Consider the following 56,999-nt stretch of genomic DNA (forward strand, 5'->3'; position numbering starts at 1 on the left):
AGCATCCTCGACTCCTCAGCCAGACGATGCCCCGTTCTACACCTTCCCGGTCCAACCAGTCTCCCGAAACTGTACACGGACGCAGGAGCACTGGTGAAACTTACTGCCCTGCCCCGACCACTATCCGGTGACGACGCCGCTCAGACGACGACAGCCTCCGCTCTCGCACCCCCGCAAAAAAGCCCAAAGCCCCCTCGCCTCAGCTCAGCGCCTTCTTCAGCAAGTCGTTGACCACCGCCGGATTGGCCTTGCCGCCCATCGCCTTCATCGTCTGGCCGACAAAGAAGCCGAACAGCGTCTCCTTGCCGCCGCGATATTGCGCGAGCTGGTTGGGATTCCTGGCGATCACCTCGGCGATCACCGCCTCGATCGCGCCGGTGTCGCTGGTCTGCTTGAGACCGCGGTCCTCGACGATCTTGGCCGGCGCGTCGCCCGTCTCCAGCATCACCTCGAACACCTGCTTGGCGAGGCTGCCCGACAGCGTGCCGTCGGCGACCAGCGCGAGCAGCTCGGCGGCCTGCGCGGGCGACACCGGCGACTGGGCGATGTCGTGCCCGCCGCGGTTGAGCGCGCCGAACAGTTCCGACGTCGTCCAGTTCGCCGCCGCCACCGGCTTGGCCCCCGCCTCGAGCAGCGCGTCGAACCAGCGCGCCGCCTCGACCTCGGCGGTCAGCACGTCGGCCTGATAGGCGGAGATGCCGAGCGCCTCGTAGCGCTTGCGCTTGGCGTCGGGCAGTTCGGGCAGGCTCGCGCGGCATGCGGCGAGGAACGCCTCGTCGAGTTCGAGCGGCAACAGGTCGGGATCGGGGAAGTAGCGGTAATCGTGCGCGTCTTCCTTCGAGCGCATCGACCGTGTCGTGCCGCTCTCGACGTTGAACAGCCGCGTCTCCTGCACGACGCGGCCGCCGTCCTCGATCAGCTCGACCTGCCGCTTCGCCTCATATTCGATCGCCGCCATGACGAAGCGCACCGAATTGACGTTCTTGGTCTCGGTGCGCGTGCCGAGGTCGTCGCCGGGCTTGCGCACGCTGACGTTGACGTCGGCGCGCATCGACCCCTCCTCCATATTGCCGTCGCACGAGCCGACATAGCGCAGGATCGCGCGCAGCTTGCGCAGATAGGCCCCCGCCTCCGCCGGCGAGCGCATGTCGGGCCGGCTGACGATCTCCATCAGCGCGACGCCCGAGCGGTTGAGGTCGACATAGGAGCGCGTCGGATGCTGGTCGTGCATCAGCTTGCCGGCATCCTGCTCGACGTGGATGCGCTCGACGCCGATCGTCTTGGTCGCGTCGGGGTTCTTGTCGTCGGGGCTGATCTCGATCGCGCCCTCGCCGACCAGCGGATGGTAGAGCTGGCTGATCTGATAGCCCTGCGGCAGATCGGCGTAGAAGTAATTCTTGCGGTCGAACCGCGACCAGCGGTTGATCTCCGCGTCGATCGCCATGCCGGTGCGCACCGCCTGGCGGATGCACTCCATGTTCGGCACCGGCAGCATCCCCGGCATCGCCGCATCGACCAGGCTGACCTGCGTGTTCGGCTCCGCGCCGAAGGCGGTCGCCGCGCCCGAGAACAATTTGGCGTTGGAGGTGACCTGCGCATGGACCTCGAGGCCGATGACGACCTCCCACTCGCCGGTGGCGCCCTGGATGCGGTAGCTGGATTCCGTCATTTCGATTCCTGCCGATCAATTCGTATCAGGGCTGGCACCCGTCCGGCCATCATACCGGCGCTCCTGCCCCATGATTTTGTCCTAGGGCGATTACTCGGCTCTGCCGGGCAAGCGCCTCCGCGTCGCCTGGCTGGCCGATCATCATTCCGACGGCGAAGCTTGCCGGCGAGACCCTCAAAAATGCCGAGAACCTCGCAAATGCCTGCGACGATCTCTGCAACATGCATCACCTACCACCACGTCTGCGGCCGCGCGGTGAAGCCCGCGCGCTGCTCGATCGCCAGTCCGGCGTTCAGCACGCCCTGCTCGTCGAGCGGCTTGCCGATGATCTGCAACCCCAGCGGCAGCCCTTGCTTGTCGAGCCCGCCCGGCACGCTCATCGCCGGCAGGCCCGCGAGGCTCGACGGCACGGTGAACACGTCGTTGAGATACATGGCGATCGGATCGGCCGACTTCTCGCCGAGCGCGAACGCCGCCGACGGCGCGGTCGGGGTCAGCAGCACGTCGCAGCTCTCCCACGCCCGCTCGAAATCGCGCGCGATCAGCGTCCGCACCTTCTGCGCCTGCGTGTAATACGCGTCGTAGAAGCCCGCCGACAGCACATAGGTGCCGATCATGATGCGGCGCTTCACCTCCGGTCCGAAGCCGGCGGCGCGGGTCGCGGCGTACATGTCCTGCAACCCCGCCCCCTCGGGCAGCTCACGCAGGCCGTAACGCACGCCGTCATAGCGCGCGAGGTTGGACGAGGCCTCCGCCGGCGCGATGATGTAATAGGCCGGCAGCGCGTACTTCGTATGCGGCAGCGACACGTCAACGATCTCCGCGCCCGCATCGCGCAGCCAGTCGATCCCCGCCTGCCACAGCGCCTCGATCTCCTCGGGCATCCCGTCGACGCGATATTCCTTGGGGACACCGACGCGCTTGCCGGCGAGACTGCCCGACAGGCCCGCCTCCCAGCGCGGCACGTCCTGCCGCAGCGAGGTCGCGTCCTTGGCGTCGAAGCCCGCCATCGCCTCGAGCAGGATCGCGCAGTCGCGCACGTCGCGCGCCATCGGCCCGGCCTGATCCAGCGACGAGGCGAAGGCGATCGTCCCCCAGCGCGAGCAGCGGCCATAGGTCGGCTTGATGCCGCTGATGCCGGTGAACGCCGCCGGCTGGCGGATCGAGCCGCCGGTGTCGGTGCCGGTCGCGCCGGGGCACAGCCCCGCCGCCACCGCCGACGAGCTGCCGCCCGACGATCCGCCCGGCGCGAGCGGCGCATCGCTGCCCGGCCGCCGCCACGGCGAGATGACGTTGCCGAACGCGCTCGTCTCGTTCGACGAGCCCATCGCGAACTGGTCCATGTTGAGCTTGCCGAGCATCCCCGCGCCCGCGTCCCACAGATTCTGCGACACGGTCGATTCGTAGGTCGGCACGAAGCCTTCGAGGATATGGCTCGCCGCGGTGGTCGCGACGCCCTTGGTGCAGAACAGGTCCTTCATCCCGATCGGCACGCCGGCGAGCGGCTTGAGCGTCTCGCCGGCCGCGCGCGCGGCATCGGCGGCGCGTGCGGCGGCGAGCGCCGCGTCGGGCGTCTCGACGAGGAAGGCGTTGAGCGGCTTGGCCTTGGCGACCTTGACGATGAAGGCGTCGGCGACCTCCACCGCGGAGAAGGCGCCACTGCGCACGCCGTCGCGGATCGCGGCGACGCCGAGGTCGGTCAGGTCGGCCATTATTCGATCACCTTGGGAACGGTAAAGAAGCCATGTTCGGCCTGCGGCGCATTGGCCATCAGGCTGTCGCGGATGCCGCCGCCGGTCAGCGGATCGGCATCGACGACATCGTCGCGCAGCCGCAGCTGGTTGGGGATGACCGCGGTCATCGGCGCGACGCCGGCGGTGTCGACCCCCTCCAGTTGCTCGATCCAGCCGAGGATGTTGCTGAGTTCGGGGGCGAGGCGGCTCGCGTCCTCGTCGGTGATCGCGATGCGCGCGAGCGCGGCGACCTTCTTCACGGTGGCGGTGTCTACGGACATGAGGTTGCGGCTAGCAGAGGCAGCTTCGCCGATGCAACCTCGTGTTGCCAGTTCGGCGGGGCTCGTCCATCAGAAGCGCTCCCTGCCCTGCCCGGACACCGACACGCTTGGCCCGCAAATTCCTCTATGTCTTCGCCGCGCTGATCGCGCTCGTCATCGCCGGGGCGCTCGCCTATCGCCTGTACGGAGTCGAGATCCTGCGCATGGCGCTGGTCCCGTCGGAGGCGTTCAGGGCGCAGCCGCGCGTCGACGCCCAACGCTATGAAGCGCGCGCGATGTGGATCGCCCGGCCCGACATCGCCGGCAATCCGGCGCTGTGGACGCCCGCCGGCTACACGCCCGCGACCGCGCCCAGGGCGGCGGTGTTCTTCATCCACCCGACCTCCTACATCGGCCGCGACCATTGGAACGCCGCGCTCGACGATGCCGAGACCAACGCGCGCGCCGCGATCTTCCTGCGCGGCCAGGCGAGCGCGTTCAACGCCGCCGGCGAGATCTGGGCGCCGCGCTATCGCCAGGCGACGTTCGGCGCCTTCCTGACCAGCGTCGCCGATGCCAATCGCGCGCTCGACCTCGCCTATGGCGACGTCGCCGCCGCCTTCGCCGCCTTCGTTGCGCAGGTCGATCCCAAGCGCCCGATCATCCTCGCCGGGCACAGCCAGGGCGCGCTCCACCTCACCCGCCTGCTGCGCGAGCAGATCGCCGGCAAGCCGATCGCGCGGCGCATCGTCGCCGCCTATGTCGTCGGCTGGCCGGTGTCCGAGGCGCACGATCTCGCCGCGCTCGGCCTGCCGCAATGCACCCGCCCCGATCAGGCGCGCTGCCTGCTGTCATGGGAGAGTTTCGCCGAGCCCGCCGATCCGCGCCAGATCACCGACATCTACGATGCGACGACCGGCTTCGACGGCGCGCCCCGCAAGGGCAGCGACATGGTCTGCACCAATCCGCTGACCGGCACCGCCGATGCCGCCGCGCCGGCGAGCGCCAACCAGGGCACGCTCTACCCCAGCGCCGACCTCAGCAGCGCGACGATCGCCGCCGGCACGGTGCCCGCGCGCTGCGGCCCGCGCGGCTTCCTGCTGATCGGCACGCCGCCCGATCTCGGCAGCTACGTGCTGCCCGGCAACAATTACCACGTCTACGACTACAGCCTGTTCTGGGCCAACGTCCGCGCCGATGCGCAGCGCCGCCTCGCCGCCTTCGGGGCGTCGCGATGATCACCCCCGACCGCGCCGTCTTCCGCGAGGCGCTGCCGGACGGCGGGCGGCTGCTCGGGCTCGACCTCGGCAGCAAGACGATCGGCACCGCGCTGTGCGACGCCGGCTGGAGCTTCGCCAGCCCCGCGACGCTGATCCGCCGCGCCAAGTTCACGCAGGACAAGGCGGCGCTGGTCGCGCTGATCGCGGCGCAGCAGGTCAAGGGGCTGGTGCTCGGCCTCCCCCTCAACCTCGACGGCAGCGAGAGCCCGCGCAGCCAGTCGACCCGCGCCTTCGCGCGCAACTGCACCGACCTCGGCCTGCCGATTCTGCTGTGGGACGAACGCTGGTCGACCGTCGCGGTGGAACGCGTGATGATCGAACAGGACATGAGCCGCGCCAAGCGCGCGGAGCGGGTGGATAACCTTGCGGCGGCGCATATCCTGCAGGCGGCGATCGATGCGCTGGTGATGGTGTAATTAACCTATGGCGCGATTACCAGCTTCCCGCACGTCAACTGAGATTTTTTGAATTTGATTGCACTAGGCATCAATTTAAAGGCAGCTGATTTTTTAACGCTTCGATAATGGACGTCCTGATATCAAAGGCATAGTCTAATGTGCTCAGCGTAACGGGGTTGACAATCAGTCCACCCGCAACCTCCAGCACTCCAGCGCCGGCGTCAGGGTAGCATGATAAAGTCGATCTATGTTCAGAATTTCATGCGGATCGATAAGCGCGTAGAACTTCCTCTATCACCTATAACAATATTAGTCGGCGGTAATGGATCCGGGAAATCGTCGATTCTTAAGGCACTACACTGGTCCGTAAGGTGTGCTACTTTGAAAGACCATAGAGGCAACGCCTCTCTGGAACAAATGGATTACACCCCTAGCCGTGCCTTTCAAGAGCTTGCACACAAAAAACGGTTACAAAATAAATCCGACCTACCAAAAATTATCGTTGGGTTCGTTGACGACAAAGGAGACGACACAGAGATCGCGATTAGCGCAGCTCGCAATGATGCGGGCGCTAAAGCTGAGATTTCCGGTCCACTTACCTCAGCGTTGACGTCTGAGCAGGCCACAACAGCGTACATCCCAGGTATAGCTGGACTAGCAGAATTTGAAACAGTTCTCGCTACCCCAGTTCTAAGCCGACGAGCGGCCTCTGGTGAAGGTGGGTCCGTACTGAGGCATATCTTACTCGATCTCGTCGGCGGCAGCGCAGGGACTGACACCGAGTACGTGGAGTTGTCCGAGTTATCATCTTGGGTCTCAAAGGTACTTCCGGGATCGCAGTTTTGGGTGAAATTTGACCGCCTGCGTGACGCAAGAATCGATGCGCTGTTTTTGACGCCGAACATGAAGGAGCCGGGACGAGCTGACGCACTGCAGAGAAGGCCACTTGAGATGGCCGGAACCGGCTACCTGCAAATCGTGCAGATTTTTGCATATCTCTTAAAGTTTAATCCCAAACTATTGCTTATTGATGAACCGGATGCACATCTTCATCCAAGTACGCAGGAAGCCCTTATCAAAGCTCTCGAAGAGGCGTCTCTATCCTTTCCTCAAACGAAATTCATCGTAACAACTCACTCGCCGCACTTAGTTCGCGCATGCGGCCCACAAACGTCAGTCCATTGGATGGATGACGGCGCCCTGCGAACTGACAGTGAGGAGAGGATTCGGCTACGCATGGGATGGGGGGCCTTGGACAAGGAGTTACTTCTTTTCACCGAGGACGGCAATCTGACAGCAATAAAGGCATTGCTTTCCCAATGGCCAGACTTGGAACGAAAGGTTCTGCTGTGGCCAACGTTTGGCTACAGCGGCATACCCTCTGGCCGAGCCTTAAAGCAATTACGGGAGGAACTTGGCATCCCCATCATGGTGCATCGGGATCGCGATTTTATGTCGGATGCCGATGTGGATGCGTGGGAAGAAAAGAAGGAACTAGTTAAGTACGATATCCCTCTCTGGGTAACCCCGGGCTCAGATATTGAGTCATGTTTCTGTACAGTGCAACATATTGCTGAGGCAATAGGAATACTGGCCAGCACATCTGAGCGCATACTTGCAAAGGCGGTAAGAAGTTTTGACTCAAAAGAAATGCAGACTGATTTTGAAAGTGCCTTATCCGCCGCTATAAATATCCTTCCCGCGACATCGCGCAGCTCGATCATAGATCGCTGGTCCGAACTCAAGGGCCCATCCCCTGATGTCATAAAGGGAAAAATTCTTCTCAAGGCTATCGAAAAAGCTATTTCGGCAGAACTCTTGGAACTTGGAGAAAATCGTAAGCTTTCGAAGCTTTCAGATTTAAGGCGGCCGATTAAAGGTATTGAACTTGCCACAAACTTAAAAAATGAACTTCTTCAGCTACTTGATAAATAAGTGATGCATGAAGGCGGAGACTAGATAGGTATATGTCCTACACCCCTCCCCTCTGCTACACCCCCACCCGGCTCTTTCGCATCACGAGTCCCCCCACCACCAAATCCGAAACGATCCCCCCGGATCGTTTCCATCAAGGTGTCCAACTTGTCCATGTTGCCGCATTGCTGCCACAATCCGGCGGCGGCGGCGGCCCCGCTTGCTCCCGCCCGCCCTGCGCGCTAACCGGCGCGCTTGATGAACCGTTCGGACCACCGCCCCGCCGCCCTGATCGAGGGCGGCGCCGTCTTCCCGCACCGGCACCTCACCGGCATCGACGGGCTCCAGCCGCATGAGATCGCCTTCCTGCTCGACGAGGCGGAAAGCTGGGTCGCGGCGAACCGCAGCCATGCCGCGCCCGACAAGCGGCTCGCCGGCCTCACCCAGATCAACGCCTTTTTCGAGAACAGCACGCGCACGCTGCTGAGCTTCGAGATCGCCGGCAAGCGGCTCGGCGCCGACGTCGTCAACATGCATGCGGCGCAGTCGAGCGTGAAGAAGGGCGAGACGCTGATCGATACCGCGCAGACGCTCAACGCGATGCGCGCCGATGTCATCGTCATCCGCCATATGGCAAGCGGCGCGGTGCGGCTGATCGCCGACAAGGTCGATTGCCCGGTGCTCAACGCCGGCGACGGCCGCCACGAACATCCGACGCAGGCGCTGCTCGACGCGCTCACCATCCGCCGGCGCAAGGGCAGCATCGCCGGCCAGCGCGTGGTGATCTGCGGCGACGTGCTGCACAGCCGCGTCGCGCGCTCGAACATCCTCGCGCTGACCGCGCTCGCCGCCGAGGTGCGGGTGTGTGCGCCCTCGACGCTGATGCCCGCCGGGATCGAGCGGATGGGGGTGGCGCCGTTCACCGATTTCGATGCGGCCCTGGTCGGCGCCGACGTGGTGATGATGCTGCGCGTCCAGAACGAGCGGATGGCGGGCGGCTATATCCCGTCGAGCCGCGAATATCGCCTCCGCTACGGGCTGACGCCGGAGCGGCTGGCGCGGCTGCCGGACGCGCTGGTGATGCATCCGGGGCCGATGAACCGCGGGGTGGAGATCGATTCGGTGGTGGCGGACGGGCCGCAGTCGGCGATCACCGAACAGGTGGAGATGGGCGTGGCGGTCCGGATGGCGTGTCTCGACGTGCTGACGCGACGCGCACGCGGCGTGGAGGGCTGGGCATGAGCGCGATCGCCTTTCTCGATGCGACGCTCGCCTGCCCGGCCGGCGGGGTGACGCGCGGCGGGCTGCTCGTCCGCGACGGCGTGATCGTCGCGCGCGGCACGTTCGATCTGCCGGGCGATGCGGTGACGGTCGCCTGCGACGGCGCGACGCTGGCGCCGGGGATCGTCGATCTCGGCGTGTTCAAGGTCGATCGCGCCGCCTTCCGCGCCGGCGGCATCGTCCGCGTCGCGCTGATGCCGGACGGCAATCCGGTGCTCGACGATCCCGGCGTCGTCCAGCGCGCGGCGCTGATCGGCAAGCCCGATTTGTGGATCCACCCGATCGCCGCCGCGACGCAGGGGCTCGCCGGCACCGACATGGCGGAGATGGCGATCTGTCTGTCGGCGGGGGCGAAGGCGGTCGGCACCGGGCGCGGCTGGATCGCCGACACCGGCGTGATGCTGCGCGTCCTCGCTTATGCCCGCGACCTCGACATCGCGGTGATCGCGCATGGCGAGGACGGCACGCTCACCGCGGGCGCGGTGGCGACCGACGGCGAGACGGCGACGCGCCACGGCCTCCCCTCCGCGCCGGCGATCGCCGAGGCGCTGGCGGTGGCGCGCGACCTGATGCTCGCCGAGGAGACCGGCGCGCGGCTCCACATCCGCCAGGCGACCACCGCCGCGGCGTTCGACCTGATCCGCGCCGCCAAGCGCCGCGGGGTGCGCGTCACCTGCGGCATCACGCCCGCGCATCTCCACCTGTCGGACATCGCGATGAGCGACTTCCGCACCTACGCCCACCTCTCGCCGCCGCTGCGCAGCGAGGGCGATCGGCAGGCGGCGCGGGCGGCGGTGGCGGACGGCACGATCGACGTGCTGTGCTCGGGCCACGACCCGCACGGACCGGAGGCGAAGCGGCTGCCCTTCGTCGATTCGGCGGCGGGGATGGCGGGGGCGGAGACGTTGCTGCCCTTGGGGCTGCTGCTGGTCCGCGACGGCGTGCTGCCGCTCGACCGGCTGCTGGCGATGCTGGCGGCGAATCCGGCGCGCGTGCTCGGGCTCGACACGGGGACGCTGGAGGTCGGCAAGCCCGCCGATCTGATGCTGTTCGATGCCGACACGCCGTGGCAGGTCGACGGCATGGCCTTCGCCTCGGCGGGCAATACGCCGTTCGACGGCCTGCCCGTCCAGGGCCGCGTGCTGCGCCTCTGGAAGGCCGGCCGCGAGATCTAGCCGGTCAGCGCGACGCCATCTGCACCGGCGTCCGCAGCCATTGCGCGATGCGGTCCCCCGCCTCGCGCCGGACGAAACAGGTGCCGCCCTCGGCGCGGAAGCGGTCGCACATCCGGTCGGCCTGGTCGCGGTCGAACCCGCCGATCGACAGGCGGTAGAGCGATCCTTGCGCGGCGGCGACGGTCGTCCCGGTCGGGCGATGCCCGGTCAGCGCGGAGAACCGCCGCTCCGCTCTGTCCCAGCCGGCATGCGCCGCCGCGGCGCTGCTGTACGCGCCGATCTGGACGTACCAGTCGCCCTCGCCCCGCGTGGCGACCGGGGTGACCGTCGCGCGGCGCACCGTGCTTCTGTCGACCCGCGCCATCATCGTCGGCAGCGGCTGCACCACCTCGCGTGCCGGCGCGAAGACGATCTTGGCGAAGGCGGCGCGGCTCGCATCCGGTGCCGGCGCGACCATCGGCGCGGCCTCTGCGAGCTGCACCGGCGCCGCCGCGGCCGGCATCACCGGCGCCGGCGCGTTGAGCGCCAGCGCGACCGGCCGGCCGGCATCGGGCGCAGGCGTCACGCCGAGCAGGCTGGCGACCTGGTCCGACGCCGATTTGGGCTGCGCGAAGGCCGCCCATTGTTCGAGCCGCGCGTCGACGTCGGCCGCGGACATGTCCGCCGCCGCCGCCACCCGCGCCATGTTCCACTGGCCGGCGAGCGCATAGCTCAGCGCGAGATTCTGCCGCACCTTGGCATCGGCACCCGGCGCCCGCGCCGCAGCGTTGAGCGTTGCGATCGCCGCCGCCGGATTGCCCGCCAGCGCCGTGGCGAGGCCGAGATCGCCGATCGGGATCACCGCCTGATGCTGGGCGAGCGTCGCCTGCGCCGCCGCCCAGTCGCCGGTCGCGATCTGCGCGAGCGCGAGGTTGAGCGCGGCCTTGCCGTTGCCGGGGGCGAGCTGCACCACCTCGGCAAAGGTATCGCGCGCCGAGGCGAACCGCCCCGCCTGCTGATAGGCTTGCCCCAGCAACAGGCGATAGCCGGCATCGCGCGGCGCCAGCGCCACGGCGCTTTCGGCGAGCTCGATCGCCTGGGTGGCATCGCGGCGGGCGAGCGCCTTGCCCGCCGCGGCGGCATCGCGCGCGGCGGTCTTCGCCTGCACCTTGGCGCTGCGATCGCTCGCCGCGGCGATCCGGTCACCGCCGCCCGCGCAACCGACGACCGAGCCGCCCAGCATCAGGGCCGACAGGCCGAACGACAGGATCAGACGGGCACGCATCGCGGAAGCTCCATGAGGTGGTCGGGCGGTAAGGGCATGCGTCATCCGGCGGTCACCCGCCGGCCGAAGCCGCCGGTCGCAGGACGCGCACCGAAGCCGCCGCCGTTGACGGTCGGCACGCTGAACACGGTGCGGCGGAAATTCTTTTCGAGCCGGCCGCAGATATGCGTCCACAGATGCGCGATCTCCCCGGCGGGATCGCCGTCGGGGTCGCTCTCCATGACGGTGCCGCCGTCGATCATCGCTGCGGCATAGTCGGCACGCTGGTGGACGGTGACCGGCGCGACGCTGCCGTGATGCGACAGCGCGACCGTCGTCTCGGCGTTGAGCGGCGCATCGGGAGTCGCGCCGTTGAGCACGAAGACCAGCGGCTTGCCCGCACGCTGGCAGAGATCGACGGTGGCGGCGGCGGCGCGGACGTCATGCGGCGAGGGCCGCACCGGCACGACGACGAGCTCGGCGACATGGACGACGCCCTGCGTCACCACCGCATTGCCGGGCGGCGTGTCGATCATCGCCAGCTTGAACCCCTGCTGCCGCAGCACGTCGAGATCGGCGGACAGACGCGTCGCGCTGGTCTGGGCGAAGGCGGGGCGGTCGCCGCTGCGATCGTCCCACCAGTCGGACAGATTGGCCTGCGGGTCGAGATCGAGCAGCACGACCGGGCCATGGCCGGCGCGCTCGGCCTGCACCGCCAAATGCCCGGCCAAGGTCGTCTTGCCCGAACCTCCTTTTTGCGATGCCATCGCGAGAACGCGCATAGGGCCCCTTGAATTGCTGTCGCCACCCGTCAGCATGACTGCCACGACAGCGCTAACAAGCAGTTAAGGGACCCCTTCGCGCCGATCCCTCTTTGCGGCGGCAAGCGTCCGGGGCATGGTGCGGTGGATGGTGAAAAGGGTGACAAGCATGCGGAACACCGGTTGGATCGCAGTCGCGCTGCTCGCCTGTCTGGCGGCTGCGCCGGCCGTGGCGCAGGACGTCAAGGCGGGGGTCGACGCCTGGGGCCGCGGCGACTTCCCCGCGGCGGTGGCGCAGTGGCGCGGTCCGGCGATGTCGGGCGACGCCGACGCGCAATTCAATCTGGGGCAGGCCTATAAGCTCGGCCGCGGCGTGCCGCTCGATCCGGCGCTGGCGGAAAGCTGGTTCCGCAAGGCGGCGCTGCAAGGCCACCCCCAAGCAGAGGACAATTACGCCTTCGCGCTGTTCCAGGCCGGCCGCAAGGCGGAGGCGCTGCCCTGGCTGGAGAAGTCGGTGAAGCGCGGCGAACCGCGGGGGCAGCTCGTGCTCGGCACGATGCTGTTCAACGGCGACGGCGTGCCGCGCGACTATCCGCGCGCCTATGCGCTGATGACGCTGGCGTCGCAGGCGCGGCTCAAATCGGCGTCTGAGACGCTCGCGCAGATGGATCAATATATCACACCGGCGGACCGCGAACGCGGCATCGCGCTGGCGCGGCGCTATTCTGCGGACCTGGATGCTGCGCCCGCCGCCGCCGCGCGCGACGTCGCCGCCAGCGAACCGCGCCCGCCCGCCGCCAAATCGGCCCCCTCGCCCGTTCCGACGGCAACGCGCAAGCGTGCGCCGGCCGAACTGTCGCCCGATCGTCCGGTCGCCGACCGCATCACGCCGCTCGCCAAGACGCCGCCCCGCCCCGCCGTCGCGCCGGCGGCGACCGGCGGCGCGTGGAAGATCCAGCTCGGTGCCTTCAGCACGCAGGCCAATGCGCAGACGCAATGGTCGCGCGTCCGCGGCAAGCTTTCTGGCGCGCAGCCCATCTATGCCAAGGCGGGGAACGTCATTCGCCTGCAAGCCAGCGGGTTCGGCTCCCGCGCGGCGGCGCAGAAGGCATGCGCGGCGTCCGGAGTCTCCTGCGTCGTCGTCGCGCCGTAACTCACTCGACCCATTCGGTGCGGCGATAGCCCTGCGCGTAGAGCAGCGCGGACAGGTCGCCATGATCGATCCGCGCGGCTGCCGCCGCGGCGACGATCGGCTTGGCATGATAGGCGACGCCCAGCCCGGCGCGTCCGATCATCGCCAGGTCGTTCGCGCCGTCGCCCACCGCGAGCGAGCGCGCGCGTTCGATGCCGCGCTCGACCAGCCAGTCCCCCAGCGTCTGCTCCTTGGTCGCCGAACCGACGATCGGCTTGGTCACCGTGCCGGTGAGGCGACCGTCGGCGACCTCCAGCACGTTGGCGATCGCGCGATCGAAGCCGATCTCCGCAGCCACCGGCTCGGCGAACCGGGTGAAGCCGCCGGAGACCAGCACGGCCGCGGCGCCATGCGCCCGCATCGTGCGGACGAGCGACCTGGCCCCCGGCATGATCCGCACCCGTTCGGCGAGACATTGCGCGATCACCCGTTCGTCCAGCCCCGCGAGCAGCGCCACCCGCGCATCGAGCGCGCCCTCGAAGTCGAGTTCGCCGCGCATCGCCGCCTCGGTCACCGCGGCGACCTGCGCCTTGATGCCGGCATAATCGGCTAGCTCATCGATACATTCGACCGTGATCATCGTCGAATCCATATCGGCGACGAGCAGCGCCTTGCGCCGCCTAGCGGTCGGCTGAACGATCACGTCGGTGCGTGCGAATGCCCCCTCCAGCGCCGCCCGCGCCGCGTCAGGATCGGCGGCGAAGGCGAGGTCGGCGGCGACCTCGGGCTCGAGCCATGTCGTGCCGGCCGGTGCGCACCCCGCCGCCGCGAGCCGGTCGCTCGCCGCCGACAGATCGCCTGCGCCGATCGTTTCGCCTATAAGCGTCGCGGTGAACATCGCAGTCTCCAACCCCAAGCCGAAGGTCGCGCTCATCGCAGGGCCGACCGCGAGCGGCAAGTCCGCCGCGGCGATCCGCCTGGCTCAAACGCACGACGGCATCGTCATCAATGCCGACGCAAGCCAGGTCTATGCCGATCTGCGCATCCTCACCGCCCGCCCCGATGACGCCGACATGGCGGGCGTACCCCACCGCCTGTTCGGCCATGTCGATGCCGCCGACGCAGGCTATTCCGCCGCACGCTGGGCCGCCGAGGCGCGGACTGCGATCGCCGCAGCGCATGCCGAGGGCCGCGTGCCGATCCTCGTCGGCGGCACCGGCCTGTATCTGCGCACCCTGATCGACGGTATCGCGCCGGTGCCGCCGATCGACCCGGCGGTGCGTGCCGAGGTGCGCGCGCTGCCGGTGGTGGTCGCGTACCGCCTGCTCGCCGAGGAAGACGCCGCCGCGGCGGCCCGGCTCGCCCCCGCCGATACGACCCGGGTCGCGCGTGCGCTGGAAGTGGTGCGTTCGACCGGGCGACCACTGGCGGCGTGGCAACAGGATCGTGCCGGCGGCATCGGCGACGCGATCACGCTCGCCGCCGCGGTCCTGCTGCCCGACCGTGACGCGTTGTTCGACCGTATCGACACGCGCTGCATCGCGATGATCGCCGAGGGCGCGGTCGATGAGGTGGCGGCGTTGCTCCGCCGCGACGATATCGCCGACGATGCGCCGATCCGCCGGGCCATCGGTGTGCCGCCGATCGCCGCCCTGCTCTCCGGGGCGATCGACCGGACCGAAACGCTCGCCCGACTCCAGCTCGACACGCGCCGCTATGCCAAGCGGCAATATACCTGGTTCCGTAATCAACCTCCCAGCCAATGGGTGCGAGAGACAGATTCATTCGCTTTAACATCATCAATAGCAACTTTGTTGCTTGATTAGGGTTGACCCTACTGGAGCCGGGCGCTAACCGCACCGCACCATTTTTCGAGGTTGGAGACATACCGTGGGCGAAAAGAGCGGAGCAGACATCCTGGTCGAGGCGCTGTGCGATCTCGGCGTGGAGGTCGTGTTCGGCTACCCCGGTGGGGCGGTCTTGCCGATCTATGACGCGATGTTCCGCTCGGGGCGGATCAAGCACATTCTCGTCCGTCACGAACAGGCCGCGACGCATGCCGCCGAAGGCTATGCCCGCTCGACCGGCAAGCCGGGCGTCGTGCTCGTCACCTCCGGGCCGGGGGCGACGAATGCGGTCACCGGAATCACCGACGCACTGCTCGATTCGATCCCGATGGTCGTCATCACCGGTCAGGTGCCGACCGCGCTGATCGGCACCGACGCCTTCCAGGAGGCGGATACGGTCGGCATCACGCGGCACTGTTCGAAGCACAATTATCTGGTCAAGGACCCGGCGCTGCTCGGGGCGACGATCCACGAGGCGTTCCATATCGCCACCTCGGGCAGGCCCGGGCCGGTCGTGGTCGACATCCCCAAGGACGTCCAAGTCGCGACCGCGCGCTACAGCAAGCCCGGCCCGATCCAGCACAAGACCTATCGGCCGCAGCTCAAGGCGCCGCAGACGCAGATCGAGCAGGTCGTCGACATGCTCGCCGCCGCCGAGCGGCCGATCCTCTATACGGGCGGCGGGATCATCAATTCGGGTCCGGCCGCGTCGCAACTGTTGCGCGAACTGGCGCGGATCACCGGTGCGCCGGTGACGTCGACGCTGATGGGTCTCGGCTGCTTCCCCGCCTCGTCCGACCAGTTCCTCGGCATGCTCGGCATGCACGGGACCTATGAGGCCAATATGGCGATGAACCAGGCCGATCTGATCGTCGCGATCGGCAGCCGCTTCGACGACCGCGTCACCGGCCGGCTCGACGCGTTCAGCCCGAACAGCCGCAAGGTCCATATCGATATCGACCGGTCGAGCGTGAACAAGAACGTCCGCGTCGACCTCGCGATCATCGCCGATGCCGGCCATGCCCTCGAGGACATGGTGCGCATCTGGAAGTCGCGCCAGCATCCGCGCCCCGATACGCGCGCATGGTGGGACCGTATCAACGGCTGGCGGGCGAAGCAGAGCCTCAGTTTCCCGGAGACGGGCGAGGCGATCATGCCGCAGCGCGCGGTGCGCGCCTTGTGGGAGGCGACGCATCACCGCGATCCGATCATCACCACCGAGGTCGGCCAGCATCAGATGTGGGCGGCGCAGCATTTCGGCTTCGAAAAGCCCAACAAATGGCTGACCAGCGGCGGGCTCGGCACGATGGGCTATGGCCTGCCCGCCGCGATCGGCGCGCAGCTCGGCAATCCGCGCGCGCTCGTGATCGACATCGCCGGCGAAGCCTCGATCCAGATGAACATTCAGGAGCTCGCCACCGCCTCGCAATACCGGCTGCCGGTCAAGATCTTTATCCTCAACAACGAATATATGGGGATGGTGCGCCAGTGGCAGGAGCTCACCTATGAGAGCCGCTATGCCGAAAGCTATTCGGACTCGCTGCCGGACTTCGTCCGGCTGGGCGAGGCCTATGGCTGGAAGGGCATCCGCATCGACGCCCGCGCCGATCTCGACGACAGCATCCAGGCGATGCTTGACCATGACGGGCCGGTGATCGTCGACTGCCGCGTCGCCAAGCTCGCCAATTGCTTCCCGATGATCCCGTCGGGCGCCGCGCATACCGAGATGATCCTGCAGGCGAACGAAGTGTCGGGCACGATGGACGACGAGGCCAAGGCACTGGTTTGACCCGATTCTCCCCGGCACGGGGAGTAGGACCATGCGGAACATGGTGGAGGGGGAATGCGGCAGGCGGCGACGCGGGGGGAGGTCCCCCTCCACCACTCGCTGCGCGATCGGTCCCCCTCCCCGTTCCGGGGAGGAATGACATTGCATATCAAGACCGAAGCTGCCGAACGCCACACGCTGGCGGTGATCGTCGACAACGAGCCGGGCATCCTCGCCCGGATCGCCGGCCTGTTCACCGCGCGCGGCTACAATATCGAGAGCCTCACGGTGTCGGAGATCACTGCCGACAAGTCGGTCAGCCGCATTACCATCGTCACCAGCGCGTCGCCGGCGACGATGGAGCAGATCATCGCCCAGCTCGACCGATTGGTGCCGGTGCACAAGGTCACCGACCTGACGGCTCAGGGCGCGCACGTCGAGCGTGAGTTAGCCCTGATCAAGGTCGCGGGCAGCGGCGATCACCGGATCGAGGCGCTGCGCCTCGCCGACGTCTACCGCGCGCGGGTGGTGGATGCGACCACCACCAGCTTCGTCTTCGAGGTGACGGGCTCGATCGAGAAGATCGACAAGTTCGTCGAGCTGATGGCGGAGGTCGGGCTGATCGAGGTCGCCCGCACCGGCATCGTCGCCATCGCCCGCGGCCGCGACGCGGCGTAAGGCACCGCGATCGTCTTCGTCATCCCCGCGCCGGCGGGGAACCATCATCACTGACCGCAGCGGGTATGGATTCCCGCCTCCGCGAGAATGACAAAGGGACCGAATACCATGAAAGTCTATTATGATCGCGACGCCGATCTGAACCTGATCACCGACAAGAAGATCGCCATCGTCGGCTATGGCAGCCAGGGCCACGCGCATGCGCAGAACCTGCGCGACAGCGGCGTCAAGGATATCGCGATCGCACTCCGCGAGGGTTCGGCGACGGCGAAGAAGGCGATCGACGCCGGTTTCAAGGTGCTGTCGAACAAGGAAGCGGCACAATGGGCGGACATCGTCATGATCCTCGCCCCCGACGAGCACCAGGCGGCGATCTGGGACGCCGACCTGAAGGGCAATATGAAGCCCGGCGCAGCGCTGGCCTTCGCGCACGGCCTCAACGTGCATTTCGGCCTGATCGAGCCGCCCGCCGACATCGACGTCATCATGATCGCGCCCAAGGGCCCCGGCCATACGGTGCGCAGCGAATATGTCCGCGGCGGCGGCGTCCCCTGCCTGATCGCGATCCATCAGGATGCCAGCGGCAATGCGCATGACGTCGCGCTCGCCTATGCGAGCGGCGTCGGCGGCGGCCGCTCCGGGATCATCGAAACCAACTTCCGTGAGGAATGCGAGACCGACCTGTTCGGCGAGCAGGCGGTGCTGTGCGGCGGCATCACCCACCTGATCCAGGCCGGGTTCGAGACGCTGACCGAGGCCGGCTACGCGCCGGAGATGGCCTATTTCGAATGCCTGCACGAGACCAAGCTGATCGTAGACCTGCTGTATGAGGGCGGCATCGCCAACATGCGCTATTCGATCAGCAACACCGCCGAATATGGCGACATCACCACCGGCCCGCGGATCATCACCGACGACACCAAGAAGGAGATGAAGCGCGTGCTCGCCGACATCCAGTCGGGTCGCTTCGTCAAGAACTTCGTCCTCGACAACCGCGCCGGCCAGCCCGAGCTGAAGGCGGCGCGCAAGCAGGCGGCGGCACATCCGATCGAAAAGGTCGGCAGCGACCTGCGCGCGATGATGCCGTGGATCGGTGCCAACAAGCTGGTCGACAAGGCAAAGAACTGACCTGACGCGAGGGGCCGCCTGTCCGGGCGGCCCTTTTCCGCCGCAGCCGACCCGGACTCGCTTCGCGAACGATCCGTTTCGGCTTTGCCTCTTCCGCTCCGATCGGCGTCATGGTTTAACCTCCGAAACAATTCGGAGCTTCCCATGCGTCTTCTTCTCGCCGCCCTGATCGCCACCGCCGCCGTGCCGGCCATTGCGCAAGCCCCCGCCGGACTGCCCGGTGCGCCGAACAAGGCTCTCGTCACCGCCGGCACCTATGCGGTCGATCCGGCGCATACGCAGGTGACGTGGACGCTCAACCACATGGGCTTCAGCATGCTGAGCGGCCAGTTCGGCGCGCAGGGCGGCACGCTGACGATCGATCCCGCCAAGCCGGCGGCGACCAAGCTCGACGTCACCTTCGCGATCGACCAGCTGTCGGTCACCGCCGAGCCCTTCTCCCATCACCTGAAATCGAAGGACTTCTTCGACGTCGCGACCTACCCCACCGCCCGTTTCGTCTCGACCGGCGTGGTCGCCAACGGCACCAGCGCCAGGATCACCGGCAATCTGACGATCAAGAACGTCACCAAGCCGGTGACGATCGACGCGACCTTCGTCGGCGCCGGCACCAATCCGATGAACAAGAAGCTCAACTTCGGCTTCCGCGGCACGGCGTCGATCAAGCGCAGCGATTTCGGCCTCGGCTATGCGACGCCGATCGTTGCCGACGACGTCAAGCTCGACATCAACGCCGCGTTCACGGCGCAATAAGCGACGGGCGCGTCGCCGCTCAGGCGGCGCGCCGGACCTTGGCGAAGCCGGCGAAGGTCGCCTGGACCATCGGATCGGCCTGCGCGGTCAGTTGCTCGATTCGCGCCATCGCCGCCTCGCCGTCGTTCGCCTGCGGATAGGCCATCGCCCATTCGCCGAATTCGCGTTGCTCGATCTGACGGTTGGACAGGATGACCAGCGCATGATGGCGGTCGTCCGCCTGGATGCGCGCGAAGGTGGCGTCCACCGTCGCCGGATCTCCTTCCAGAGCTTGCAGAAAGCGTTTGCCGTCGAAGAACAGCAGGCCGGTGATACGCGCCCGCGCATTGTTGCGGCGCGATTGGGCGAGGATCGCGGCAGGATCGACTGTCGCCTGGCGCCGAATGCTGCTGATATAGACGAGTTGCTGCACCATAAGCCTTCCGAAACCACCGCGTTCCCACAGATCACGGAGCATGTCCGGCTAGCCTGAGCAGCCTTAACGACCCGTCAACGGCGTTTCCCGGTGCCATCACGGCTGGACAAGCGCGTCCGCCTCCGCCAAGACTACGTCCATCATGGACCGCACGACCCTTCTCCTGCGACTTATCCGCCCTTAGGGCGGCCGTTGCTCGTGCACGCTTCCCTAAGGGCCGGATAGAGCTTCAGCGCCCCATCAGCCGCGCCTCGTCCCGACGATGCGCCGCGCGACCAGACGGAACCGAGACATGCTGCGCGATCCCGCGACCAAATACCGCCCCTTCCCGACGATCGACCTGCCCGATCGGCAATGGCCCTCCCGCGTCATCACCCGCGCGCCGCGCTGGCTGTCCACCGACCTGCGCGACGGCAACCAGGCGCTGATCGATCCGATGGACGCGGAGAAGAAGACGCGGCTGTTCGACCTGCTCGTCAAGGTCGGCCTCAAGGAGATCGAGGTCGGTTTTCCCAGCGCCGGCGCGACCGAGTTCGACTTCATCAGCGGGCTGGTCAAGACCGGCCATATCCCCGACGACGTCTTCGTCCAGGTGCTCACCCAGTCGCGCCGCGACCTGATCGAGACGAGCTTCGCCAGTCTCGACGGTGCGAAACAGGCGATCGTCCATCTCTACAACGCGGTGTCACCGGCGTGGCGCAAGATCGTGTTCGGCATGACGCGCGACGAGGTCAAGCGGATCGCCGTCGAGGGCGTCAAGGTGCTGCGCGACGAGGCGGCGAAACGCCCCGACACCGACTGGCGCTTCCAGTACAGTCCGGAAACCTTCTCGACCGCCGAACTCGATTTCTCGCTCGACGTCTGCGTCGCGGTGATGGACGTGTTGCAGCCCACCCCTGAGCGACCGATCATCTTCAACCTGCCGGCGACGGTCGAATGCGCGACGCCCAATGTTTATGCCGACCAGATCGAATGGTTCGCGCGCAATATCCCCAATCGCGACGCGGTGGTGATCTCGCTGCATACGCATAACGATCGCGGCACCGGCGTCGCGGCGGCGGAACTGGGGCTGATGGCGGGCGCCGACCGCGTCGAAGGCTGTCTGCTCGGCAATGGCGAGCGCACCGGCAATTGCGATCTCGTCACCGTCGCGCTCAACATGTACACGCAGGGCGTCTCGCCCGAGCTCGACCTGTCCGACATCGACGGGATCGTCAACACGATCAATTATTGCACGAATATTCCGGTGCATCCGCGCACCCCCTATGCCGGCGATCTGGTCTTCACCGCCTTCTCGGGCAGCCATCAGGATGCCATCAAGAAGGGCTTCGCCGCACAGGCCGCGCGCAACGACGAACTCTGGGAAGTCCCCTATCTGCCGATCGACCCGGCCGATCTCGGCCGCAGCTACGAAGCGGTGATCCGGGTCAATTCGCAGTCGGGCAAGGGCGGCGTCGCCTGGGTGATCGAGCAGGACAAGGGATTGAAGCTGCCCAAGCGGCTTCAGGCCGACTTCAGCCGCCACGTCCAGGCGCTCGCCGACGAGACCAGCCGCGAGCTCGGCGCCGCCGATATTTGGGCGCGGTTCGAGGCGACCTATCTGCCGCGCGACGGCGACCGCTTCGTGCTGCGCGACTATGAGGAAAGCGGCGGTGCGGGCGAACGCCTGTTCGTCGGCCGCGTCGCCATCGACGGCGAGGAACGCTCGCTCAGTGGACGCGGCAACGGTTTGATCTCCGGCGTGATCGCTGCGCTCGGCGACACCGGGCCGCAGCTCGACGTGGTCGACTATAGCGAACATGCGATCGGCCATGGTGCCGACGCGCAGGCCGCCGCTTACGTCGAATGCCGCACCGCGGACGGCCGCACCGTCTTCGGCGTCGGGATCGACAGCGACATCGCCACCGCGAGCGTCCGCGCAGTGCTCAGCGCCGCCAACCGCGCCTGACGTGCTGGCACTGATCGCCCTCGCGCTCGCGACACCGCAGGTCTGTACCGAGCAGACCAGAATATGTCGCGCGTGCACGACGCGGCTCGGCAAGCCGGTGTGCTCGACGGTCGGCATTGCCTGCCAGCCGCGGGTGCGGCGTTGCTCCCCTCCCCCGCCTCAGCATGACGGTCGGTCGGTACGTCCAGATCACCGCCGGCCTTCATGACGGCACCGGCTGCTAGCGCGAGCGGACGATCTCGCAGCCGACCGCCGCATCGGGATAGACGTCGGGCTTGAGCGAGCGGACGCGCACCGATCGCACGCGCGGATCGGCGAGGCACAGGCTCGCCACCGCCTCGACCAAAGTCTCCTGGAGGGCGAAGCCGGGGCCGGCCGCCATCGCGCGGATGCCGTCGCGCAGGAAATCGTAATCGAGCACCGCGTCGATCGTATCGCCGTCCGGCACCGCGGGATAGGCCACCGTCATCCAGACCGACAGGCGCACGCGCTGCGGCTCGGCCTCATGGGGATGGATGCCGAGCCGCATCGCCACCTCGAGCCCCTCGAGGATCGTCGTATATTCAGCCATGCCGGCCTGCGAACATCACGTCGCCGTCGCGGCGGATGAACCGCTGCCCGCAGTCGACATAGAGCGTCTGCCCGGTCACGCTGCGCGCATCGAGCAGATAGACCACCGCCGCGGCGACCGCGTCCGCCCCCACCGGGTGCCGCAGCAGATTGTCGGAGGCGACCGCGGCGAACTCGGCCTCGCTCTGGTCGCCGCTCGGCAGGGTGATCCCCGGCGCCACCGCATTGACCCTCACCTTGGGGGCGAGCGCCTGGGCGAGCATCTCGGTCGCACCGGACAGCGCATATTTGCTCATCGTATAGCTGAAGAAATCCGGATTGGGGTTGGCGAGCTTCTGGTCGAGCAGATTGACCACCGCCGCATCCTCGACGTCCGGCTGCGCCGCGAGCGCCGCGGCGAGCCGCGCCGGTGCCACCGCGTTGATGCTGTGGAGCCGGGTGGCGAGCGCCGGATCGATCGCCTCAGGCCGGTCGAAGGCGAAGAGCGACGCGCTGTTGACCAAGGCGGTGATCGCGCCGCCTGCCGCTTCGCGCGCCTGCGCGATCAGCGTATCGACCACGGCGGCATCGGCAAGGTCGCCCTGCACCATCGTGCCGCCCAGTTCGCCGGCGAGCGCCTGCCCCGATTCGGTCGAGCCATGGCAATGCACCACCACCCGCCATCCGGCGGCCGCGCAGGCCCGCGCGATCGCCGCGCCGAGCCGTTTCGCACCGCCGGTGACAAGCACGGTGCGGCTCAACATCCCATCAGCGCCAGCACTTCCTTGCGACTGCGGTCATCGTCCCGGAACACACCCATCATCCGGCTCGTCACCATGCTCACCCCCGGCGTGCGGACGCCGCGGGCGGTCATGCAGGCGTGGCTCGCCTCGATCACCACGGCGACGCCCTGCGGCTTGAGATTGTCCCAGATGCAGTCGGCAACCTCGGCGGTCAGCCGCTCCTGCACCTGCAACCGACGGGCGAAGCCGTGCAGTACGCGGGCGAGCTTGCTGATCCCGACGACGTGATCCTTGGGCAGATAGGCGATATGCGCCTTGCCGATGATCGGTGCCATATGGTGTTCGCAATGCGACTGGAACGGAATGTCCTTGAGCAGCACGATCTCGTCATAGCCGCCGACCTCCTCGAATACCCGCGACAGGTGGCGCGCGGGATCGTCGGCATAGCCGGCGCAATATTCCTTCCACGCCTTGGCGACGCGCCGCGGCGTATCGACCAGCCCCTCGCGCGTCGGATCGTCCCCGGCCCAGCGGATCAGCGTGCGGACCGCGGCCGCGACCTCCTCGGGGACGACCGCCGCCTCACCGGCGGGAAGATCGCCCTCGTCGGGGGCGTCGTGCTCATCGATCATCTGCGTTCCTTTGCCTCGCCGTCACCGCGCTCGCGCCATCCTTAAATACGATTCGACACCCCGTCCAATCGCGGTTTCTCCGCCGATGCAACCGTTTGACGCGGCTACGCGCTGTTGCCGTCACCAGCGATGGAGAGAGACGATGACCGAACTGAAGAAGGGCGACGAAGTGACCTGGAAGAGCCATGGCGGCACCGCGCATGGCAAGGTCGAGAAGAAGCAGACCAGCGATACCGAGATCAAGGGCCACACCGTCCGCGCATCGAAGGACGACCCCCAATATATTGTAGAGAGTGACAACGGCGGAAAGGCAGCGCACAAGGCGGCCGCGCTGAAAAAAGCGTAACGTTCACCGCGCCCGGGCTGGACCGGGCGCGAGCAGGAAGGAATGCGATGGCTACGACTACCAAGACCGGCGGCATCCACGCGCCCGTACAGCCCTCCCCGGAGCTGAGCGCGATCGTCGGCAACGAGAAGCTGCCGCGCAGTCAGGTGATCAGCAAGGTGTGGGACTATATCAAGTCGAACAACCTGCAGAACCCTGAGAACAAGCGCGAGATTCTCGCCGACGACAAGTTGCAGAAGGTCTTCGGCCGCGACAAGTGCACGATGTTCGAGATGAACAAGTACATCTCGCAGCACGTCAAGGCCTGAGCTTTACGGTTCGTCAAGCGGGGGCATCGCGCCACAGGGCCGGCGATGCTCCCGCACTGACGGGAACCGCGAACCGTCTAGCCTAACGCCTGTCGGTCGCGACGAACGGCAAGGCGATCGCCGAGGCGATGATCATCACCACACCGACCAGGACGTAGAGCCAGAAGGCGAGCGGCTTGCCGCGCGAGCCGGCAACCGGCGCGGCTTGCGCCGGGTCGACCGCCACCGGCGTCGTCACAGAAATCGTCTGGCTCACCACGTTGATCCCGAAATATGATCCGTTCGATAACATAGCGTGGCTATGTTGCTGCTGTTTTACAAGGTCGGCAGCCTGCGCCGCCCGCTGCCGGGGGCACGATCATCAGGCACGGCGCTATGCCTTGCCCGGTGTAGTCAGGCAAGCCGGACCGCTTCAGGACAGCAGGATGGTGACCCCGGCGCGATTCGAACGCGCGACCTACAGATTAGGAATCTGGCGCTCTATCCGGCTGAGCTACGGGGCCACTGCGCGCCTTGATACCGGGCGGCGCGGGGCGGGTCCAGCGGGTCAGTTGGTCTTTTCGGGTGGCACGACCGGGCACAGCAAGGGCGCGACCGGGACGCCGTCGTCGACGAGCGCCTTCGCCTCGGCGAGGCTGGCCTGACCGTGAATCGGCCGCACCGTCTCGGCGCCATCGTGCATCGCGCGGGCGCGGCTCGCGAAATCGGTGCCGACCCAGGACGATCCCGCAAGCGCCTTGGCCTGTTCCGCAGCGATCGACTGAAGCGCGGCCTTGATCGCCTCCGGAGCGACATCGCGGCGCCGGTTGCCCTTGGCGGCGATGCTCGGCGCCATCAGCGCCTTGCCGATCGTGGTATCGCCGCACATCGGACAGACGAGCTGCCCGGCCGCGCGCTGATCGTCATAGGCGCTGGTCGAGGCGAACCAGGCCTCGAAGACATGGTCGCCGCTGCACCGCAGATCGAAGACGATCATGACCGCGTCACGGGCGGGATCGTCCGCGCATGGTCGAGCACCGGGATGCGCGCGCGGACGTCGGCGACACGGGCCGGATCGATCTCGGCGAGGCCAAGCCCCCGCGCCTCGCCCATGTCGAGCAGCACGTCGCCCCACGGATCGATGACCAGCGAATGGCCATAAGTGGTGCGGCCATCCTCATGCGCGCCGGCCTGCGCCGCGGCGATGACGTAGCAGCCGGTCTCGATCGCCCGGGCGCGCATCAGGGCATGCCAATGCGCGGCTCCGGTCGGGCGGGTGAACGCCGCCGGGATCGCGATCATCTGCGCGCCGGCCTGCGCCAGCGTCGCGAACAGCGCGGGAAAGCGCAGGTCGTAACAAATCGACAGGCCTAACGGCCCGATCGGCGTATCCACGACCACCGCATGATCGCCGGGCACGTAGGCCGCCGATTCCCGCCACGACTCGCCGTTCGGCAGGTCGACATCGAACAGATGCAGCTTGTCGTAGCGTGCCCGGATCGCTCCGCTTCCGTCGATGACGAAGCTGCGGTTGGCCAGCTTGCCGTCGTCACAGCGTACCGCGAGCGAGCCGATATGCACCCAGATACCGGCGCCCGCCGCCGCCTGTCGCGCCGTCGCAAGCACCGGATCATCGGCCTCGCCGCGGATCGACGCGGCGGCGCGCGCCCGGTCGCGATCGATCAGCCCGGCCATTTCGGGCAGGAAGAGCATGCCGGCGCCATTCGCCGCCGCGGCAGCGATCCCGTGGCGGATATCCGCGGCATTGACGGCGGGGTCGATCCCGCTCGTCATCTGCAGCAGCGCGATCTTCATGCCGCGAGCAGCGGATCCAGTCCTCCGCGCGCGTTGAGCGCGGCGAGATCGTCCGAGCCGCCGATATGCTTGCCGTCGATGAAAATCTGCGGCACCGTAGTACGGCCATGCGCGCGCTGGATCATCTCCTGCCGCTGCGGCCCATCCATCGAGATATCGTGTTCCTGCGGCGCCACGCCCTTGCTCGCCAGCAGCGCCTTGGCGCGCGTGCAATAGGGGCAGAAGGCTTTGGTGTAGATTTCGACATGTGCCATGCCAAGGAGGTGTGGGCTGATGCGCGGCTTGTCAATCGCCGCCCGATCCCACCACCCGCGCCCAGCAGACGATCGTCACCGCGCTCGCCCCCGCCGCCAGCAGCACCTGCGTACAGGCCGCGGCGGTAGCGCCGCTGGTATAGACGTCGTCGACCAACGCGATGCTGCGGCCGGCGATCCGCGTCGGGTCGGGGACCGCGAACGCGCCCGCCACCGCCGCGCGGCGCTGGCTGCGGCCGAGCGACCGGAGCGGCACGGTGGCGCGGCGGCGGCGCAGCGCGAAGGGATCATGCGGAATGGCGGTGCGGCGGTGGATCGCCGCGGCGATCAGCGCCGCCTGATTATAGCCGCGCTGCCACAGCCGCCAGCGGTGCAGCGGCACCGGCACGAGTAGATCGACGCCCGGCGGGACGATCGCCGCCATCCGCGCCGCCATCGTCGCGGCGATGCCGATCCGCCCGCCATATTTGAGCTTGAGCGCCAGCCGCCGCGCGATCGCGCCATAAACCACCGCGGCGCGGATGCCGGCGTGGCGCGGCGGATCGATGCGGCATCGCTTGCAGACCTCCGCTCCCCGCTCCTCCGGCAGCGGCCGGTTGCACGTCGCACACCAGGGCGGGGTCAGCCAGCGCAGCTCGCCCCAGCAGCCTCCACAGAAGAGATGATCCGCCGCGACCGGCGTGCCGCAGCCGGGGCATCGCGGCGGCAGCAACGCCGCCACGACCGTCGCGATGCCGGCGCTGATCATCCGCCATGCCAGCGCCCTGCCCGCCCGTCGCCCCCCGATCGACCGCATGCCTGCTTGTCGCGCACGCCGCTAACGGGCACAAGCCTGCGGGTGACCGCCGACATCTTCGATCGCTCCGCCCGCCGCCTGCGCCGCGACCGCGCCGCCGCGCATTATCCCGATCATGCCTTCCTGCGCGACGTGATGGTCGAAGGGTTGCTCGAACGGCTCGACGCGGTGAAGCGCGACTTCCGCGACGTGCTCGACATGGGCGCCCCCGATTGCAGCCTGACGATCCCCGGCGCTCGCATCGCGCGGATCGATCCCGGCTTCCGCTTCGCGCAGGCTGCCGGCGGCATCCAGGGCGAAGAGGATCATCTGCCCTTCGCCGACGCGAGTTTCGATGCGGTGCTGAGCGCCGGAGTGCTCGACCAGGTCAATGATCTTCCCGGCGCGCTGACGCTGATCCGCCGGGTGCTGCGCCCCGACGGCCTGTTCCTCGGCGCCTTCCTCGGCGGCGGCAGCCTGCCGGCGCTGCGGGCAGCCTTGCGCGTCGCCGAGGGCGAACGGCCGGCAGCGCGGCTGCATCCGCAGATCGACGTGCGATCGGCGGGCGATCTGCTGATGCGGGCCGGGCTGACCTTGCCCGTCGCCGATATCGAGACGTTCGATGTCCGCTATGCAAGCTTCGGGCGGCTGCTCGACGACCTGCGCGGCATGGCGGCGAGCAACATCCTCGCCGCACGCTCCGCCATGTCGCGCGAGACGCTCGCGCGCGCCGCCGCCGCCTTCGCCGCCGCGGCGGGCCCGGACGGACGGACCACCGAACGGTTCGCGATCGTCTTCGTCACCGGCTGGGCCCCCGATCCGTCGCAGCCCAAGCCGGCGCGACGCGGCAGCGGCACCTCGTCGCTCGCCGCAGCGCTGCGGGTCCCGACCAGCCCGCCCGACGCCTAGACGGCGCCCACCGCTCCCCGGGCGGCGAGCAGCCCGGCTTCGAGGCCGCGCAACTCGGCGAGCCCGCGCAGCCGCCCGATCAGCGAATAGCCCGGATTGGTCTGACGATAGAGGTCGTCGGCCATCTGATGGCCGTGGTCGGGCCGCATCGGCAGCGATCGTCCGCTCCGCTGCTGAAGATCGAGCACCGCCGCCATGATCGCCGGCATGTCGGCGTCGCCCTGCAGATGCTCCGCCTCGTGGAACGCGCCGTCCGGCTCGCGCTGCACCGAGCGCAGATGCAGGAAACCGATCCGCTCGCCCAACCGATCGACGATGCCGGGCAGATCATTGTCCGCGCGCACGCCGAGCGAACCGCTGCAGAAGCACAGGCCGTTGGCCGGTGACGGCACCGCCGCGAACAGTGCCGCGAGATCCGCTTCGGTGCTGACGACGCGCGGCAGCCCGAAGATCGGGAACGGCGGATCGTCGGGATGGACGACGAGATGGACCCCTTCCGCTTCGGCGACCGGGCAGACGGCGGCGAGGAAGGCGTGGTGATGCGCGCGCAGCCGGTCGGCGTCGATCGAGGCATAGCTGCCGATGTGGCGCAGGAAGTCGGCGGAGGTGAAGCTTTCCTCGCTGCCCGGCAGACCGGCGATGATCGTCCGTTCGAGGCGGGTCCGCCCGGCTTCGTCGAGGCTGTCGAAACGGCGCGCCGCCGCGTCGACCACGTCGGCGGCATAGTCCTGCGCCGCGCCGGGCCGGCGCAGGATGTGGATGTCATAGGCGGCGAGCGCGACCGGCTCGAAGCGCAGCGCACGGGCGCCGTCGGGCAATTCCCAGCCGAGGTCGGTCCGCGTCCAGTCCAGCAGCGGCATGAAGTTATAAGTGACGACGTGAATCCCCTGCGCGGCGAGCCGGCGCAGGCTGACGATATAGGCTTCGATCAGCTGGTCCCAGTCCGCCGACCGTGTCTTGATGCCCTCGGCCACCGGAAGGCTTTCGACCACTGTCCAGTCGAGCCCGGCATCTTCGATCATCGCCTTGCGCGTGGCGATCGCCGCCTCCGGCCAGGCCTCGCCATTGGGGATGTCATGCAGGGCGGTGACCACGCCGGTCGCGCCCGCCTGACGGATCGCGGCGAGCGGCACCGGATCGTTCGGGCCAAACCACCGCATGGTCTGGGTCATTGTCATCTGTGCCTCGCCCCATCTGTTATCGGACCGGGCGTAGCAGCGCAATGATTGGTCTGACAACCTTTTAAAGGTGGTAAGCCACGTGTCTTACGCCGCCGGCGCGACGCCGAAGCGCTGACGCGTCGTCGCCAGCGAGCGCCGGACCTCTTCGACCGCCAGTTCCTCGGTGCGGAACAGCAGGTGATCCATGACGGCCGACAGATGGGCCCGCATCGCCGCCCGCGCCGCATTGGCGTCGCGCGCGCGCAGGGCGTCGATGATCGTGATATGCTCCTCGACGACCGGCCGCACCTTGGCGTTCCGCGCCTTCGCATGGAGCAGGGCGCATTCCGGCGAGGTCGATCGCAGATGCCAGAGATCCTCGATCGTCCGCAACACGCCGGCATTGCGTGTTGCGCCGGCGATGGTGAGGTGGAAATCGCGGTCGGCCTCCTCGGTCACCTCGGGAAGCAGATTCTCCGTCTTCATCGCGGCGACGAGCGCATCGAGCCGGTCGATCTGCTCATCGGTGATGTGCAAAGCAGCGAGCGCCGCGGCCTCACCCTCGAACAGGAGACGCGCTTCGGTCAATTCGAAGGCGGTGATCGCGAAGCCCGGCTCCTCGCCCTGCCCCGGCAAGCGGCAGACATAGGCACCCGACCCGACCCGGACCTCGATGAACCCCTGTACCTCCAGCGCGATCAATGCCTCACGGACTGCGGGCCGGCTCGCGCCATAGGTGATCGCGAGCTCGCGCTCGGCAGGAAGGCGATCGCCGACCAGATAGGCGCCCGATGCGATCTGATCGAACAGCTTGCGGGCCAGCCGCTGATAGAGGCGGTCGCTGGCGGCGTCCGCTAAGGGTTCGTCCTTTGCCGGCCGGCGGATCATCGTCTTGGACATCGGACTTACCAATCAGTAGGGCAGAGGAATCCTTCTACACCGACAAATACGGCGATTGGAAGTGCGCTCAATTCAGAACCGCGCCGTCGGCGTCGCGCGCCATGATTCGGCCCATCGCCTCGAACAGGGCGTCCATCGCCACCGGCTTGAACAATACGTCGTCGGCACCCGCAGCCAGGCAGCGTTCGCGCAGATCGAGCGCCGTATCGGCGGTGATGACGATGATCGGCACGCTCGCCTTGGCGTCCTGTCGGGCGCGGATATGATGGATTGCGGTGATGCCATCCATGCCCGGCATCCGCAGATCGATCAGCAGCATATCAAACGACTGGGACTCGATCGCCGCGAGGCCGACCTCGGCATTCTCGGCCTCCATCATCGTCACGCCGGCGACATCGAGCATGTCCCGAACCACGCGGCGGTTCATACGGTCATCCTCGATGAACAGAACGTTCATCGCGGCGGCCGCAGGGTCGATGGATTTTGCAAGAACATGTCTTTGTGTCTACGCCTCAAGCCGCCCGTGACACAAGCGGCTCATTGGTCGGCGCATAGACGAAATCGACTAATGCCGCACCCGTTATCGGCTTGACGATGCTGCGGAAAGCGCCGTTCGTTTCGCAAACGATATGATTTGTTTCACTATGCGCGGGCCATAGCAGAACCATGTCCGATGCATTGGCTACGGCGGCGATCCGCCCCAATGCCTCGCTCAGCGCATCGCCCTCTCCGAGCGCCGCCACGTCGATCAGCAGATGATCGAAACGCGTCGTCGTCAGGCCCGCCAGCGCTTCGTCTAGGGTCGCGACCGACGTGATGTCCGTGGCATGCGCAGCCATCAAGGTGCGCAGCATGCTTCGTGTGATCGGGTTGCGATCGAGGATCAGCAAACCCGCGGCGGTCGCAGCATCCTCGCTTATCGCGGGCGCAACGCCGAGGGTCAGCGGCAGGTCGACGATGAAGCGCGAGCCTTCGCCGATCGTGCTGGTGACGGTGACGTCGCCGCCCATCGCCCGTGCCAAATTGCGGCAGATCGAAAGCCCGAGCCCGGTGCCGCCGAAGCGCCGTGTCGTGCTGGTATCGGCCTGACGGAAGGATTCGAAGATCGTCTCGCAGGTATCGGCGCTGATCCCGATGCCGGTGTCGGCGACGGTGATGCACAGGCGCGCGTCGTCGCTCGCGGCGGCGCGCAGGGTGACGCTGCCGGTCGAGGTGAATTTGAGCGCGTTCGACATCAAATTGAACACGATCTGCCGCAGCCGCGCCGCATCGCCGACGATCATGCCGGGGCAGTCGTCGATCTCGCGATGGAAGGCGATCCCCTTGGCCGCCGCCTGATCCTGCCACATGCACGTCGACTCCGCGAGCATCGCGCGCAGGTCGAACGGCGCCTCCTCGACGGTGAGGTGGCCCGTCTCCATCTTGGCGACGTCGAGGATATCGTCGACCAGCGCGCGCATGGTCACGCCGGCGCTGTGAACGACGCCGAGCCGGTCGCGCGTGCTGCCGACGACCTTCGTATCGGCCAGCATCACCTGCGTCATGCCGAGGATGCCGTTGAGCGGCGTACGGATTTCGTGGCTCGTCGTGGCGAGGAACTCGGTCTTGGCGGCGAGCGCCTTGCCGAGCGCGGCATTGGTGACGGCGAGGTCGTCGTTGGCGGCGCGCACCTCGTTGCGACTCCGGCGCAGCGCGAGAATGCCGAGGCCGAGCAACAGGATGGCGACCAGCGTCGACGCCACCACGCCGATGAAGACATTGCGCTGGGTCCGCGCGCGCGCCTGCTCGAAGGCGACGTTGCGGCGTGCCTCGTCACGTTGCAGGCTGGCGATCTTTAGCTCCTGATTGGCGAAATCGAACCGCGCCGCCATCAGCGCCGCACTGGTCGAGCGTGCCACCGCGGTCGACTCGTCATCGAGACGTTTCAGCGCGACAAGGTGACGCAACGCCAGATCGGATTGCCCCGCGGCATGGTAGACGACATACGCGGTCCGGTGCGCCTCGCGGTCGACTAAAGTCGTGTGATCGAGCGCTTCGCCGTCAAAACGTTCGGTGATCAGTTCAACGGCCCGCGATAAATCGCCACGTTGATAGGCAGCCTGCGCGGCAAGGCCGATCAGGGTCTTGCGGAAACCGGCCGCCTCGCCCCGCGTCGAGAGCGTCAGCCCCTGATCGATCGCGCGCTGTGCGCCCGCAACGTCTTTGCCCATCAATCTCGTTTCGGCGATGTTGCCCAAGATGAGGACGCGTAGCAGCGGGCTGTTCATTCGTTCGGTAAGAGCAAGACCGCTGCGAAACTGCTGCACCGCTTCCTTGTACCGCCCCATCTTTTTCAGGGTGATGCCACGATTGTTGTACAGTGCCAACGCCAGCATAGGGTCGGCGCGATAGATTGAAATTGCCTGATCAAAATATCGCAGTGCACTTACTTGGTCATTGGCCTCAACGTAGAGGGACCCGATGGATTGCAGAGCCTTGGCTTGACTACGGGGATTCCCCAAGCGCTGGAAGATCTTATACGCATGCTGGTAATCGACTAACGCGTGCGAAACGTCAGCGCGGACCGTAGCCAACCACCCGCGCGCAAGCAACGCATCGCCTTGGAGGGTCGATCCGGCAGCCAGTCGCGATGAAACGGCGACAGCATGGTCGATCAATGGCTCCGCCGCGGCATTCTCGTTCAAGCGTAGAAGAGCCTCACCACGGAGCCACTCGGCAGTCGCTTGTCGCACCACTCGCTGCGGCGAAGCCGGTTCACGACGGGCGAGCCGCTCGGCAACCAGCGCGCGTTCCACCGTGACATGCGGATCGCTGAGCATCGCCGTCTTGGCATCGGCAATGAGCGTGTCGAAAGCGTCAGCCAATGCCGCCGTAGGCGTCAAGACGAGCAAGCCGACCGCAAGCCATGACCAGCAGAACCACCGACGCATGGTCAGACGACGCGACGCGTCGCAGCGAACCCCCCGAAGCCGGCGAGCGGATCGGGCGCGGGCGCACGATGCCGCCCCTCGTCGAGATATTGGATCAGGGACTCGAGCACGACCGGTCGGCTGATCAGGAAGCCCTGCACCATGTCGCACCCCATCACCGTCAGCAGCGCAAGCGCCGCATGCGTCTCCACTCCCTCCGCGACTACTTCCATCTCGAGCGCATGAGCGAGATCGATCGTCGACCGCACGATCAACGGATCGCGGTTCGAGCTGGTCAGCTGCGTAACGAACAATTTGTCGATCTTGAGTTCGCGCGCCGGCAATTGCTTCAGATAGGCTAGGGACGACAGGCCGGCACCATAATCGTCGATCGCTATCGTAATGCCGAAATCAGCAAAGATCTGCAGATTGGCGATCGCGCTGGCGGGATCACGGATCACCGACGTTTCGGTGATCTCGAACCCGAGCTTGGCATCGCTGCCGCCGACCAGATCGCAGGCGGCCCGGACGAAGGCGCTGTCGGCGAGCAGCTGCCCGGCGATATTGATGAACAGGCGAAGGTCGTGACCGCGGGCGGCGAGATCGCGCTGATCCTCGATCGCGCGGCGGATCGTCCACAGCGTCATCCGGTCGATCAGCATACATTCTTCGGCGACCGAGATGAAGTCGTTCGGCATGACCAGCCCGCGCTCGGGGTGGTTCCAGCGCACCAAGGCCTCGGCGCTGCGGATTTCCTGATGCCGGACGTGGATCTTGGGCTGATAGTGGAGGACGAGCTCGCCGCGATCGATCGCGAGGTCGAGCTCGCGCGCGACGCGCAGCACATCGCGGGTCGCGCGGGGCGCCACCGCGTGCGTCACGGTGCGGGTCGCCATTCGCGCCTCGGCGAGCGCATTTTCCGCTTCCTCGACCAGCGCAACCTCGTCGAGTGCGGTCGCCGGTGCCGCGGCGGCACCGAACGTCAGGCGGACCTCGACATGCTGATCGTCGATCGTGACGGGACGTTCGAACGCGTGCTCGATCGCGCCGACGTAGCGATCGATGGCGCTGCGGTCCGCGTCGCGGAAACCGCTGGCGATCTGCGTGCGGCTGAGGATGGCGACGCTGGCACCCGGAATCACCCGCGCGACTCGGTCGGCGACGAGACCGGCGAGCAGTTCGGCGCGCGCGCAGCCGAGACGACGGCGCAGCTCGGCGAAATTGGCGATCTCGGCGATGAGCTGAAACCGATAGGCGGGCTTGGCGGCGCGGCGTGCCTCTTTGATCGCACGAGAGGCCAGCGTTTCCACGGTTTCCGAGCGGTGCGCGACGGTCATGCACCCTGGGGTACGGGCCAGGATTGAAGATAAGATTAATCGCGCATGAGCCATCCAACCCCTTGCGAGCCGGATTGTTTAATTCTTAACAATCCGTTAAGATCGACCCGCATCCTGGAGATGCCACGATAAGGGAGATTAGCATGTCGGTAGTTATCGCTCTCGTTCTTGCGACGGCCTCGGTTTTCATCAAGCCCTGGTAATCAGGTCCTCGGTCCGGTCCGTATCGGCACCTACAGCCTCACGCTGGTGCCGGTCCGGGCCGGATCGTATTGCGGGGATCGCGTCCTCCCAGCCCGTTGCAAGTGACCGGGCGAACGGACTGCTCCAGCGCCGTCATGATCCGCGCCGATGCCGAGGGCATCGCCGTGCTGCCGATCCGGCGCTTCCATCGATTTCACCTTTCACCTGACCGGAACCGCGCCGCCCATCGGGGCAGCGCGGCTGTGTTCAATAGTCCTTGGAGTATTTGAGGCGGGCGTCCGAGCCACCCGCCGACCCGGTCGAGGTCAGCAGGCTCAGCGCCTTGGTCAGCGCGATCTCGAGCTGGGTCGCGGTATAGCCGCGTGCGTCGGTGACGATCTCGACATAGATGTTGTCGGTCAGGTACTTGCCCGCGGCGAGGCTGGTGCCGCGCCCGCTCGCCTCGTCGGCGCCCAGCACGCGCAGGCGATCGAAACCGGTCGCCGAGCGCAGTTTGCCGAGCGGATTGAGCCCGCCGCCCGAGCCACGCAGCGAGTTGAGCGCGCTCGCCAGCTGGATCGCCTCGGTCGCCGACAGATTCTCGGGGTTGGTGCCGAACAGCAGGCGGCTGAGCACCTCGTCCTGCGGCAGCGCCGGCGTCGAGGTGAAGGCGATCTGCGGACGCTGGCCGGTGCCGGTGATCGCGATCACGGCGGTGATGCCATTGACCGTGGTCGACGCCTGGATGTTGATGTCCGGGTCGGTCAGCTGACCACCACGGAAGCGGATCGTGCCGCGCGTTACGTCGAACCGCTTGCCGGCGAACGAATAGGTGCCGCGCACCAGATCGAGGCCGCCGGTGATCTGCGGCGCGACCGAGGTTCCGCCGATCTTGAGGTTCATCTCCCATTCCGACTCGAGGCCCATGCCAGAGACGAACAGCTGGTTTTTGGCGCGTACCGTCAGGTCGAGACGGATCGTGCTGACCGGGGCCGGCTCGGGCCGATCGGTCGGGCGCGGCGTGACGATCTGGCTTTTGCGGCGGATGCCGGTGAGTTCCGGGACCTCCGCCGAACCCTGACGGATGATCTCGTAGCGCGCCTCGGGCACGATCAAATTGCCCTGCAGCAGCCCGCCGTCCCGACCATAAGTGAAATGCAGGTCGCCGGTGGTGGTGGCGGCAAGGGCATCGCTCTTGGCAAGCTGCGCATTGGCGAGCCGGGCGCGCAGGTCGATCGGGAAGCCGCTGTCCGCGGCGAGGCCGACGCTGCCCTGCGCCTGCACCGTGCCGTCACCGGCACGCGCACTGAGGCTGGTGAGATCGAGTCGGTCGTTGGTGAAGCGCGCCGCAATCTTCATCTGCGACAGGCGCGTGCCGTACGTCTCATTGTCATAGGTCAGATTGTCGGCGCGGATCAGCCCGTTGAGCTGCGGGGCGGAAACCCGGCCCGAGAAATCGGCGGCTACCGCAATCGGTCCGCTGAGCTGCTGGTTGGGCAAGGCAGCGAGGCTGAACAGCACGCCGGACGGACCGTTGTAGCGGATACCGCCCGACAGCGGCGCCTGCATCAGCCGCGTCATCCACGATCCCGATCCCGGCGGCAGCGGCCGCAGCGTCGCGAGCAGGCGGCCGACCGGGGTCGCACCCCGTTTGATCAGCGCCCGCGCCTCGCCGCCATCCGGGACGAGCCGCCCGACGAACTGGACGTCGACGGGCTCCGACACCGCGGCGAGCCCGGTGCGCTGGAAATTGGCAATGGTGATCCGGGCATCGGCCTGGGGAATGGCATTGCCCTGCTGGCGATAGTCGAGGCTGCCGGTCACAGCGCCTGACAGGCCGAGGTTGGGCATGAACGCCGACAGCATCGACAGGTTGAGCCGGTCGAGTCGCGCCTGTGCCGCGGTGACGCCGCCGCCGAACGATCCGGCGACCCGCGTCGAGCCGGCGGTCGGTCCCTGACCGAAGTCGATCCGCGTCGCGGCGAGACGGTAGCTGCCCCCGGCCTTGGTGATATGCGCCGGATTGACGGTGCGGAACGGGATGTTGTTCGCCTGCCCCTGGGCGGCGATCAGATAGTCGTCCGGCGCCAGTCGCGCGTTGACCGCGACGCGCAGCGGCACGCCGCTCGATCCGGTCAGCAGCGCCTGCGCGGTGCCGCGACCGCCGACATAGTTCACCTTGGCCCGCATCGCCTCGATGACAAAGGCATTGTAGCGGGTGTCGCCGATCTGGACATCGGCGACCACCTGCGGCGCCTTGGGCGTCATCACCACGCTGGCGTTGACGATGGCGCGGCCGATGGTGAAGTCCGCATAACCCGGGATCGTCGCGTTGGAGGCACGCGCGGCGACATCGGCGCGCTGATAGCCGCCCTGATCCGCGAGGCGGACGTTGCCGGTGATGCCGCGGCCGCCGAATTGCAGCGCGCCGGCGAACGGCCCGGCTGGCGTGGCGGCGATCCGGCCCCGTCCGGTGATGCCGGCGAAGACGAGGCGGTTGACGTCGACGGTCAGGCGCGGGCTCGGCCGGACCAGCACGTCGGCGGTGAACGGGCCGTAATTGGTGCCGCCGCTCGCCGTGACGGCATAGGCGCCACCGCGTCCGACGATACGCGCGTCGAGATTGACGAGACCGACGCCGACGCCGGGTTTCGCCGCGCGCAGCACGACGACGGGCGCATCGGCGCTGCCGGTGACCCGCGCGGTCACCGGCCCATATTGCGTCGAATAGGCATCCGCCGACACCGCGACCGCGCCGCTGGCAGGATCGAACCGTCCCTCGCCGCGGGTGATGCGGAATTGCGGCGCGTTCATCCGCAGGTTGCGGAAGGTGACGATGCCCTCGGGGCTGTAGCCGATGTCGCTGCGCACCACCGCATTGCCGCCGAGGAAGTCGCGTACGCCGCTGTTGAACAATTGCTTGGTCTGCGCGACGACGCGTCCGGTGATGCCGAAGCCGCCGCGGGCGCCGGGGACGAGCTTGGCGTCGGTCGACAGGTCGATGATGCCGATGCTCTCGAGCCGGTAATTGTTGACCCGCCCCTTGAGCGCACCGGTGTAGCGGCCGGTCGCGGTATTGGCGACGACGATCGCGGTCGCATCGATGTTGTCCGAGCGGATGCGCAGATTGTCCGACAGGATGGTCGGCATCGCGATCGCGAAATCACCCTGGATGCGGACGTTGTTGGCGAGGCCGCCGACCGCGGCGTTGAGACCGGTGATGCGCCGCGCACGGGCCTTGACCGGCACGAGGATCCGGTCGCTGTTCACCCGCGCCAGCCCTTCGGCATAGACGTTCTCGACCATCGTCGTGCCGAAGCCGAGCGCCGCAGCGCTGATCTTATAGTCGACCGTCGGGGTCGCGAAGGCGCCGTCGAGCACGACGCGCGCCATCACGTCGCGACCGCGCACGTTGGGGGCGATCGCACCGGGGGTGAGCAGTCGCGCATCGACCGCGAAATTGCCGAACTTGCTCGCGGCAAGATCGAGCAGCCCGCCCGCGTCGACCGCAAGCGCGTCCGACTTGAGCTTGATCCGCGTATCCGCCTTGCGATCGTTGAGCGTCGTGTCGATCGCGAGATCGAGCCGCGGTGCGGTCAGGCGCTCGACCGGCCCTTCGAGATACAGGCCGGGCGTCGCGAAGCCGCGCAGCGCGATATGGCCGCTGCGGGCATCGATCGCGACATTGGCGAGCTGGCCACCGCCGAGCGTCGCGAGGGCGCGGCCCTGCCACGCCTGCCAGCTGCCGCGACCGTCGACCGAGGCGGTCAGCGGCGCCTTGAGCGAGGCCATCGACGCGACCACCCCGCCGACCGGCGCGTCGAGCTTCAGATTGACGTCGAGCTTGTTCTGCGCCGGCACCGCGTCGAGCCGCAGGCGGAGGCGATCGCCGCCGGCCACCCCTGCCCCGCGCAGCGCTGCCGCGTCGGTGACGAGCTGCGCGCGGCGGTCGGCGATATGGACGGCGCCGTCGATGCGGACGATATGCGTCTGCCCGGTGACCGGCTTGGCGATGACCAGCCGGCCGACGTGCAGCCGATTGACGTCGATATCGAGATCGGGGAGCAGCGGCGCGTTCGGATCGCTCGGCGTCTGCTTCAATTCGGGCTTGCGCGCCAGCGTCACCAGATCGGTCGACAGGCTGCGCACATCGACATGGTTGCTGGCGAAGGCGAACGGCCGCCAGTCGACGCTCAGCCGCGGACTGGTCAGGAACACGCCCTTGGGATCGGCGACGCGGACGTCGGACAGGATCATCTGGCCGTAGAGCGACCCGTCGATCCGCCCGACCTTGATGTTGAGGCCCGACGCCGTCGTATAGCCGCCGATCCGGTTGGCGACGAAACGACGACCGGGATCGGTGTTGATGCCGAGGACGACGACGCCCACCAGCACGACGATCGCGAGGATCGCGAACAGCACCCATTTGAGGATACGCTGCCAGAGCGGGCGCCGCGTCACGACCGCGGCAGTTTCGACGTCATGTTCGGGCTGCGCCATCAGAATGCCTGCCCGATCGAGATGTAGAGAGCGACCTTGCCGTCACCCGGCCGCGGATTGAGCGGCGTCGCCACGTCGATCCGCATCGGCCCGAAATTGGTGTAGAACCGGCCGCCGATGCCGGCGCCGAACCGCAGGTCGGACGCGCTCGGCAGGCTCGATTCATAGCTGTTGCCGGCGTCGAGGAACGGCACGATGCCGAAATTGCCGAACCGGTAGCGCGCCTCGAGCGCGAACTCGTTGAGGCTGCGCCCGCCGACCGGATTGCCTTGCGGATCGAGCGGCCCGAGCCGCTGATAGCCATAGCCGCGCACCGAGCCACCGCCGCCGCCATAATAGCGGCGCGACGGCGCGAGGTCGTCGCGCTCGATGCCCTGGATCGACCCCGCCTTGGCGCGCCCGGCGATCACCAGCTTGGCCGAGACGGGATAATAGAAGGTGCCCTCGACCATCGTTCGCACATAGGGGCTGATGCCGCCGTTGACCGACGTCTCCGGGCTGACATTGAGCCGCAGCCGATAGCCGCGGGTCGGATTGAGCAGGCTGTCCGACGTGTCCCACTCGACCTGGCCGGGAAGCGCGACGATGCCGTAGGTGCGGCGCACGGTGTCGCCGCGGGCGAAGTCGTAGACGCTCTCGTTGGTGCCGACGAGCTCACCGCCGTAATAATAGGTGAAGCGCTTCTGCCAGATCGGCGTCGACACCCGGCTCCAGCGCGCCGACAGCGTGCCGGTGAAGGCATCGAAGGCGTCGTAGCTCTGGTGGACCGCACTGGCGATCGCGGTGAAGGTCTTGTCGCGCTGCCCGGCGTTGGAGCGGCGGAAGGTCCCCGACAGCCCCTGCTCCTGCGTGCCGGCGACGACGGTGCCGATCAGCGCGCCTTCGGGCGGGAACAGGTTGCGATGCGTCCAGCTGCCTTCGGCCTTGAACCCCTGCCCGGTCGAATAGCCGGCACTGCCGGCGAGGCTGCGCGGCGGGCCTTCGGTCTGGCGGACGAGCAGGTCGACCGCCTCGGTGCCATCGGCATCGACGCGGCCGGTGCGCTGCGGTTCGACCGCGACGCTGCGGAACAGGCCGGTCGCGACCAGCGCGTCGCGCAGATCGTCGGTCTTGCGGCTGTCGTAGATGTCGCCGCTCTTGAAGCGCGGGAAGACGTTGAGATGTTCGACGCCGAACACCGGATCGCCGGTGGTGACGAGCTGGCCGAAGCGGGCGCGCGGCCCCGTATCGACCGGCAGCGTATAGGCGCCGGTCGCCTGTCCGGACACGTCGTCGAGCAGGATGTCGCGTTCGCCGACCTTGACGAAGGGATAGCCCTGCTGCGGCAGGACGAGACTGACATTCGCCTCCGCCCCCTGGATTCGCGCCGCCTCGATCGGGTCGCCGACGCGCAGCGGCAGATTGTGCGTGACGAGATCAGGCGGCACGACCGGCTGCGCATCGACCTTGATCGACGACAGATGATACAGGCGGCCGGGCGTGCCGGTAACGGTGGCGATCAGCTTGCCGGGCGTCTTGGCGTCGGCACCCGGCTGCGTCTCGATCACCGAGACGGCGGTCGCGTCATAATAGCCGAGCGACTTCATCAGCCGCACCGCCAGCGCCTCATCCTCGCGCGCCCGCGCCGCGACCTGGGTGGCGTTGACGGCCTTGCCCTTGCCCTGCTTCAGCGCGGACAGGCTGTTGAACTGGCTGGCGAGATTGAGCGACTCCAGGCCCTTGAGCGCGGTCTCGTACCGGATCTCCGGCGCGTCCTTGTCCTTGACGTCGGCGGCGGTCTGGAGCGGCGTGGTGTCGAAGCTGCTGAGCGGAACCAGCGGCTGCGCCAGTTCGGGGCTTTCGGCTGCGGCGGGCGGCAGCGTGCCGTCGGGCTGAACAGGTGCCGTATTGACGGTCGCGGGGGCGTTCGGCTGGGCGCTGATCGGTTCGAGCGGTGCGTTGATGTCGCCGCTGATCGGCGGCAGGCTGGCGTTGAATTCGCTGTCCGGGACGATCGGCGCGTCGCCCTGCTGCACGGCCGGGTCCGTTTTGGGGGCGTCGGGACCGCGCGCCGGGGCGCGGCCCTGCTGCTGGTCGAGCTGGGCGGCTGCGGGGGTGGTCGCAAGCAACGCCACCGCCAGCCAATAATGTCGTCCGGTCAAACCTCGCACGCGTTCCCGTCCCCTTTGAGAGAGCGTTCGCGTTCGAAATCACCCCCAAGCCCGTTCATAACGGCACAAGCCCCGTTTTAGTTGCACCGCAGCGTCCGCCTTGCCGCACGGCCGCCATGAAAATCACTGATCTACATGGTTTATCGCTCAGTCGCGGAGCAGATCGTTGATGCTGGTCTTGCTGCGCGTCTGGGCGTCGACACGCTTGACGATGACCGCGCAATACAGGCCCGGCTTGCCGTCGCTGCCGCCGGTCGTGCCGGGGACGACCACCGCATAGGGGGGCACTTCGCCCTTGAAGGTCTCGCCGGTGGCGCGATCGATGATCTTGGTCGACGCGCCGAGATAGACGCCCATCGACAGCACCGCGCCCTCGCCGACGCGCACCCCCTCGGCAACCTCGGAGCGGGCGCCGATGAAGGCGCCGTCGCCGATGATGACCGGATCCGCCTGCAGGGGTTCGAGCACCCCGCCGATGCCGGCGCCGCCGGACAGATGGACGTTGCGGCCGATCTGCGCACAACTGCCGACCGTCGCCCAGGTGTCGACCATCGTCCCCTCGCCGACATGGGCGCCGATGTTGACGAAGCTCGGCATCAGGATCGCGCCCGGTGCGACATAGGCGCCGCGACGGACGACGCTGCCCGGCACCGCGCGGAAGCCGGCGGCGCGGAATTCGGCCTCGCTCCAGCCGCTGAACTTGGACGGCACCTTGTCGAACCAGTGGCCGGCACCCGGACCATTGTCGATCAGCGCATTGTCGTTGAGGCGGAAGCTGAGTAGCACCGCCTTCTTGAGCCACTGGTTGACGCGCCAGCCGCCGGCGCCGTCGGGCTCGGCGACGCGCGCCTCACCCGCGTCGAGCAGCGCCAGCGCGCGATCGACCGCGAGCCGCACCTCGCCGGTGGTGGTGAAGCCGAGCGCGGCGCGATCCTCCCACGCCTGATCGATGACGGTGCTGAGATCCTGGCTCATGATGCCTCCATGATATGGGTCAGCCACGATGCGAGATCGTGGACGGTGAAGTCGATGAAATCGCGTGCGGCGTCCGGCCCCTGCTCGGAGCCGTTGTCGATCCACACGGTGGTCATGCCGATCGCCTTGGCCGGCGCGAGGTTGCGCGCCATGTCCTCGACGAAGACGGCGCGGGTCGGCTCGATCGCGAGGCGCGCGCACAGATTGGCATAGGCGGTCGGGTGCGGCTTGGGCACGAGGTCCATCGCATGGATGTCGTGGATCGCCTCGAAATGCGTGCCGAGGCCAAGGCGGTCGAGCACGCGCAGCGCATAGGGCTTGTCGCCGTTGGTGAAGACCAGCTTGCGCCCCGGCAGCGCCGCGATCGCCGCGGCGAGCGGCGCGTCCGCTTCGAGCACGTCCATCTCGATATCGTGCACTTCGGCAAGGAAGGCATGCGGATCGACCCGATGCTCCGCCATCAGGCCGGTCAGCGTCGTGCCGTGCCGGTGGAAATAGTCCTTCTGCAACACGCGCGCCTCGTCCCACGGCAGGTCGAGCAGCCGCGCGATGTAATCGGTCATGCGATGATCGATCTGCGCGAACAGATTGGCGCGTGCCGGGTACAGCGTGTTGTCGAGATCGAAGATCCAGGTGTCGATGGAGGCGAGCCGCGGGTGCATGCCGGCGCGTCTAGGCGGCGATCGCCGCATGTACAAGCAAGCGGCGGTTTGCACCGCCGCGCGTCTTCGGTAAGGATTTCGAAGGGCGAGCGACTTAGGGGGGCGCCGCCAGGGGGTGGGTGTGCGTATCAGGATCGGAACACGGGTCGGGGCAGCATTGGTCTGGCCGCTGTTCGTCGCAGGCTGCGGCGGGGGCGGTGGCGGCGGGATCAATTCGACGCCGACGCCGCCCGCCGCGCAGGTGCCGACGCCCGTCGTCACGCCCGCGCCCGCCCCGGCGCCCACGCCGACCCCGGCCCCGACCCCGACCCCGACCGCGACCGATTACGACACCGGCGAATATCGGGCGACGGTCGGCGCGGTGTCGATGAATGCGCTCGCCGCCTACAACAAGGGCGCGACCGGCGCGGGCGTCAACATCGCGATCATCGACAGCGGCATCGATCTGACCAGCCAGGAATTCGGCGGCCGGGTCAGCACCGCGTCGCAGGACGTCGCCGGCAACAGCTCGATCGCCGACGAGGGCGGTCACGGCACCGCGGTCGCCTTCACCGCCGCCGGACGCCGCAACGCCGCCGGATCGCAGGGCGTCGCCTTCGATGCGACACTGACCGTCCTGCGCGCCGACCGGCCGGGATCGTGCGCTGCCTCGACCGATGCCAGCACCGATACGTGCAAATTCGGCACCGATGCGATCACCAAGGGCGTCGATGCGGCGCGACTGGCGGGGGCGCGGGTGATCAACCTGTCGCTCGGCGGCGCGACGATGCCGCAGGGACTGATCGACGCGATCGGCCGCGCCACCGCACGCGGCATCATCGTCGTCATCGCCGCCGGCAATGACGGCGCCGACAATCCCGATGCCTTTACCTCGGTCGCCGGCGACGCGGCGGCACGAAACCTGGTGATCGTCGCCGGTTCGGTCGGCGCCACCGACGCCATCTCGACCTTCAGCGACAAGGCGGGGACCGGCGCCGCCCATTACCTCGCCGCGGTCGGCGAGCGGGTGCGCGCGCCCAACCAGAGCGGCACCGCCTATCTCTGGTCGGGCACCTCCTTCGCCGCGCCGCAGATTTCGGGCGCGATCGCCCTGCTGGCGCAGGCCTTTCCCAATCTCACCGGCGCGCAGATCGTCGACCTGCTGTTCCGCACCGCGCGCGACGTCGGCGCGAGCGGCGTCGACGCGATCTACGGCAACGGCGTGCTCGACCTCACCCGCGCCTTTCAGCCGGTGGGCACCGCCAGCGTCGCCGGATCACATATCGCGGTGTCGCTGAGCAGCAACGCGACGCTGTCCGCGCCGATGGGGGACGCCGCGGTCGGGCAATTGGGCGCGGTGGTGCTCGACAGCTATGCGCGCGCCTTCGCGATCGACCTCGCCGGCACGATCAACCGCGCCGGACCGACGCCGGTGCTGGTCGGCGCGTTGCAGAACCGCCAGCGCAACATCGCGCTGGCGGCGGGCGACACGATTGTCTCGCTGACGCTCGCGCCGCGCGCCAACGGCGACGTCGCGCTCGAGCGCAGCCGGCTCAGCACCGGTCAGGCGATGACCGCGCAGGCGATCGCCGGCGCGGTGACGCAGCGGCTCGGCGCCGGCACCAGCTTCGGCTTCGCCTTCTCGCAAGGCAGCGGCAGCCTGACCGCGCAGATGACCGGACAGGCACAGCCCGCCTTTCTCGTCGCCGGCCAGAGCGGCCTCGGCTTCGACAGCGTCGCGCGCTCGGCGGGCGCGTTGCGTCAGGAGCTCGGCGGCATCGGCGTCACCGCGACGATCGAGAGCGGCGACATTCTGGCGCGGCGCGACGCGATGCTCGCCGGCCTCAACACCTATCGGCGTGCGCCTTACGACCGGGTGACGCTGACCGCCGATCATCGCTGGGGCGGGCTGGCGACGACGCTGGCGGTCAGCTCCCTCAACGAGACCGCGTCGCTGCTCGGCGCGCGCTTCGACGGCGGGCTCGGCGCGGCGCGGGCGCGCACCCTGTTGGTCGATGCCGATGCGCGCTGGAGCATCGGCGCGGGCTGGACCCTCGGCGGGTCGTGGCGCCGCGGCTGGAGCGCCGCCCAGCTCAGCGGCGGCATGGCGGGCAGCGGCCGGCTGCTCACCGAAGCGTTCGCCGCGGATGTTGGCAAGGACGGCCTGTTCGGCCGCGACAGCCTCGGCCTGCGCCTCGCACAGCCGCTGCGCGTCGCGCGCGGCGGGCTCGATTACCGCTTGCCGACCAACTGGGACTATACGACGCTCACCGTCACCGACTGGACGACGCAACGGCTCAACCTCGCCCCCCAGGGTCGCGAGATCGATGTCGAGGCGCGCTATCGCATCCTGCTCGGCGACGGCGATCTGCAGACCAATGTTTTCTGGCGACGCGATCCCGGCAATTACGCGGCCTTGCCCGCGGACGTCGGCGGAGCGGTCCGCTATACGGTCGGCTTCTGATTGCAGGCGCGGCGGGGCGTTCCCATCTTGCCTCGCATGACACGCTTCTCCCTGCTCGATCTGGTGCCCGTCGTCGAAGGCGGCACCGTGGCGCAATCGCTGGCCAATGCTGCCGACCTCGCCCGCCATGCCGAGACGCTCGGCTTCCAGCGTTACTGGGTCGCCGAGCATCACGGCATGCGCGGCATCGCCAGCGCCGCGACCGCCGTGGTGATCGCGCATATCGCCGCTGCGACCAGCCGCATCCGCGTCGGCGCCGGTGGCATCATGCTCCCCAACCATGCGCCGCTGGTGATCGCCGAGCAGTTCGGCACGCTCGACGCGCTGTTTCCGGGGCGGATCGATCTCGGCCTCGGCCGCGCGCCGGGATCGGATCAGCGCGTCGCCCGCGCCATGCGGCGGACGCTGGAAACCGACCCCAACGCCTTCCCGCAGGACGTGATGGAGCTGCAAAGCTATTTCGCCGACGACGGCCGCACCGGCATCGCCGCGACGCCGGGTGCGGGCGCCAATGTGCCGCTGTGGATCCTGGGGTCGAGCACCTTCGGCGCGCAGCTCGCCGCGGCGCTCGGCCTGCCCTATGCCTTTGCGTCGCATTTCGCGCCGGACGCGCTCGACGCCGCGCTGGCGATCTATCGCCGCGACTTCCGGCCGTCGGCGCAGCTCGACAGGCCTTATGCGATGGCAGGGTTCAACGTCTTCGCCGCCGAGACGGATGCGGAGGCGGAACTGCTGGCAAGCTCGCAGCAGCAGTCGTTCGTCGCGCTGCGCACGGGCAATCCCCGCCAGCTGCCGCCGCCGGTCGAGGGCTATCGTGCCGGCCTGGGGGTGCAGGGCGCGTCGATCCTCGACCATGTGCTGCAATGTTCGGCGGTCGGCTCACCCGCCACCGTCGCCCGCCAGACCGCCGCCTTCATCGAGCGGACCGGGGTGGACGAGGTGATGGTCGCGAGCGCGATCTACGATCACGACGCCCGCAAGCGCAGCCTGGCGATCACCGCCGAGGTGATGAGCGGACTGACCGTTCCCGCCTGATCGCGGCGTGACGCGCGGCGGCGGCGAGCAGCGAGTCGAGGTCGGCGCGGGCGATGTCGAAGCTGTCGTGCATATCGGCAAGTGCCGCGTCGACGTCTTCGGGCGCGAAGACCGAAGGCGGCGCCGGCACGGGGCGATGCGGATAGGCGTGCCCCGCCACCCGATGAAAGAGGATGCCGCTGCCGACCAGCAGTGCCGAATCGAGCGCGACCGGCAGGAAGGGATAGAGCCAGCCGAGCGGGGTATGCGCCGCGGCGAGCGCGACGCCGAGCGCGACCGCGCCGCCCGGTGGGTGGAGGCAGCGCGCCAGCGACATGACGATGATCGCGAGTCCGACCGCGACCGCCGCCGCCGCGACCGGATCGCCGATCAGCCGCACGACGATCAGTCCGCAGATCGCCGACAGCATATTGCCGCCGATCACCGGCCAGGGCTGTGCGAGCGGGCTCGCCGGCACCGCGAAGACGAGCACGGTGCTCGCGCCGATCGGCGCGACGAGCAACGGCGCGGCGCTATGACCGAGCAATGCTGCGATGAGGCCGGTCAGCGCCACGCCGATGATCGCGGCGACGCCGGCGACCAGCCGGTCACCGAGCGCCGCACCGGCGAGAATGGGGCGAAAGATCCGCATCGCCGCCGGCGCTAGCGGGTGCGCCCGCCCCCCGGCAAGGCCCGAGTGACAAGCCTCTGCCCGCGCGACATTATCAGCCGCGACTCAATTCGCCGCGGGCAGCCGTAGTCGCACCAGCAGACCGCCGAGATCCTCGCTTTCCTCAAGACTGACGGTGCCGCCGTAGATTTCCGCAACGTCGCGCACGATCGCGAGGCCGAGGCCGGTGCCCGGCTTGCCGGTATCGAGACGCACGCCGCGGTCGAAGATGCGGACGCGGTCCTCCTCCGGAATGCCGAGTCCGTCATCCTCGATCAGCAGCTCGACGAAGCCCGCATCGGCACCGACCGTGACGAAGACGCTGCCGCCGCCGTATTTGGCCGCATTCTCGATGAGGTTGCCGAGCATCTCGTCGAGGTCCTGCCGCTCGACATGGACCTGCAGGTCGCGCGGCCCGGTCACGTCGATACGGATGTGGCGGTAGAGCCGCGCGACCGCCCGTTCGACCGATTCGAGGCTGGGCCAGACCTCGGCGCGACTGTGCGCCGAGCCGCGGCGGCCGACCGCGCGGGCGCGGGCGAGATGGTGATCGACCTGCCGCCGCATCGTCCGCGCCTCGCGGATCACCGTGTCGGCGAGATCGTCGGCCTGCGCGGTGGCGGCGTTCATGATGACGGTGAGCGGCGTCTTGAGCGCATGGGCGAGATTGCCGGCATGGCGCCGCGCCTCCTCCGCCTGCCGTTCGTTATGTTCGATCAGCGCGTTGAGCTCCTCGACCATCGGCGCGACCTCGTCGGGCATCGGCACCGTGATGCGGTTCGATTGCCCGGCCCGCATCCGTGCAATCTCGTCCCGGACGCGGCGGAGCGGCCACAGGCCGTAGAAGGTCTGCAACCAGACCAGCACGACCAGACCGAGGCCGAGAAGGGCAAAGCTGCGGATGAGGGTGCGACGGAGGATGGTGATCTGCGCGTCGAGGTCCCGTCGCGTCTGCGCCACCTGAAAGCGCCAGTGGATTTTCGATCCCGGGATTTGCGCGTCGCGCTCGGCGATCCGCAGCCGCTCGTCCGGAAACTGATCGCTATCGTAGAAATGGATGTTGCGATCATTGTGCCTGTCGCCGAAATCGAGGCGACGATCCCAGAGCGACCGCGACGGAAAGGCCTCGGTAACCGGCCGACCGGGTGCCGAAATCTGCCAATAGAGACCCGAATTGGGTTCGAGGAACAGCGGGTCGCCCGTCGCATCGCGACTGAGAATCACCTCGCCCTCCGGCCCGATCTCCGCCGACACGAGCAGCGATCGGATGACGTTCTGCATCTGCGCGTCGAAATTGTCGGTCACCGCATTGGTCAGCACGCGGTCAAGCGCGAAGCCGCCACCGAACAGCAGCAGCCCGATCCACGCCGCCGCGATCAGGATCATCCGTCGCGACAGCGATCCCGTCGTTCTGGCCCGCTCACGTGGCACGACTTCGGCGAGGGGCGGCGTGTCCATGCGCGCGACTCCCGCCGATCAGGCGTCCGGATCTTCGAGGCTGTAGCCGAGCCCGCGGATGGTGGTGATGACGTCCTGGCCGAGCTTCTTGCGGATGCGCGTGACGAACACCTCGATCGTGTTGGAGTCGCGGTCGAAATCCTGATCGTAGATATGTTCGATCAGCTCGGTGCGGCTGACCACCTTGCCCTTGTGATGGAGCAGATAGCTGAGCAGCTTATATTCCTGCGCGGTCAGCTTGACCGGCTCGCCTGCCTTGGTCACCTTGCCCGAGCGGGTATCGAGCCGCACGTCGCCGGCGGTCAGCTCGGACGAGGCATTGCCCGAGGCGCGGCGGATCAGCGCCCGCAGGCGGGCGATCAATTCCTCGGTCTGGAACGGCTTGGCGACGTAATCGTCGGCGCCCGCGTCGAGCCCGGCGACCTTGTCCGACCAGCTGTCGCGCGCGGTGAGGACGAGCACGGGCATCGTCTTGCCCTCCTTGCGCCAGCGGTCGAGCACGGTCAGCCCGTCGATCTCGGGCAGGCCGAGGTCGAGCACGATCGCATCGTAATTCTCGGTCGAGCCGAGGAAATGCCCCTCCTCGCCGTCGGTCGCGAGGTCGATCGCATAGCCGGCGCCCTCCAGCGTGTTCTTGAGTTGCTGGCCGAGGTTCGGCTCGTCCTCGACGATCAGAACGCGCATGCAGATCCCCTCTTAATTACCGGTGCGGCCGATGATCTGGCCGGAACGGCCATCGACGTCGACCCAGACGATGACGCCATCGCGCATGAACTTGAGCGTGTAAACCGCAGTGCTGAAATCGAGATCGAAGCCGAGATATTCATAGCCCTTCATCGTCGGGATGACGCGCGCCTCGATGGCGCGCGGCGACAGCACTTCCCCCTTGCGGCGCGCATCATAGGCGCGCGCCTGATCGCTGCGCCGTTGGTCGGGCGCCTGGGCAAGCACCGGAGAGAGCGCGGCGGCCATCGCTAGCAACATCGGAACGACCATCTTCATGACGACTGGCATAGGCGGAAGGCATTGAACAGCCTGTGAATGGAGCGGGTGGAAAGCGTCCGCGCGACAACGGGTTCCCGGCTGCGCTTGCCGCGGGCGTGCGCGCCGCCTACCTGCGGCGGCCATGGCTGCCCCAATCCTTGCATACGAAGACCTTGGCGTGATCCAGGGCCACGGCTGGCTGTTCCGCCACCTCGACATCCATATCGGCGCGCGCGACCGCCTCGCGCTGATCGGCCGCAACGGCGCGGGCAAGACCACCTTGCTCAAGCTGATCGGCGGGCTGATCGACAGCGACGAAGGCCGCCGCGTGATCGTGCCGGGCACCCGCGTCGTGCTGCTCGAACAGGAACCGAGCCTCGCCGGCTGCGCGACGCTCGCCGATTATGTGCTCGGCGGCGAAGGCGCGCCCGAGCGGCACGAGGCCGATGCGATCGCCGACCAGCTCGGCATCGACCTGTCGCGCGAATCGGCGTCCGCCTCGGGCGGTGAGCGCCGCCGCGCCGCGATCGTCCGCGCGCTGGCGCAGGACCCGGACGTGCTGCTGCTCGACGAGCCGACCAACCATCTCGACATCGGCGCGATCGACTGGCTGGAGGACTGGCTCGGCCGCTTCCGTGGCGCGTTCGTCGTCATCAGCCATGATCGCACTTTCCTCACCCGGTTGACCAAACAGACCTTGTGGATGGATCGCGGCGCGATCCGCCGCGCGGAGATCGGCTTCGGCGGGTTCGAGGCGTGGACCGAACAAGTCTATGCCGAGGAGGAGCGCAACGCACAGCGGCTCGACGCCAAGCTCAAGATCGAGGAACACTGGCTGCAACGCGGCGTCACCGGGCGGCGGCGGCGCAACCAGGGCCGGCTCGCCAAGCTCAAGGACATGCGCGCCGAACGCGCGGCGATGATCGGCCCGCAGGGCGCGGCCAACCTCGTCACCGCGGCGGACGACAGCAAGACCAAGGTGGTCATCGACGTCAAACATGCCTCGAAGAGTTTCGGCGACCGCACGATCATCCGCGACCTGACGCTGCGCGTGACGCGGGGCGACCGGATCGGCATCGTCGGCCGCAACGGCGCGGGCAAGACGACCTTGCTCAAGCTGCTCACCGGCGAGCTGGCGCCCGACGAGGGCGAGGTCAAGCTCGCCAAGACGCTCGACGGCGTCATCATCGATCAGCAGCGCAGCCTGATGGCGCCGACCAAGACGGTGCGCGAGGTGCTGGCGGACGGCGGCGACTGGATCGACGTGCTCGGGGTGCGCAAGCACATCCACGGCTATCTCAAGGAGTTCCTGTTCGACCCGTCGCTCGCCGAGGCCAAGGTCGGCACGCTGTCGGGCGGCGAGCGGTCGCGCCTGCTGCTCGCGCGGGAATTCGCGCGGGAGTCGAACCTGCTGGTGCTCGACGAGCCGACCAACGACCTCGACCTCGAAACGCTCGACCTGTTGCAGGAGGTGATCGCCGATTACGCGGGCACGGTGCTGATCGTCAGCCACGATCGCGACTTCCTCGATCGCACGGTGACGGTGACGCTGGGGCTCGACGGATCGGGCAACGTCGACGTCGTCGCCGGCGGCTATGAGGATTGGGAGCGGCAGCGGCGCAAGCCGGTCGAGGCCAAGAAGGCCGCCACCGCCAAGGCCGCCCCGCCGCCGCCCGCCCAGGCGAAGACCAAGCTGAGCTACAAGGATCAGCGCGACTATGACCAATTGCCGGCGCGGATCGAAACGATCGACGCGGGTATTGCGCGGGACGAGGCGCTTTTGGCCGATCCGGCGCTGTACGTGCGCGATCCCAAGCGCTTCGACGCGCTGACCAAGGCAATCGAGGCGGCGCGCAGCGAGAAGGAGGCGGCGGAGATGCGCTGGCTCGAACTCGCCGAGCAGGTCGAGGGGCTGAGTTAGGCCGGCAGGTCCATCGTCACCGTCGTACCCTCGCGACCGCTCTCGGTGGTCAGCGTGCCGCCCGCCTGACGCGCAAAGGCCGGGATCAGCCGCGATCCCAGGCCATGGTCGAGACCGGCCGGCGCCGCGGCGGCCGGCATGCCTACGCCGTCGTCGCTGACCAGCAGCGTCCAGCCGCCGGGTCGCTGGCGGAAACCGACGGTGATCCGGCCGCCGGCGCGGCCGCCGAAGGCGTGTTTGGCGGCGTTGGTGACGAGTTCGTTGACGACGAGCCCGATCGACACCGCCCGGTCGCGCGGCACATCGACCTCGTCGCTTGAACAGGCAAGCGTGATGCCGCCGCGCAGCAGCAACGCATCCGCCAGCGCCGCGCACAGATCGCCGAGATAGGCGCGCATCTGCACCGCATCGCTCTGACCGACGCCGCGATAGAGGTGGCGATGCGCGCGCGCGATGCTCTCGACGCGGGCGAGCGCGGTGCCGAGGGCATCCGCCGCCTCGCCGTCCGCGCGGCGACGCTGGATGTCGAGGATCGACGCGACGATCGCGAAATTGTTCTTCATGCGATGGTCGATCTCCTGCAACAGCAGGTCGCGGTCGGCGATCTGCTGCTCGCGCTCGCGCGTCGCCCGCTCGACCGCGCGGCAGAAAAGTTCGGCGGTGGCGATCGTCAGCACTACCGCGAGCAGGATGAAGATCAACGTCACCCAGGCGGTGGCATCATCGCGGACGCCGAGCATCCCCGGTACGGTGACCGTCCAGGCATAACCGATGCCGAGCAGCGCCGAGATCGCCCCCGCCGGCCAGCGCGCGAGCAATGTCGCCAGCAGCATCATCGGGAAGCACAAGGCGAAGGGCGCCCCCTTCCCCACCGTGATCCGATCGAGCGCGCTGTACAGCAGGATCGCGAGCACGGCGCTGACCAGACCGACCGCACATTGCGTGACGATGCGCGGTATCCGCGGCGCGAAACGCGTCGTCAGGTCGAGTTGGCGGAACCGTTGCACGCGCGAATTGAGCCGCGACGGACCAATGCTGTCAAGTACAATAGAACCTAGATGACAAAGTGTTTACCTGATCTGCCGCAAGTCGCGCCCCGCACGGCCGGCGAGTTCGACGATATATTGCCACGCCACACGGCCCGATCTGCTGCCGCGGCGCGTCGCCCAATTGATCGCCTGCCCAGCGTCGAAGGGAAGATCATAATGTCCGGCATAGGCCGCGACGATCGCGCAATAGGCGTCCTGATCGAGGACGTGAAAGCCAAGGCTCAGCCCGAACCGGTCGGCGAGTGCGAGCTGGTCGTCGATACTGTCGCGCGGGTTGATCGCCTGTGCCTCGCTGCCGGCGCTCGCCGCGGCGCCCTGCTCGACCATGTCGCGCGCGACGAGGTGGCGGCGGTTGGCGGTGACGAGCAGACGGACATTGTCGGGCCGCGCCTCCGCACCGCCCTCGAGCAACGAGCGCAGCGTCCGCGCCTCCGCCGCGCCGTCGAAGCCGAGATCGTCGAGGAACAAGGCGAACGCCCGCGGCACGCCGGCCAGTCGGGCAAACAGCTTCGGCAGCGTATCGATCGCAGCGACCTCGACCAGTGCGATGTTGCCGCCCTCCGCCTGCACCGCGCCGATCGTCGCCTTGACCAGCGCCGACTTGCCGGTGCCGCGCGCGCCCCACAGCAGCACGTCCTGCGCCGCCGCACCGGCGGCGAGCCGGCGGAGATTGACGAGCAATGCGTCGCGCTGCCGCTCGACGCCGATCAACAGCTCGAGCGGCAGCGGCGCAAAGGCGCGCGCGGCGATCAGCGCGCCGTCACGCCAGACATAGGCGGGATGCGCGCGGGGATCGTCCCCGACGGGCGGCGGCGGGGCGAGGCGTTCGAGCGCGGCGGCGATACGCTCAAGAGGATCGGTCATGCCGCGCTCATGACCCCGCCCCGCCGCCGGCGCAAGGCGTCAGGCGGCGATACGGCGGGCGTGCGCGGCGATGACCGGGTCGGCGGGGGCAAGGCGCACCGCCTTGGCGGCGAGCTGGCGGGCGCCGTCCAGATTGCCGGCGGCGGCGAGCGCAACCGCATAGGCATCACAGACGGCGGCATTCATCGGCGCGAGGCGATAGGCCGCGCGACCGTAGCGGCTGGCGACCGCGCCGTCGCCATCGGCGTCGCTGCCCGCATAGGCGAGCGCGAGATCGGCGAGCAATGCGGCATCGCGGTTGCCGGCGATCCGGCGCACCGCCTCCAGCGTCTCGATCGCGGCGTCCTCGTCGCCGCCCTGCACCTGCAACCGACCGAGCAGGCGTCGTCCGACGAGGCTCTGCGGATTCTGGCCGAGGTAGAGCGAGAGCGCCGCCGCGGCATCGCGCGGGCGATCGGCGCGTCCCCAGGCATCGACCAGCCGCAGCATCGTCGGTTCGTCGAAGCTCAGGCTGGCGGCGCGGGCGTAGCTCTGCGCGGCATCGGCATAGCGCCCGGACACGGCGAGCGCATCGCCGAGCGCGATCTGCGCGGCGGGAGCGCCGGGACTGGCGGCGACGAGCGTCCGGGCGCGCGCTATCGCCCCCGCGGTATCGCCGGCGGCGAGCTGCGCGCGGATCACGCCCAGCAGGTAATTGGGATCGCCCGGCGCCTGGCGGGCGGCGGCGAGCAGGGTCGCGGCATCGTCGTCGCTGGCGAAGGCGATCGCGCCGCCATGCGCGCCGATCGCGGCACGATCGAGGAAGCGCGCTGCCGCGACCCGGTCGCCGCGCGCCTCAAATCCACGCGCGACCAAGGTCAGCGTATAGGCGTCGGCATCGTCGCGCAGCGCGATCGGACGAAGCTGATCGAATCCGCCCTGGATATCGCCCGAGCGCAGCAGCGCGGCGCCGAGCAGGCGGCGGAGGCTGACGTTCAGCGGCTGATCCTCCGCGAGCGGACGCCAATCGCCGATCGCCCGCTCGGTCTGGCCGCGTGCGTAATCGAGGCCGCCGGCGAGCAGCGCCGCGCCCGGCAGATCGGCCACCGCATCCCCCGCCCGTTGCAGCAGATCGCGGGCCAGCGCGCCGCGTCCGGCACGCGCGGCGAGCACCGCCTGAAGATAGAAGGCCTGCGGGCTGCCCGGCCGGGCGGCGAGCGCGCGGCGGGTCGCGGCGAGCATGTCGACGTTGCGCCCCACCTCGCCGAGCGTCGCGGCATATTCGATCAGCGCCGGATGGTAATACGCGTCGCGGGCCAGCGCCGCCTCGAACCAGGGCAGCGCCGCGATCGGGCCATAGCGCGTGCGGACCACTTCCGCCTGCAACGCGAGCGCGACCGGATCGCCCGGCGCGAGCCGCTGTGCGCGGGTCGCGGCGTCGGCGGCGGCGGCGATCTCGCCCGCATCGAGCCGGATGCGGCCGAGGTCCGTCCAGGCCCCGGCGTCGCGCGGCGCGCGGGCGAGCCATGCGAGCAAATCCTGCGCGGCGGTGGCGCTGTCGCCCTGCATCGCGCGCGCGCGGGCAGCGGCGCGGATCGCCTCGCCATCGCCGGGTGCGGTCGCGGCGGCATCGAGCGCGGCCGGCCAGTCGGACTGGAGGAAACGCGCCCGCGCCCGCAGGCCCGCCAGTCGCGCCGCCGGCTCATGCAGGGCGGCCGCCCGGCTCAGCGCACCCTCCGCGGCCAGGCCGTCGCCAAGTTGCAGATAGCTGCGCGCAAGAAGTAGCAACGCCGGCCGCGACTGTGGTCGGCTCGCGAGCGCGGCCAGCGCGTGATTGCGCGCCGCGCTATAGTTGCCAAGCCCGTAAGCGGTCCGCGCATCGCGCAGGGCAACGACCGGATCGGCGCGGGGCGGCGGGCGCAGCGCCAGCCATGCCGCCAGCAGTGTGGCGAGCAGCAGCACCGCCAGCGCGACCGCCTGCCCCCGTCGCAATCGCGGCGGGCGGGGCAGCCGCAGCCGGCGACGCCGCCCCGGCAGCAGCGGATAGCGCCGCTCAGCCATGCAGATCGTAGCTTTTGAGCAGATCGTAGAGCGTCGGCCGGCTGACGCCGAGCAGCCGCGACGCGCCCGAGATATTGCCGTCCGACTGCGCCAGCGCCTGCCGGATCGTCCGCCGGTCGACGCTTTCACGCGCGCTGCGCAGGTTGAGCGGCAACGCGACGTCGGGATCGGCGAGATCGAGGTCGGCGGCGGTGACGAGCTTGCCGTCGGCCATGATCACCGCGCGCTTGATGCGATTCTCCAGCTCGCGGACGTTGCCCGGCCAGCGCCACGCCTCGATCGCGGCGAGTGCGTCGGGGGCGAGGCCGGTGACGGCGAGGTTCATCGCCTCGGCGTGGCGACGCAGCAGCGCGCGCGCGAGCAGGCTGGCATCGCCGGGCCGCTCGGCAAGGCTCGGGATGCGCACGACGATCTCGGCGAGGCGGTAATAGAGATCCTCGCGGAACCGACCATCGACGACCATCGCGGCGAGGTCCTGATGCGTCGCGCAGACGATGCGCGTATCGACCGGGATCGGCTTGCGCCCGCCGATCCGCTCGATCACCCGCTCCTGCAGAAAGCGCAGCAGCTTGACCTGCAACGGCAGCGGCACGTCCCCGATCTCGTCGAGGAACAGGGTGCCGCCGACCGCCTGTTCGATCTTGCCCGGCGTCGTCTTGACCGCCCCGGTGAAGGCGCCCTTCTCATGCCCGAACAGCTCGCTTTCGAGCAAGGTTTCGGGAATGGCGGCGCAGTTGATCGCGACGAACGCGCCGCGGCCGCGCGGCGAATGATCGTGCAGCCCGCGCGCGAGCAACTCCTTGCCGGTGCCGCTCGCGCCGAGCAGCATCACCGATACGTCGGCGGGGGCGACGCGCTCGACGGTGCGCACCACCGCCGCCATCTCGTCCGATGCGTAGAGCAGGCCGCCGAACCCGGCGGCGGGCGCGGCGCGCGCCGCGAGGCGGCGGTTTTCGGCTTCGAGCGTATGGACGTGAAAGGCGCGCGCGACGATCAGCGCGAGCGCGTCGATGTCGATCGGCTTGGCATAGAAATCCCACGCGCCGAGCGCGATCGCCTGCAACGCGCTCTCCCGCGCGCCATGCCCCGAGGCGACGATGATCTTGGTGTCCGGCTTGAGCGCGAGCATCTCGGCCAGCGTCGCAAAGCCTTCGCTGGTGCCGTCGGGATCGGGCGGCAGGCCGAGGTCGAGCGTCACCACCGCCGGCTCGTGCAAACGCAGCGCCTCGATCGCCTCGGCGCGGGTCGCCGCGGTGACGATCCGATAGCCCTCGAACGCCCAGCGCAACTGGCGTTGCAGCGCGGCATCGTCCTCGACGATCAGCAGGACGGGCGTGTCGGTCATGCAGCATGCTCCAGCAGGCGGGCGGCAGGCAGAGTGAGGCGGAAGCAGGTGCCCTCGCCCTCGCGGCTGACGACGGTGAGCGTACCGCCCATATCGTCGGCGAGCTGGCGCGCCTCATAGGCGCCGATGCCGAAACCGCCGGGCTTGGACGAGGCGAACGGGCGGAACAGCTGGTCGCGGATGAAGGCGGCGCTCATCCCGCAGCCGTGATCGATGACCTCGACTAAAGCGGCCTGCGTGTCGCCACCGGCGATCAAAGCGATCGCCGCCCCCGCCGGACTCGCCTCGATCGCATTCTGGAGCAGATGGCCGAGCAATTGTTCGAGCCGGCCCGGCTGCGCCATGGCGACGCCCGAGCCCGAGACCTGCACCGGATGCTGCGCGCGCCGCGCCGCGGCGAGGCGCAGCGCGAGTGCGGCGAGGTCGACCGGCTGGACCGGCTCGGCGCTGGCGCGGTGATGCTGCGACAGGCGGGCGAGCAGGCCGTTCATCCGGTCGGCGGAGTCGCGCAGGGTGGCGACCATGTCGGCGCGGAAGTCGGGATTGTCGGCGTGGCGCTCGGCATTGCGCGCGACGAGACTGAGCCCGCTGACCAGATTCTTGATGTCGTGCATGATGAAGGCGAAGCGGCGGTTGAATTCGTCGAAGCGCGCGGCGTCGGCGAGCGCCGCATGGGCGCGATCCTCGGCGAGATAGCTCGCCGCCTGTCGCCCGGCGACGCGGAGCAGGTCGAAATCCTCCC

General features: G+C 68.2%; 51 protein-coding genes and 1 tRNA gene (1 of these 52 running past the window's edge). 18 read left to right on the forward strand and 34 right to left on the reverse strand.

Annotated features, from left to right (window positions below):
• Positions 1-199: 199 nt before the first annotated feature.
• The 3 genes from gatB to gatC form a co-directional block, all read right to left on the reverse strand.
• Positions 200-1,669 (reverse strand): Asp-tRNA(Asn)/Glu-tRNA(Gln) amidotransferase subunit GatB, encoded by a 1,470-nt coding sequence (gene gatB / locus V8201_RS16720; protein WP_336545991.1) that lies wholly within the window; start codon positions 1,667-1,669, stop codon positions 200-202.
• Positions 1,670-1,899: 230 nt separating this feature from the next.
• On the reverse strand, positions 1,900-3,381 hold the full coding sequence (gatA, locus tag V8201_RS16725; protein WP_336545992.1) for an Asp-tRNA(Asn)/Glu-tRNA(Gln) amidotransferase subunit GatA: 1,482 nt from the start codon (positions 3,379-3,381) through the stop codon (positions 1,900-1,902).
• Complete coding sequence (gatC, locus tag V8201_RS16730) at positions 3,381-3,683, reverse strand: Asp-tRNA(Asn)/Glu-tRNA(Gln) amidotransferase subunit GatC (protein ID WP_037533111.1); 303 nt, start codon at positions 3,681-3,683, stop codon at positions 3,381-3,383. Before gatC ends, gatA begins: the two co-directional genes overlap by 1 nt.
• Before the next feature lie 107 nt (positions 3,684-3,790).
• Here gatC and V8201_RS16735 point away from each other — a divergent pair, with 107 nt between their 5' ends.
• The 5 genes from V8201_RS16735 (at position 3,791) to V8201_RS16755 (ending at position 9,710) form a co-directional block, all read left to right on the forward strand.
• Positions 3,791-4,900, forward strand: coding sequence for a DUF3089 domain-containing protein (locus V8201_RS16735; RefSeq protein ID WP_336545993.1), 1,110 nt, complete (start codon positions 3,791-3,793; stop codon positions 4,898-4,900).
• Positions 4,897-5,358, forward strand: coding sequence for a Holliday junction resolvase RuvX (gene ruvX, locus V8201_RS16740; RefSeq protein WP_037533098.1), 462 nt, complete (start codon positions 4,897-4,899; stop codon positions 5,356-5,358). Before V8201_RS16735 ends, ruvX begins: the two co-directional genes overlap by 4 nt.
• 213 nt (positions 5,359-5,571) lie before the next feature.
• Positions 5,572-7,275, forward strand: coding sequence for an ATP-dependent nuclease (locus tag V8201_RS16745; RefSeq protein ID WP_336545994.1), 1,704 nt, complete (start codon positions 5,572-5,574; stop codon positions 7,273-7,275).
• Positions 7,276-7,512: 237 nt separating this feature from the next.
• Positions 7,513-8,496, forward strand: coding sequence for an aspartate carbamoyltransferase catalytic subunit (locus V8201_RS16750; RefSeq protein ID WP_037533096.1), 984 nt, complete (start codon positions 7,513-7,515; stop codon positions 8,494-8,496).
• On the forward strand, positions 8,493-9,710 hold the full coding sequence (locus tag V8201_RS16755; RefSeq protein ID WP_336545995.1) for a dihydroorotase: 1,218 nt from the start codon (positions 8,493-8,495) through the stop codon (positions 9,708-9,710). Before V8201_RS16750 ends, V8201_RS16755 begins: the two co-directional genes overlap by 4 nt.
• A 4-nt stretch (positions 9,711-9,714) precedes the next feature.
• Here V8201_RS16755 and V8201_RS16760 read toward each other — a convergent pair whose 3' ends face one another.
• Together V8201_RS16760 and V8201_RS16765 are read right to left on the reverse strand one after the other, a co-directional pair.
• On the reverse strand, positions 9,715-10,974 hold the full coding sequence (locus V8201_RS16760) for an SPOR domain-containing protein (protein ID WP_336545996.1): 1,260 nt from the start codon (positions 10,972-10,974) through the stop codon (positions 9,715-9,717).
• A 41-nt stretch (positions 10,975-11,015) separates the two neighbouring features.
• Positions 11,016-11,735 (reverse strand): AAA family ATPase, encoded by a 720-nt coding sequence (locus V8201_RS16765; protein ID WP_037533086.1) that lies wholly within the window; start codon positions 11,733-11,735, stop codon positions 11,016-11,018.
• Positions 11,736-11,883: 148 nt separating this feature from the next.
• On the opposite strand from V8201_RS16765, the gene V8201_RS16770 reads away from it, so the two are divergent.
• Complete coding sequence (locus tag V8201_RS16770; protein ID WP_336545997.1) at positions 11,884-12,867, forward strand: SPOR domain-containing protein; 984 nt, start codon at positions 11,884-11,886, stop codon at positions 12,865-12,867.
• 1 nt (position 12,868) lies between these two features.
• On the opposite strand, the gene serB is transcribed toward V8201_RS16770, so the two are convergent.
• Entirely contained in the window at positions 12,869-13,744 is an 876-nt protein-coding gene (gene serB, locus V8201_RS16775; RefSeq protein WP_336545998.1) for a phosphoserine phosphatase SerB, read from the reverse strand.
• Between serB and miaA the strand changes: the two genes are divergently transcribed.
• The 5 genes from miaA to V8201_RS16800 all read left to right on the forward strand — a co-directional run bounded on the left by miaA (position 13,743) and on the right by V8201_RS16800 (position 19,020).
• On the forward strand, positions 13,743-14,672 hold the full coding sequence (gene miaA / locus V8201_RS16780) for a tRNA (adenosine(37)-N6)-dimethylallyltransferase MiaA (protein WP_336546026.1): 930 nt from the start codon (positions 13,743-13,745) through the stop codon (positions 14,670-14,672). The two genes, serB and miaA, sit on opposite strands and share 2 nt — an antisense overlap.
• Before the next feature lie 64 nt (positions 14,673-14,736).
• Positions 14,737-16,482, forward strand: coding sequence for an acetolactate synthase 3 large subunit (locus tag V8201_RS16785; RefSeq protein ID WP_336545999.1), 1,746 nt, complete (start codon positions 14,737-14,739; stop codon positions 16,480-16,482).
• A gap of 141 nt (positions 16,483-16,623) precedes the next feature.
• Entirely contained in the window at positions 16,624-17,139 is a 516-nt protein-coding gene (gene ilvN / locus V8201_RS16790; protein ID WP_271300888.1) for an acetolactate synthase small subunit, read from the forward strand.
• Positions 17,140-17,247: 108 nt separating this feature from the next.
• Positions 17,248-18,267 (forward strand): ketol-acid reductoisomerase, encoded by a 1,020-nt coding sequence (ilvC, locus tag V8201_RS16795; protein ID WP_336546000.1) that lies wholly within the window; start codon positions 17,248-17,250, stop codon positions 18,265-18,267.
• Positions 18,268-18,411: 144 nt separating this feature from the next.
• Entirely contained in the window at positions 18,412-19,020 is a 609-nt protein-coding gene (locus tag V8201_RS16800; RefSeq protein ID WP_271299146.1) for a YceI family protein, read from the forward strand.
• Between the two features lie 19 nt (positions 19,021-19,039).
• Here the strand turns inward: V8201_RS16800 and V8201_RS16805 are convergent, their stop codons facing one another.
• Positions 19,040-19,432, reverse strand: a complete 393-nt coding sequence (locus V8201_RS16805; RefSeq protein WP_336546001.1) for a BLUF domain-containing protein — start codon at positions 19,430-19,432, stop codon at positions 19,040-19,042.
• Positions 19,433-19,727: 295 nt separating this feature from the next.
• On the opposite strand from V8201_RS16805, the gene leuA reads away from it, so the two are divergent.
• Positions 19,728-21,383 (forward strand): 2-isopropylmalate synthase, encoded by a 1,656-nt coding sequence (leuA, locus tag V8201_RS16810; protein ID WP_037533071.1) that lies wholly within the window; start codon positions 19,728-19,730, stop codon positions 21,381-21,383.
• Between the two features lie 220 nt (positions 21,384-21,603).
• Here the strand turns inward: leuA and V8201_RS16815 are convergent, their stop codons facing one another.
• The 3 genes from V8201_RS16815 to folE are packed head-to-tail and all read right to left on the reverse strand — an operon-like array spanning position 21,604 to position 23,307.
• The gene (locus V8201_RS16815) at positions 21,604-21,954 is read right to left on the reverse strand and encodes a dihydroneopterin aldolase (RefSeq protein WP_037533069.1); all 351 of its coding nucleotides are present in this window, start codon (positions 21,952-21,954) and stop codon (positions 21,604-21,606) included.
• Positions 21,947-22,696, reverse strand: a complete 750-nt coding sequence (locus tag V8201_RS16820) for an SDR family oxidoreductase (RefSeq protein WP_336546002.1) — start codon at positions 22,694-22,696, stop codon at positions 21,947-21,949. Before V8201_RS16820 ends, V8201_RS16815 begins: the two co-directional genes overlap by 8 nt.
• Positions 22,690-23,307: a GTP cyclohydrolase I FolE gene (gene folE, locus V8201_RS16825; RefSeq protein ID WP_037533065.1), complete on the reverse strand. Its 618-nt coding sequence runs from the start codon at positions 23,305-23,307 to the stop codon at positions 22,690-22,692. Before folE ends, V8201_RS16820 begins: the two co-directional genes overlap by 7 nt.
• 142 nt (positions 23,308-23,449) lie before the next feature.
• Here folE and V8201_RS16830 point away from each other — a divergent pair, with 142 nt between their 5' ends.
• Together V8201_RS16830 and V8201_RS16835 are read left to right on the forward strand one after the other, a co-directional pair.
• Positions 23,450-23,653 carry a hypervirulence associated TUDOR domain-containing protein gene (locus V8201_RS16830; protein ID WP_037533063.1) on the forward strand — a complete coding sequence of 68 codons (204 nt, stop codon included), beginning with the start codon at positions 23,450-23,452 and terminating at the stop codon, positions 23,651-23,653.
• 47 nt (positions 23,654-23,700) lie between these two features.
• Positions 23,701-23,961 (forward strand): SWIB/MDM2 domain-containing protein, encoded by a 261-nt coding sequence (locus V8201_RS16835; RefSeq protein ID WP_037533059.1) that lies wholly within the window; start codon positions 23,701-23,703, stop codon positions 23,959-23,961.
• 82 nt (positions 23,962-24,043) lie between these two features.
• Here V8201_RS16835 and V8201_RS16840 read toward each other — a convergent pair whose 3' ends face one another.
• The 6 genes from V8201_RS16840 to V8201_RS16865 form a co-directional block, all read right to left on the reverse strand.
• Positions 24,044-24,217: a hypothetical protein gene (locus tag V8201_RS16840; protein ID WP_336546003.1), complete on the reverse strand. Its 174-nt coding sequence runs from the start codon at positions 24,215-24,217 to the stop codon at positions 24,044-24,046.
• A gap of 170 nt (positions 24,218-24,387) precedes the next feature.
• Positions 24,388-24,464 (reverse strand) — tRNA-Arg (locus V8201_RS16845).
• A gap of 44 nt (positions 24,465-24,508) precedes the next feature.
• The gene (locus tag V8201_RS16850) at positions 24,509-24,937 is read right to left on the reverse strand and encodes a DUF1178 family protein (protein ID WP_037533056.1); all 429 of its coding nucleotides are present in this window, start codon (positions 24,935-24,937) and stop codon (positions 24,509-24,511) included.
• The gene (locus tag V8201_RS16855; RefSeq protein WP_336546004.1) at positions 24,934-25,755 is read right to left on the reverse strand and encodes a carbon-nitrogen hydrolase family protein; all 822 of its coding nucleotides are present in this window, start codon (positions 25,753-25,755) and stop codon (positions 24,934-24,936) included. Before V8201_RS16855 ends, V8201_RS16850 begins: the two co-directional genes overlap by 4 nt.
• Positions 25,752-26,009, reverse strand: a complete 258-nt coding sequence (grxC, locus tag V8201_RS16860; RefSeq protein ID WP_336546005.1) for a glutaredoxin 3 — start codon at positions 26,007-26,009, stop codon at positions 25,752-25,754. The genes V8201_RS16855 and grxC overlap by 4 nt, the downstream gene beginning before the upstream one ends.
• A 31-nt stretch (positions 26,010-26,040) precedes the next feature.
• The gene (locus V8201_RS16865; protein WP_336546006.1) at positions 26,041-26,805 is read right to left on the reverse strand and encodes a double zinc ribbon domain-containing protein; all 765 of its coding nucleotides are present in this window, start codon (positions 26,803-26,805) and stop codon (positions 26,041-26,043) included.
• Positions 26,806-26,847: 42 nt separating this feature from the next.
• On the opposite strand from V8201_RS16865, the gene V8201_RS16870 reads away from it, so the two are divergent.
• The gene (locus V8201_RS16870; RefSeq protein ID WP_336546007.1) at positions 26,848-27,693 is read left to right on the forward strand and encodes a class I SAM-dependent methyltransferase; all 846 of its coding nucleotides are present in this window, start codon (positions 26,848-26,850) and stop codon (positions 27,691-27,693) included.
• Here the strand turns inward: V8201_RS16870 and uxuA are convergent.
• The 9 genes from uxuA to V8201_RS16915 all read right to left on the reverse strand — a co-directional run bounded on the left by uxuA (position 27,690) and on the right by V8201_RS16915 (position 42,469).
• Positions 27,690-28,865 (reverse strand): mannonate dehydratase, encoded by a 1,176-nt coding sequence (gene uxuA / locus V8201_RS16875; protein WP_336546008.1) that lies wholly within the window; start codon positions 28,863-28,865, stop codon positions 27,690-27,692. The genes V8201_RS16870 and uxuA overlap by 4 nt on opposite strands.
• Before the next feature lie 93 nt (positions 28,866-28,958).
• Positions 28,959-29,753, reverse strand: a complete 795-nt coding sequence (locus tag V8201_RS16880) for a FadR/GntR family transcriptional regulator (RefSeq protein WP_373276496.1) — start codon at positions 29,751-29,753, stop codon at positions 28,959-28,961.
• Positions 29,754-29,820: 67 nt separating this feature from the next.
• The gene (locus V8201_RS16885; RefSeq protein WP_037533044.1) at positions 29,821-30,210 is read right to left on the reverse strand and encodes a response regulator; all 390 of its coding nucleotides are present in this window, start codon (positions 30,208-30,210) and stop codon (positions 29,821-29,823) included.
• A 55-nt stretch (positions 30,211-30,265) separates the two neighbouring features.
• Entirely contained in the window at positions 30,266-32,683 is a 2,418-nt protein-coding gene (locus V8201_RS16890) for an ATP-binding response regulator (RefSeq protein ID WP_336546009.1), read from the reverse strand.
• A 2-nt stretch (positions 32,684-32,685) separates the two neighbouring features.
• The gene (locus tag V8201_RS16895; RefSeq protein WP_336546010.1) at positions 32,686-33,999 is read right to left on the reverse strand and encodes an EAL domain-containing protein; all 1,314 of its coding nucleotides are present in this window, start codon (positions 33,997-33,999) and stop codon (positions 32,686-32,688) included.
• 450 nt (positions 34,000-34,449) lie between these two features.
• Entirely contained in the window at positions 34,450-38,682 is a 4,233-nt protein-coding gene (locus V8201_RS16900) for a translocation/assembly module TamB domain-containing protein (protein ID WP_336546011.1), read from the reverse strand.
• A complete protein-coding gene (locus V8201_RS16905) occupies positions 38,682-40,823 on the reverse strand; it encodes an autotransporter assembly complex protein TamA (RefSeq protein ID WP_336546027.1) in 2,142 nt (713 codons plus the stop codon). Before V8201_RS16905 ends, V8201_RS16900 begins: the two co-directional genes overlap by 1 nt.
• A gap of 156 nt (positions 40,824-40,979) precedes the next feature.
• The gene (dapD, locus tag V8201_RS16910; protein ID WP_271299160.1) at positions 40,980-41,807 is read right to left on the reverse strand and encodes a 2,3,4,5-tetrahydropyridine-2,6-dicarboxylate N-succinyltransferase; all 828 of its coding nucleotides are present in this window, start codon (positions 41,805-41,807) and stop codon (positions 40,980-40,982) included.
• The gene (locus V8201_RS16915) at positions 41,804-42,469 is read right to left on the reverse strand and encodes a pyrimidine 5'-nucleotidase (protein ID WP_336546012.1); all 666 of its coding nucleotides are present in this window, start codon (positions 42,467-42,469) and stop codon (positions 41,804-41,806) included. Before V8201_RS16915 ends, dapD begins: the two co-directional genes overlap by 4 nt.
• A 121-nt stretch (positions 42,470-42,590) precedes the next feature.
• On the opposite strand from V8201_RS16915, the gene V8201_RS16920 reads away from it, so the two are divergent.
• On the forward strand, positions 42,591-44,912 hold the full coding sequence (locus V8201_RS16920; protein WP_336546013.1) for a S8 family peptidase: 2,322 nt from the start codon (positions 42,591-42,593) through the stop codon (positions 44,910-44,912).
• A 36-nt stretch (positions 44,913-44,948) separates the two neighbouring features.
• The gene (locus V8201_RS16925) at positions 44,949-45,947 is read left to right on the forward strand and encodes an LLM class flavin-dependent oxidoreductase (RefSeq protein ID WP_336546014.1); all 999 of its coding nucleotides are present in this window, start codon (positions 44,949-44,951) and stop codon (positions 45,945-45,947) included.
• On the opposite strand, the gene V8201_RS16930 is transcribed toward V8201_RS16925, so the two are convergent.
• The 4 genes from V8201_RS16930 to V8201_RS16945 all read right to left on the reverse strand — a co-directional run bounded on the left by V8201_RS16930 (position 45,907) and on the right by V8201_RS16945 (position 49,026).
• Positions 45,907-46,578, reverse strand: coding sequence for an HPP family protein (locus tag V8201_RS16930; protein ID WP_336546015.1), 672 nt, complete (start codon positions 46,576-46,578; stop codon positions 45,907-45,909). The genes V8201_RS16925 and V8201_RS16930 overlap by 41 nt on opposite strands.
• A gap of 84 nt (positions 46,579-46,662) precedes the next feature.
• Positions 46,663-47,982: a sensor histidine kinase gene (locus tag V8201_RS16935; protein WP_037533027.1), complete on the reverse strand. Its 1,320-nt coding sequence runs from the start codon at positions 47,980-47,982 to the stop codon at positions 46,663-46,665.
• 90 nt (positions 47,983-48,072) lie between these two features.
• Positions 48,073-48,738, reverse strand: a complete 666-nt coding sequence (locus V8201_RS16940) for a response regulator transcription factor (RefSeq protein WP_037533025.1) — start codon at positions 48,736-48,738, stop codon at positions 48,073-48,075.
• Between the two features lie 12 nt (positions 48,739-48,750).
• Entirely contained in the window at positions 48,751-49,026 is a 276-nt protein-coding gene (locus V8201_RS16945; protein WP_333781829.1) for a hypothetical protein, read from the reverse strand.
• A 154-nt stretch (positions 49,027-49,180) separates the two neighbouring features.
• Here V8201_RS16945 and V8201_RS16950 point away from each other — a divergent pair, with 154 nt between their 5' ends.
• Positions 49,181-50,959 carry an ABC-F family ATP-binding cassette domain-containing protein gene (locus V8201_RS16950; RefSeq protein ID WP_336546016.1) on the forward strand — a complete coding sequence of 593 codons (1,779 nt, stop codon included), beginning with the start codon at positions 49,181-49,183 and terminating at the stop codon, positions 50,957-50,959.
• Here the strand turns inward: V8201_RS16950 and V8201_RS16955 are convergent.
• The 5 genes from V8201_RS16955 to prsK all read right to left on the reverse strand — a co-directional run.
• Positions 50,956-51,966 (reverse strand): sensor histidine kinase, encoded by a 1,011-nt coding sequence (locus V8201_RS16955; RefSeq protein WP_271299166.1) that lies wholly within the window; start codon positions 51,964-51,966, stop codon positions 50,956-50,958. The genes V8201_RS16950 and V8201_RS16955 overlap by 4 nt on opposite strands.
• A gap of 63 nt (positions 51,967-52,029) precedes the next feature.
• Positions 52,030-52,872 (reverse strand): ATP-binding protein, encoded by an 843-nt coding sequence (locus V8201_RS16960; protein ID WP_336546017.1) that lies wholly within the window; start codon positions 52,870-52,872, stop codon positions 52,030-52,032.
• A gap of 39 nt (positions 52,873-52,911) precedes the next feature.
• Positions 52,912-54,912, reverse strand: a complete 2,001-nt coding sequence (locus tag V8201_RS16965) for a tetratricopeptide repeat protein (protein ID WP_336546018.1) — start codon at positions 54,910-54,912, stop codon at positions 52,912-52,914.
• On the reverse strand, positions 54,905-56,257 hold the full coding sequence (gene prsR / locus V8201_RS16970; protein WP_037533014.1) for a PEP-CTERM-box response regulator transcription factor: 1,353 nt from the start codon (positions 56,255-56,257) through the stop codon (positions 54,905-54,907). Before prsR ends, V8201_RS16965 begins: the two co-directional genes overlap by 8 nt.
• Positions 56,254-56,999, reverse strand: partial view of an XrtA/PEP-CTERM system histidine kinase PrsK gene (gene prsK, locus V8201_RS16975; protein WP_336546019.1) — the 3' portion only. Its footprint extends 1,264 nt past the window's final position; the window shows 746 of its 2,010 coding nt (coding positions 1,265-2,010); the start codon falls outside the window, past its right edge; it ends in the stop codon at positions 56,254-56,256. Before prsK ends, prsR begins: the two co-directional genes overlap by 4 nt.

Source organism: Sphingomonas kyungheensis, from assembly GCF_037120395.1.
Taxonomy (GTDB): domain Bacteria; phylum Pseudomonadota; class Alphaproteobacteria; order Sphingomonadales; family Sphingomonadaceae; genus Sphingomonas; species Sphingomonas kyungheensis.

What these genes read in the sequence shown, in the direction of transcription:
- gatB (WP_336545991.1), bottom strand. Translation starts at nt 1,669, where the DNA reads ATGACGGAATCCAGCTACCGCATCCAGGGCGCCACCGGCGAGTGGGAG.
- gatA (WP_336545992.1), bottom strand. Translation starts at nt 3,381, where the DNA reads ATGGCCGACCTGACCGACCTCGGCGTCGCCGCGATCCGCGACGGCGTG.
- gatC (WP_037533111.1), bottom strand. Translation starts at nt 3,683, where the DNA reads ATGTCCGTAGACACCGCCACCGTGAAGAAGGTCGCCGCGCTCGCGCGC.
- ruvX (WP_037533098.1), top strand. Translation starts at nt 4,897, where the DNA reads ATGATCACCCCCGACCGCGCCGTCTTCCGCGAGGCGCTGCCGGACGGC.
- V8201_RS16745 (WP_336545994.1), top strand. Translation starts at nt 5,572, where the DNA reads ATGATAAAGTCGATCTATGTTCAGAATTTCATGCGGATCGATAAGCGC.
- V8201_RS16750 (WP_037533096.1), top strand. Translation starts at nt 7,513, where the DNA reads ATGAACCGTTCGGACCACCGCCCCGCCGCCCTGATCGAGGGCGGCGCC.
- V8201_RS16755 (WP_336545995.1), top strand. Translation starts at nt 8,493, where the DNA reads ATGAGCGCGATCGCCTTTCTCGATGCGACGCTCGCCTGCCCGGCCGGC.
- V8201_RS16760 (WP_336545996.1), bottom strand. Translation starts at nt 10,974, where the DNA reads ATGCGTGCCCGTCTGATCCTGTCGTTCGGCCTGTCGGCCCTGATGCTG.
- V8201_RS16765 (WP_037533086.1), bottom strand. Translation starts at nt 11,735, where the DNA reads ATGCGCGTTCTCGCGATGGCATCGCAAAAAGGAGGTTCGGGCAAGACG.
- V8201_RS16770 (WP_336545997.1), top strand. Translation starts at nt 11,884, where the DNA reads ATGCGGAACACCGGTTGGATCGCAGTCGCGCTGCTCGCCTGTCTGGCG.
- serB (WP_336545998.1), bottom strand. Translation starts at nt 13,744, where the DNA reads ATGTTCACCGCGACGCTTATAGGCGAAACGATCGGCGCAGGCGATCTG.
- ilvC (WP_336546000.1), top strand. Translation starts at nt 17,248, where the DNA reads ATGAAAGTCTATTATGATCGCGACGCCGATCTGAACCTGATCACCGAC.
- V8201_RS16800 (WP_271299146.1), top strand. Translation starts at nt 18,412, where the DNA reads ATGCGTCTTCTTCTCGCCGCCCTGATCGCCACCGCCGCCGTGCCGGCC.
- leuA (WP_037533071.1), top strand. Translation starts at nt 19,728, where the DNA reads ATGCTGCGCGATCCCGCGACCAAATACCGCCCCTTCCCGACGATCGAC.
- V8201_RS16815 (WP_037533069.1), bottom strand. Translation starts at nt 21,954, where the DNA reads ATGGCTGAATATACGACGATCCTCGAGGGGCTCGAGGTGGCGATGCGG.
- V8201_RS16820 (WP_336546002.1), bottom strand. Translation starts at nt 22,696, where the DNA reads ATGTTGAGCCGCACCGTGCTTGTCACCGGCGGTGCGAAACGGCTCGGC.
- folE (WP_037533065.1), bottom strand. Translation starts at nt 23,307, where the DNA reads ATGATCGATGAGCACGACGCCCCCGACGAGGGCGATCTTCCCGCCGGT.
- V8201_RS16830 (WP_037533063.1), top strand. Translation starts at nt 23,450, where the DNA reads ATGACCGAACTGAAGAAGGGCGACGAAGTGACCTGGAAGAGCCATGGC.
- V8201_RS16835 (WP_037533059.1), top strand. Translation starts at nt 23,701, where the DNA reads ATGGCTACGACTACCAAGACCGGCGGCATCCACGCGCCCGTACAGCCC.
- V8201_RS16850 (WP_037533056.1), bottom strand. Translation starts at nt 24,937, where the DNA reads ATGATCGTCTTCGATCTGCGGTGCAGCGGCGACCATGTCTTCGAGGCC.
- V8201_RS16855 (WP_336546004.1), bottom strand. Translation starts at nt 25,755, where the DNA reads ATGAAGATCGCGCTGCTGCAGATGACGAGCGGGATCGACCCCGCCGTC.
- grxC (WP_336546005.1), bottom strand. Translation starts at nt 26,009, where the DNA reads ATGGCACATGTCGAAATCTACACCAAAGCCTTCTGCCCCTATTGCACG.
- V8201_RS16865 (WP_336546006.1), bottom strand. Translation starts at nt 26,805, where the DNA reads ATGCGGTCGATCGGGGGGCGACGGGCGGGCAGGGCGCTGGCATGGCGG.
- uxuA (WP_336546008.1), bottom strand. Translation starts at nt 28,865, where the DNA reads ATGACCCAGACCATGCGGTGGTTTGGCCCGAACGATCCGGTGCCGCTC.
- V8201_RS16880 (WP_373276496.1), bottom strand. Translation starts at nt 29,753, where the DNA reads ATGTCCAAGACGATGATCCGCCGGCCGGCAAAGGACGAACCCTTAGCG.
- V8201_RS16885 (WP_037533044.1), bottom strand. Translation starts at nt 30,210, where the DNA reads ATGAACGTTCTGTTCATCGAGGATGACCGTATGAACCGCCGCGTGGTT.
- V8201_RS16890 (WP_336546009.1), bottom strand. Translation starts at nt 32,683, where the DNA reads ATGCGTCGGTGGTTCTGCTGGTCATGGCTTGCGGTCGGCTTGCTCGTC.
- V8201_RS16895 (WP_336546010.1), bottom strand. Translation starts at nt 33,999, where the DNA reads ATGACCGTCGCGCACCGCTCGGAAACCGTGGAAACGCTGGCCTCTCGT.
- V8201_RS16900 (WP_336546011.1), bottom strand. Translation starts at nt 38,682, where the DNA reads ATGGCGCAGCCCGAACATGACGTCGAAACTGCCGCGGTCGTGACGCGG.
- dapD (WP_271299160.1), bottom strand. Translation starts at nt 41,807, where the DNA reads ATGAGCCAGGATCTCAGCACCGTCATCGATCAGGCGTGGGAGGATCGC.
- V8201_RS16915 (WP_336546012.1), bottom strand. Translation starts at nt 42,469, where the DNA reads ATGCACCCGCGGCTCGCCTCCATCGACACCTGGATCTTCGATCTCGAC.
- V8201_RS16925 (WP_336546014.1), top strand. Translation starts at nt 44,949, where the DNA reads ATGACACGCTTCTCCCTGCTCGATCTGGTGCCCGTCGTCGAAGGCGGC.
- V8201_RS16930 (WP_336546015.1), bottom strand. Translation starts at nt 46,578, where the DNA reads ATGCGGATCTTTCGCCCCATTCTCGCCGGTGCGGCGCTCGGTGACCGG.
- V8201_RS16935 (WP_037533027.1), bottom strand. Translation starts at nt 47,982, where the DNA reads ATGATCCTGATCGCGGCGGCGTGGATCGGGCTGCTGCTGTTCGGTGGC.
- V8201_RS16940 (WP_037533025.1), bottom strand. Translation starts at nt 48,738, where the DNA reads ATGCGCGTTCTGATCGTCGAGGACGAGCCGAACCTCGGCCAGCAACTC.
- V8201_RS16945 (WP_333781829.1), bottom strand. Translation starts at nt 49,026, where the DNA reads ATGGCCGCCGCGCTCTCTCCGGTGCTTGCCCAGGCGCCCGACCAACGG.
- V8201_RS16950 (WP_336546016.1), top strand. Translation starts at nt 49,181, where the DNA reads ATGGCTGCCCCAATCCTTGCATACGAAGACCTTGGCGTGATCCAGGGC.
- V8201_RS16960 (WP_336546017.1), bottom strand. Translation starts at nt 52,872, where the DNA reads ATGACCGATCCTCTTGAGCGTATCGCCGCCGCGCTCGAACGCCTCGCC.
- V8201_RS16965 (WP_336546018.1), bottom strand. Translation starts at nt 54,912, where the DNA reads ATGGCTGAGCGGCGCTATCCGCTGCTGCCGGGGCGGCGTCGCCGGCTG.
- prsR (WP_037533014.1), bottom strand. Translation starts at nt 56,257, where the DNA reads ATGACCGACACGCCCGTCCTGCTGATCGTCGAGGACGATGCCGCGCTG.